General features: G+C 40.8%; 50 protein-coding genes and 2 pseudogenes (2 of these 52 cut by a window edge). 36 read left to right on the top strand and 16 right to left on the bottom strand.

Annotation, left to right across the window (positions count from 1 at the left end):
• The 5 genes from FTU22_RS10770 to ligA form a co-directional block, all read left to right on the top strand.
• Positions 1-469, top strand: the 3' portion of a protein-coding gene (locus FTU22_RS10770) for a sulfite exporter TauE/SafE family protein (RefSeq protein ID WP_180094407.1). It extends 344 nt beyond the left edge of the window; 469 of the gene's 813 nt are visible here — the last part of the coding sequence; its start codon lies beyond the left edge, outside the window; its stop codon occupies positions 467-469.
• 147 nt (positions 470-616) lie between these two features.
• Entirely contained in the window at positions 617-1312 is a 696-nt protein-coding gene (locus tag FTU22_RS10765; protein ID WP_180094405.1) for a GntR family transcriptional regulator, read from the top strand.
• 10 nt (positions 1313-1322) lie between these two features.
• Complete coding sequence (smc, locus tag FTU22_RS10760) at positions 1323-4772, top strand: chromosome segregation protein SMC (protein WP_180094403.1); 3450 nt, start codon at positions 1323-1325, stop codon at positions 4770-4772.
• Between the two features lies 1 nt (position 4773).
• Entirely contained in the window at positions 4774-5826 is a 1053-nt protein-coding gene (locus FTU22_RS10755; RefSeq protein WP_180094401.1) for a cell division protein ZipA C-terminal FtsZ-binding domain-containing protein, read from the top strand.
• Between the two features lie 98 nt (positions 5827-5924).
• A complete protein-coding gene (gene ligA / locus FTU22_RS10750; protein ID WP_180094399.1) occupies positions 5925-7958 on the top strand; it encodes an NAD-dependent DNA ligase LigA in 2034 nt (677 codons plus the stop codon).
• A 239-nt stretch (positions 7959-8197) separates the two neighbouring features.
• Here ligA and FTU22_RS10745 read toward each other — a convergent pair whose 3' ends face one another.
• From FTU22_RS10745 to FTU22_RS10735, 3 genes are all read right to left on the bottom strand, one after another.
• The gene (locus FTU22_RS10745) at positions 8198-9661 is read right to left on the bottom strand and encodes an amino acid permease (protein WP_180094397.1); all 1464 of its coding nucleotides are present in this window, start codon (positions 9659-9661) and stop codon (positions 8198-8200) included.
• Positions 9661-10695 (bottom strand): methyltransferase, encoded by a 1035-nt coding sequence (locus tag FTU22_RS10740; RefSeq protein ID WP_180094395.1) that lies wholly within the window; start codon positions 10693-10695, stop codon positions 9661-9663. Before FTU22_RS10740 ends, FTU22_RS10745 begins: the two co-directional genes overlap by 1 nt.
• Positions 10696-10761: 66 nt before the next feature.
• Positions 10762-12132: a uracil-xanthine permease family protein gene (locus FTU22_RS10735; RefSeq protein ID WP_078191151.1), complete on the bottom strand. Its 1371-nt coding sequence runs from the start codon at positions 12130-12132 to the stop codon at positions 10762-10764.
• Positions 12133-12305: 173 nt separating this feature from the next.
• Here FTU22_RS10735 and typA point away from each other — a divergent pair, with 173 nt between their 5' ends.
• Both typA and mscL read left to right on the top strand, forming a co-directional pair.
• A complete protein-coding gene (typA, locus tag FTU22_RS10730; protein WP_078192340.1) occupies positions 12306-14141 on the top strand; it encodes a translational GTPase TypA in 1836 nt (611 codons plus the stop codon).
• Between the two features lie 290 nt (positions 14142-14431).
• Entirely contained in the window at positions 14432-14863 is a 432-nt protein-coding gene (gene mscL, locus FTU22_RS10725; RefSeq protein ID WP_078192339.1) for a large conductance mechanosensitive channel protein MscL, read from the top strand.
• A 38-nt stretch (positions 14864-14901) separates the two neighbouring features.
• Here the strand turns inward: mscL and FTU22_RS10720 are convergent, their stop codons facing one another.
• The 3 genes from FTU22_RS10720 to mutM all read right to left on the bottom strand — a co-directional run bounded on the left by FTU22_RS10720 (position 14902) and on the right by mutM (position 16604).
• The gene (locus FTU22_RS10720) at positions 14902-15165 is read right to left on the bottom strand and encodes a hypothetical protein (RefSeq protein WP_257225850.1); all 264 of its coding nucleotides are present in this window, start codon (positions 15163-15165) and stop codon (positions 14902-14904) included.
• Between the two features lie 309 nt (positions 15166-15474).
• On the bottom strand, positions 15475-15753 hold the full coding sequence (locus FTU22_RS10715) for a peptidylprolyl isomerase (RefSeq protein ID WP_180094394.1): 279 nt from the start codon (positions 15751-15753) through the stop codon (positions 15475-15477).
• The gene (gene mutM / locus FTU22_RS10710; protein WP_180094392.1) at positions 15750-16604 is read right to left on the bottom strand and encodes a bifunctional DNA-formamidopyrimidine glycosylase/DNA-(apurinic or apyrimidinic site) lyase; all 855 of its coding nucleotides are present in this window, start codon (positions 16602-16604) and stop codon (positions 15750-15752) included. The genes FTU22_RS10715 and mutM overlap by 4 nt, the downstream gene beginning before the upstream one ends.
• A 388-nt stretch (positions 16605-16992) precedes the next feature.
• Between mutM and FTU22_RS10705 the strand changes: the two genes are divergently transcribed.
• The 4 genes from FTU22_RS10705 to FTU22_RS10690 all read left to right on the top strand — a co-directional run bounded on the left by FTU22_RS10705 (position 16993) and on the right by FTU22_RS10690 (position 22512).
• On the top strand, positions 16993-18249 hold the full coding sequence (locus tag FTU22_RS10705; protein WP_180094389.1) for a carbohydrate porin: 1257 nt from the start codon (positions 16993-16995) through the stop codon (positions 18247-18249).
• Between the two features lie 18 nt (positions 18250-18267).
• The gene (locus FTU22_RS10700; protein ID WP_180094387.1) at positions 18268-20373 is read left to right on the top strand and encodes a TonB-dependent receptor; all 2106 of its coding nucleotides are present in this window, start codon (positions 18268-18270) and stop codon (positions 20371-20373) included.
• A gap of 12 nt (positions 20374-20385) precedes the next feature.
• Complete coding sequence (locus tag FTU22_RS10695) at positions 20386-21501, top strand: NADH:flavin oxidoreductase/NADH oxidase (protein ID WP_180094385.1); 1116 nt, start codon at positions 20386-20388, stop codon at positions 21499-21501.
• A gap of 81 nt (positions 21502-21582) precedes the next feature.
• Complete coding sequence (locus FTU22_RS10690; RefSeq protein ID WP_180094383.1) at positions 21583-22512, top strand: AEC family transporter; 930 nt, start codon at positions 21583-21585, stop codon at positions 22510-22512.
• A 73-nt stretch (positions 22513-22585) separates the two neighbouring features.
• Here the strand turns inward: FTU22_RS10690 and FTU22_RS10685 are convergent, their stop codons facing one another.
• Positions 22586-23392 carry a tetratricopeptide repeat protein gene (locus tag FTU22_RS10685; protein WP_180094381.1) on the bottom strand — a complete coding sequence of 269 codons (807 nt, stop codon included), beginning with the start codon at positions 23390-23392 and terminating at the stop codon, positions 22586-22588.
• Positions 23393-23641: 249 nt separating this feature from the next.
• On the opposite strand from FTU22_RS10685, the gene FTU22_RS10680 reads away from it, so the two are divergent.
• Together FTU22_RS10680 and FTU22_RS10675 are read left to right on the top strand one after the other, a co-directional pair.
• A complete protein-coding gene (locus tag FTU22_RS10680) occupies positions 23642-23887 on the top strand; it encodes a hypothetical protein (protein WP_078191141.1) in 246 nt (81 codons plus the stop codon).
• 207 nt (positions 23888-24094) lie between these two features.
• Positions 24095-25279, top strand: a pseudogene (locus FTU22_RS10675) (sorbosone dehydrogenase family protein).
• Positions 25280-25364: 85 nt separating this feature from the next.
• On the opposite strand, the gene FTU22_RS10670 reads toward FTU22_RS10675, so the two are convergent.
• The 3 genes from FTU22_RS10670 to FTU22_RS10660 form a co-directional block, all read right to left on the bottom strand.
• Entirely contained in the window at positions 25365-25850 is a 486-nt protein-coding gene (locus FTU22_RS10670; RefSeq protein ID WP_078192331.1) for a hypothetical protein, read from the bottom strand.
• Between the two features lie 137 nt (positions 25851-25987).
• On the bottom strand, positions 25988-26719 hold the full coding sequence (locus FTU22_RS10665; RefSeq protein WP_180094379.1) for a folate-binding protein YgfZ: 732 nt from the start codon (positions 26717-26719) through the stop codon (positions 25988-25990).
• 117 nt (positions 26720-26836) lie between these two features.
• A complete protein-coding gene (locus FTU22_RS10660) occupies positions 26837-28936 on the bottom strand; it encodes a multicopper oxidase family protein (RefSeq protein ID WP_180094377.1) in 2100 nt (699 codons plus the stop codon).
• A 591-nt stretch (positions 28937-29527) separates the two neighbouring features.
• Between FTU22_RS10660 and acnD the strand changes: the two genes are divergently transcribed.
• From acnD to FTU22_RS10560, 20 genes and pseudogenes are all read left to right on the top strand, one after another.
• Positions 29528-32146 carry a Fe/S-dependent 2-methylisocitrate dehydratase AcnD gene (acnD, locus tag FTU22_RS10655; protein WP_180094375.1) on the top strand — a complete coding sequence of 873 codons (2619 nt, stop codon included), beginning with the start codon at positions 29528-29530 and terminating at the stop codon, positions 32144-32146.
• 182 nt (positions 32147-32328) lie between these two features.
• Positions 32329-34086, top strand: coding sequence for an ATP-dependent endonuclease (locus FTU22_RS10650; RefSeq protein ID WP_180023125.1), 1758 nt, complete (start codon positions 32329-32331; stop codon positions 34084-34086).
• 104 nt (positions 34087-34190) lie between these two features.
• Entirely contained in the window at positions 34191-34427 is a 237-nt protein-coding gene (locus FTU22_RS10645; protein ID WP_306669532.1) for a hypothetical protein, read from the top strand.
• Between the two features lie 127 nt (positions 34428-34554).
• Positions 34555-35130, top strand: a complete 576-nt coding sequence (locus FTU22_RS10640; protein WP_111884815.1) for a DUF4126 domain-containing protein — start codon at positions 34555-34557, stop codon at positions 35128-35130.
• 193 nt (positions 35131-35323) lie between these two features.
• Positions 35324-35482, top strand: a complete 159-nt coding sequence (locus FTU22_RS16335) for a hypothetical protein (protein WP_257227431.1) — start codon at positions 35324-35326, stop codon at positions 35480-35482.
• A 132-nt stretch (positions 35483-35614) separates the two neighbouring features.
• The gene (locus tag FTU22_RS10630; protein ID WP_078191130.1) at positions 35615-35824 is read left to right on the top strand and encodes a hypothetical protein; all 210 of its coding nucleotides are present in this window, start codon (positions 35615-35617) and stop codon (positions 35822-35824) included.
• Positions 35825-35929: 105 nt separating this feature from the next.
• Entirely contained in the window at positions 35930-36187 is a 258-nt protein-coding gene (locus FTU22_RS10625) for a hypothetical protein (protein WP_180094371.1), read from the top strand.
• A 1423-nt stretch (positions 36188-37610) separates the two neighbouring features.
• Positions 37611-38069 (top strand): GIY-YIG nuclease family protein, encoded by a 459-nt coding sequence (locus tag FTU22_RS10620; RefSeq protein ID WP_180094369.1) that lies wholly within the window; start codon positions 37611-37613, stop codon positions 38067-38069.
• Between the two features lie 85 nt (positions 38070-38154).
• The gene (locus FTU22_RS10615) at positions 38155-38820 is read left to right on the top strand and encodes a pseudouridine synthase (protein ID WP_180094367.1); all 666 of its coding nucleotides are present in this window, start codon (positions 38155-38157) and stop codon (positions 38818-38820) included.
• A gap of 496 nt (positions 38821-39316) precedes the next feature.
• Complete coding sequence (locus tag FTU22_RS10610; RefSeq protein WP_180094365.1) at positions 39317-40252, top strand: hypothetical protein; 936 nt, start codon at positions 39317-39319, stop codon at positions 40250-40252.
• 135 nt (positions 40253-40387) lie between these two features.
• Positions 40388-40774 (top strand): ribonuclease E inhibitor RraB, encoded by a 387-nt coding sequence (locus tag FTU22_RS10605; protein ID WP_111884820.1) that lies wholly within the window; start codon positions 40388-40390, stop codon positions 40772-40774.
• Between the two features lie 329 nt (positions 40775-41103).
• The gene (locus tag FTU22_RS10600) at positions 41104-41550 is read left to right on the top strand and encodes an SRPBCC family protein (RefSeq protein ID WP_078191122.1); all 447 of its coding nucleotides are present in this window, start codon (positions 41104-41106) and stop codon (positions 41548-41550) included.
• A gap of 44 nt (positions 41551-41594) precedes the next feature.
• Complete coding sequence (locus FTU22_RS10595) at positions 41595-41963, top strand: DUF488 domain-containing protein (protein WP_180094363.1); 369 nt, start codon at positions 41595-41597, stop codon at positions 41961-41963.
• Between the two features lie 156 nt (positions 41964-42119).
• Complete coding sequence (locus FTU22_RS10590; RefSeq protein ID WP_180023132.1) at positions 42120-42461, top strand: zinc ribbon domain-containing protein YjdM; 342 nt, start codon at positions 42120-42122, stop codon at positions 42459-42461.
• A 162-nt stretch (positions 42462-42623) separates the two neighbouring features.
• On the top strand, positions 42624-42986 hold the full coding sequence (locus FTU22_RS10585; protein ID WP_180094361.1) for a 5-carboxymethyl-2-hydroxymuconate Delta-isomerase: 363 nt from the start codon (positions 42624-42626) through the stop codon (positions 42984-42986).
• Positions 42987-43246: 260 nt separating this feature from the next.
• Positions 43247-43531, top strand: a pseudogene (locus tag FTU22_RS10580) (YegP family protein).
• A gap of 238 nt (positions 43532-43769) precedes the next feature.
• Positions 43770-44453: a DUF2939 domain-containing protein gene (locus FTU22_RS10575; RefSeq protein ID WP_180094360.1), complete on the top strand. Its 684-nt coding sequence runs from the start codon at positions 43770-43772 to the stop codon at positions 44451-44453.
• 25 nt (positions 44454-44478) lie between these two features.
• Positions 44479-44925, top strand: coding sequence for a nuclear transport factor 2 family protein (locus tag FTU22_RS10570; protein WP_218954980.1), 447 nt, complete (start codon positions 44479-44481; stop codon positions 44923-44925).
• Positions 44926-45062: 137 nt separating this feature from the next.
• Positions 45063-47498, top strand: a complete 2436-nt coding sequence (locus tag FTU22_RS10565; RefSeq protein ID WP_257225848.1) for an AI-2E family transporter — start codon at positions 45063-45065, stop codon at positions 47496-47498.
• A 90-nt stretch (positions 47499-47588) separates the two neighbouring features.
• On the top strand, positions 47589-48641 hold the full coding sequence (locus FTU22_RS10560; RefSeq protein ID WP_180094359.1) for a DUF1176 domain-containing protein: 1053 nt from the start codon (positions 47589-47591) through the stop codon (positions 48639-48641).
• Positions 48642-48720: 79 nt separating this feature from the next.
• On the opposite strand, the gene FTU22_RS10555 is transcribed toward FTU22_RS10560, so the two are convergent.
• Positions 48721-49488 carry a hydroxymethylpyrimidine/phosphomethylpyrimidine kinase gene (locus tag FTU22_RS10555; RefSeq protein ID WP_180094358.1) on the bottom strand — a complete coding sequence of 256 codons (768 nt, stop codon included), beginning with the start codon at positions 49486-49488 and terminating at the stop codon, positions 48721-48723.
• A gap of 98 nt (positions 49489-49586) precedes the next feature.
• On the opposite strand from FTU22_RS10555, the gene FTU22_RS10550 reads away from it, so the two are divergent.
• Positions 49587-50258 (top strand): HAD-IA family hydrolase, encoded by a 672-nt coding sequence (locus FTU22_RS10550; protein ID WP_180094442.1) that lies wholly within the window; start codon positions 49587-49589, stop codon positions 50256-50258.
• Positions 50259-50286: 28 nt separating this feature from the next.
• Here the strand turns inward: FTU22_RS10550 and FTU22_RS10545 are convergent, their stop codons facing one another.
• Positions 50287-50739, bottom strand: coding sequence for a hypothetical protein (locus FTU22_RS10545; RefSeq protein WP_180094357.1), 453 nt, complete (start codon positions 50737-50739; stop codon positions 50287-50289).
• A 295-nt stretch (positions 50740-51034) separates the two neighbouring features.
• Between FTU22_RS10545 and FTU22_RS10540 the strand changes: the two genes are divergently transcribed.
• The gene (locus tag FTU22_RS10540) at positions 51035-52204 is read left to right on the top strand and encodes a low temperature requirement protein A (RefSeq protein WP_180094356.1); all 1170 of its coding nucleotides are present in this window, start codon (positions 51035-51037) and stop codon (positions 52202-52204) included.
• Positions 52205-52297: 93 nt separating this feature from the next.
• Positions 52298-52711 carry a TM2 domain-containing protein gene (locus FTU22_RS16330; protein WP_257225847.1) on the top strand — a complete coding sequence of 138 codons (414 nt, stop codon included), beginning with the start codon at positions 52298-52300 and terminating at the stop codon, positions 52709-52711.
• A 40-nt stretch (positions 52712-52751) separates the two neighbouring features.
• On the opposite strand, the gene FTU22_RS10530 is transcribed toward FTU22_RS16330, so the two are convergent.
• The 4 genes from FTU22_RS10530 to FTU22_RS10515 form a co-directional block, all read right to left on the bottom strand.
• Positions 52752-53351, bottom strand: a complete 600-nt coding sequence (locus tag FTU22_RS10530; protein ID WP_180094355.1) for a DUF805 domain-containing protein — start codon at positions 53349-53351, stop codon at positions 52752-52754.
• Positions 53352-53415: 64 nt separating this feature from the next.
• Complete coding sequence (locus FTU22_RS10525) at positions 53416-54024, bottom strand: DUF805 domain-containing protein (protein ID WP_078192309.1); 609 nt, start codon at positions 54022-54024, stop codon at positions 53416-53418.
• A 169-nt stretch (positions 54025-54193) separates the two neighbouring features.
• Positions 54194-55477, bottom strand: coding sequence for a ribonucleotide-diphosphate reductase subunit beta (locus tag FTU22_RS10520; protein ID WP_078191110.1), 1284 nt, complete (start codon positions 55475-55477; stop codon positions 54194-54196).
• Between the two features lie 438 nt (positions 55478-55915).
• Positions 55916-57671 carry the 3' portion of a ribonucleoside-diphosphate reductase subunit alpha gene (locus FTU22_RS10515; RefSeq protein WP_168378562.1) on the bottom strand. Its footprint extends 1076 nt past the window's final position, so only the last 1756 of its 2832 coding nucleotides appear in the window; its start codon lies off the right edge, out of view — the gene reads right to left on this strand; its stop codon occupies positions 55916-55918.

The following is a 57671-nucleotide window of genomic DNA, read 5'->3' as shown; positions in this document are numbered from 1 at the left end:
CTGGGTGGCCTTTAAAATGTTTCGCGGTGCAGCGACACCAGTCGATCCGGATAAACATTTACCCTCACAAGCCATGCAAATGGCAGCAGGCGGTGGTATTGGAATTGCTTCTGCGATCTTCGGTATTGGTGGTGGTAGCTTAACCGTCCCGTATTTGAATAAAAACGGCGTCATTATGCAAAAAGCGGTCGCGACATCTGCTGCATGTGGTTTACCGATTGCGATTGCTGGGGCCCTCGGCTTTATGTGGTTTGGTCATCAAGCCGATATCGTGGTTCCCAACACCATTGGTTATATCCATATTTATGCATTTATCGGGATTAGTGTAATGAGCTTCATCACTGCGAAATTGGGTGTGAAAGTGGCTCATATGTTGTCGCTATTTATGCTAAAGCGTTGTTTTGCATGCTTATTAACAACAGTTGGTTGCTATTTTATTTATCAAGGTGTGCAAGCCTTTGGCGCTTGATTGTCCGTTTTGACTGACAAAATTGGCTTTGTTGACACAAGATTGTCAGACAATGTCATGTTCAATTAGGTTGCTTATCGTTTCTAATGTAAATAGATTGAGTGTAAATCTGAACATTGCATCTTATAAAAAAAAGATAGGAACAGTATGCAACAACAAGAAGCGGACAGTTTGTCAGAACAAATTGCCAAACACATCGGTGAACAAATTATTCGCGGTGAGTTGGTCGAAGGCGAGCGTATTCAGGAACTTAGAGTTGCGGCCGAATTGGATGTGAGTCGTGGCTCTGTTCGTGAAGCTTTATTGATTTTAGAACGGACCCAACTCATTGAAATCTACCCGCGACGTGGCGCCTTAGTCTCTGAAATGTCGGCTTTACAAGTGCGCTCATTATTTGATATTGCAGCATTATTGTTGGGCCAAATTGTGCATCGTATGGCGGAAACGTGGCGCAGCCATGAAGCTGAGCGTATTCAGTTATTACTTGAACAATTAGATGTAGAAACTCGCCAAGGCAATACCGAAAAGTTTTATGATCTGATTTTTCAGGGCATGGCTCGTCAGCATGAAATGGTGGGAAATACCTACCTGATGCGTTATTACCAAGAATTGTTGCCATCACTCAGACGCAGTTATTTTCTGACACTGAATATTTCACGACGTGAACTACAAGAATCTTTTGATTTGTTTAAATTAGTGACTGATGCAGTTTTAATCAGAAAATCACATCAAGCCACTTTATTTATGGAAGATTTTTGTCGACACTTACGCAACCTTGTGTTGGAATCACTAACACGGATGAAACAAATCGAATTAGCGTGGGCGAGACGTTCACGCCGCTGATCAGGACATTATGCGTTTAAGCAGTTTAAAACTTTCCGGCTTCAAATCTTTTGCCGATAGCACAACTCTAAAATTTGAAGGCAACCGTAGTGCGGTTGTTGGACCGAACGGCTGTGGTAAATCCAATGTGATTGATGCCATTCGCTGGGTTATGGGGGAGTCCAGTGCCCGTCAATTGCGTGGTGGCACCATGCAAGATGTTATTTTTACCGGAACGGCAAAGCGTAAACCAGTCGGGATGGCGAGTGTTGAACTGCGTTTTGATAATACCTATGGCAAGCTAGGTGGCGCTTATAATGCCTATACTGAGCTTGCAGTTCGTCGTCAGGTCAATCGTGATGGTAAATCCGAATATTTCCTCAATGGCACTAAATGCCGCCGTCGTGATATTACCGATATTTTCTTAGGCACCGGTTTAGGTCCACGTTCGTATGCGATTATTGAACAGGGCATGATCAACCGTTTGGTCGATGCCAAACCTGAAGAAATGCGTGTGTATATTGAAGAAGCCGCAGGGGTTTCTCGCTATCAAGCTCGTCGTCGTGAAACTTTACAGCATCTAGAACACACCACTCAAAATTTAGAACGTCTCGAAGACATTGTATCAGAACTGAAGTCTCAGCTGAAAACCTTAAAACGTCAGTCTGAAACGGCGGTGCAATACAAAGAATTAGAAACCCAAATTCGTACTTTTAAGATCGAAGTGTTGTCTTTCCAATGTGAGCAAAGTACGCGTTTACAGCAAGAATACACGCTTCAGATGAATGAGCTCGGGGAAACCTTCAAACTGGTGCGTTCTGAGCTAAATACTCTAGAGCATGACTTATCTTCCACTAATGCTTTATTTCAACGGCTTATTCAGCAGTCCACGCCATTACAAAGTGAATGGCAACAGGCGGAAAAGAAACTGTCTGAGTTGAAAATGACGCTGGAGCAAAAGCAGGGTTTATTTGCACAAAATTCGGCAAGTTTGGTGGAGCTTGAAAAGCAAAAAGCTCAAACCAAAGAACGTTTACAGCTATTAGAGTTACAACTGGAAACGCTGCAAGAACAGCAAGATGGATTTGTTGAGCAATTACAGCGCCAAGAAAGCAGTAGTCAAGATCAGACTCAACAATTAGCTGATTTGAAAGCTCAGCATCAACAAGCGGTTCAACAATTTGAACAATGCCGTGGGCAAGTCGAAAAGCAGCAACAGCAAAAGCTACAGATGTTGGCGCAGAGTGAACAATTGACCAAAAATATTGGTCGAATTGAGCAACAACGTGAGACCCTGCAACAGCAAAGAGGTCAAATTCAGCATCAGGCGCAGCAAGATGAGTTGGAGCAGTATCAGCAAGATAAGCAACAGCTCGAACAACAAATTACGCAACAAGAGCAGGTGATTGCCGAAACTCAAGCACAGCTTACAGCTGCACAAGAACAGCAGGCACAGCATAAAAATATGGTGCTGCAGCTAAAGTCAGAAATACAGGTGCTGTTGTCAGAGCAGAAAAACCTAAACCAATTGATGATTAAAGCCAGTCCAAAGCAGCAAAGCCAGCGTCAACATTTAATGCAGCAGTTGCAGTTGAGCACACAGGGTAAACAGCATGCACAACTGGTCGAGAAATTTTTGTCTAAATGGCTGAGTGCCCAAGTCTTAGGACACAGTGATAATTTTCAAGACAGTATTGCACGTCAGGTCAAAGGCAATCACCACACCGCAGTACAAATCGTTGGATTAGACGCTTTGGCGACATGGATTGAAGCCCCTCAACTTTCGATCTGGCAGCAGGTCGCGATTGCTGAAACATTGACAGTGGCATTGAGCCATCAGGCTAAACTAGCCGCAGGTCAGTCAATACTCACGCTCGATGGTTATCATGTCGGTGCAGATTGGGTGATTGGTCTAGATTATGATGAGGACAGCCAAGCAGGGCAAGGTGCATTGAGCCACCGTATTCGCTTAGATGAATTGACTGAATTACTTGCAGAGCAGCAGCCAAAGCTAACGCAACTAGAAGGCCAATTGCCTGAGTTGCAAAATGCCGTACAAGCTTTACAGCAAAATCTGCAACAGCAACATAGCCAATTAAAAAATTGGCAAAAAGACATTCAAAATGCTGATGTTGCCATTGCGAAGGTACAAAGTTCCAATCAGGCTTTTGCATTACAAAAGCAGCAGTTAGAAGATCAATTACAGCAACTTGAAGCACAGCTTGAAGAAGATGCCATGCAAAAAGACGATTTAGAAATAGATCTGCATGCGCTGACGATGAAGCTTGAGCAAGCTTTGCCCAATTATAAGACCTTGCAATTCCAAGTTGAGGAATTGAGTCTAGCGCTGGAAAGTGCTCAGCAAGTGGCATTACACAGTCAGCAAGAATTGGAAATCGTGCGTCGTCAGTCTGTACAGACGAAACAACAGATTGAATTATTAGAAAAAGACACGGTCTTTTTAAAAGCGCAAACTCAGCAAATTCTTGGACAGATGGAGCAGGCAAAGAAATTTGTCGATCCGGTACAGTTAGAATTGCCTGCGCTTGAGTCACAGTATTCTGAACAGGCTCAAGTCACTGAACGTTTACAAAAAACCTGGAATGACTGGCAGCTTGAACTCAATAATGTTCAGAGCAAACAACAGACATTGACCGAACAACGCCATTCACATCAACAGCAAGATGAAAAATTGCGTACGCAATTGGAAGAAAAGCGTCTGGCTTGGCAATCCGCGCAGTCTGATTTACAGCATTATTCTGAACAGCTGAAAGAAATGAACAGCGAAATGCTGACGGGCTTAAGCATTGATGTGGTATCCCATCAGCAAAAACTAGAAAAAGCACAGCAGCAGTTTGATAAATTGGGTGCAGTCAACTTGGCTGCGGCAGAAGAATATACTGAAGTTTCTAAACGCTTTGATGATTTAAGCCACCAAATTGATGACTTGCAAAAGACCGTTGAACAACTGCAAGCTGCGATGAAAAGCATTGATCAGGAAACGCGGAAGCTGTTTATGACCACTTTTGATAAGGTCAATACAGAACTTCAAGCGTTGTTTCCGAAAGTATTTAATGGTGGTGAAGCAAGTTTAAGCCTTGAAGATGGTTGGCAATCGGGTGTAAAACTGATGGCACGACCACCGGGTAAACGAAATAGCTCTTTGGCATTATTGTCAGGTGGTGAAAAGGCACTGACCGCATTGGCTTTGGTTTTTGCGATTTTCCGCCTAAATCCTGCACCATTTTGCGTTTTAGACGAAGTCGATGCACCTTTAGACGATGCAAATGTAGGAAGATTTTGTAATCTTGTAAAAGAGCTTTCAGAACAAGTGCAATTTATCTACATTACACACAATAAACTGGCTATGACAATGGCAACTGACTTACTTGGTGTGACCATGCCAGAACCAGGAACTTCAAAATTAGTGACTGTGAATATAGAGCAAGCCAAAGAATACGGTTTAGCTGCGGAGGCATAACATGGAAATCACCACTATAGCTGGGATTGTAATCGCTGTAATTATCATGGTTGTGGGTATTCGAATGATGTTTCGTAAACCTGCAGATGCAGCGCCATCACTTGACACCGAATTACATATTAATCCTGATAGTCAGCAACCTGTTATTCCGCGCCATGTACGAAATCAGTTAAATACATCTGAAACCACGCCACGTGTAGAGCCGACTTTGGCTGAGAAAAAAGTTACAGCGGTTGAAGCGACTGAAGCTGTTCAAGCAAATGTAACGCCAGAAGCAACGGCAACGGAACAAGCAGAGCAGAGTGTTGAGGCTACGGCAAAGACTGAGACGACAACGACGGATCCCGTTTCAGTTGAAAACGCTCAAACTGCAACAGAAGACAGTACATTGTCTACAGAAGCAACTGAATCTACAACTGTTGCATCTGTAGCTGCCGATGCCAATGACGCAGCGACTGCTGCGACACACGTTCAGGCTGACGCTGTTCCTGCGGAAAAAGCGCCAGAGTTTAGTGTAAATAGCGCAATTGAAAAAGCTGAAATCAGAGATTTTGATGAAGAAAGCAGTATTTTGGATGCTCATTTACATGAACAAAAAATTGTTGATGAAGAAAGTGCTTTAGCAACTGCGGAAACTTATATCGCCTTAAATGTTTTCCCAGATAGCCGTGCATTGTCAGGTGAAAAAGCATTAAAAGTTTTACTCAAATATGGCCTGCGTTTTGGCGAAATGGCCTGTTTCCATCGCTATGATGAAGAAGGTACAAAGTTATTATTCTCTGTATTGCAAATGAATAATGATGGCGCTGCGCAAGGTTTTGATCTTGAAACTTTATCGACTGAAGAAGTAAAAGGTTTGGCTTTCTTCTTGGCGCTGCCACACAGCGATGTACAAAATGCCTTTGATACCATGGATAGCATTTCACGTCTAATTGCCCGTGAAATTGACGGTACTGTGTATGATCAAAATAACCAAGAATTTACACCGCAGATGCGTGAACATTGGCGTCATCAAGCCATTGATTATCGTCAAGGTCAAGCTATCGAAGTCTAAGCGTCTTTGATTGAAACTCACCGAGTGGGTTTCTATAATAGCAACAGATAATGAAATTTGAGGGCGGAGCATGAACCGCCCTTTTTTATGGTGAATGTATGACACAACAATCCACTGTCGTTGCACAGATGCGACAACTGATTCAACTCTTGGCGAAGCATAACCATGCCTACTATGTTATGGACACGCCAGAAATTGAGGACAGTGAATATGATCAACTTTTTCACCAATTAAAAGCTTTAGAAGAGCAATACCCTGATTTAGTACAACCTGATACACCAACTACAAAAGTGGGTGGAAAGGCCTTGTCTAAGTTTGAATCTGTAACCCATGCAGTACCCATGTTGTCATTGGGGAATGTGTTTAATGCAGAAGATTTATTTGCCTTTGCGCGTCGTGCGGAAGAGCGCTTGCCGAATCAAAAAATTGAATATGATGTCGAATTAAAATTTGATGGGCTGGCGATTTCTCTCTGGTATGAAAATGGCATTTTAGTCCGTGGTGTGACACGGGGCGATGGTGAAACAGGGGAAGACATTACCCAAAATGTAAAAACCATTCGTAATTTACCTAAAGTACTGACCTCTACACAGACTGAAATTCCAAGTCTGCTTGAAGTCCGTGGTGAAGTTCTGATGCCAAAATCAGGCTTTGAAAAGCTTAATGCTGAAAACGAAGCCAAAGGTGAAAAAACCTTTGCCAATCCACGAAATGCAGCAGCAGGAAGCTTACGTCAACTCGATCCTGCAATTGCGGCTTCGCGTCCCTTGGCTTTTTATGCTTATGGCATTGCACAGTGCGAACCACATCATGGTCAAACCACCATGTCTGCTAGCTTAGAATGGCTGACACAGTTTGGTTTTGCTGTCGGTGAACGTCACTTTATATGTGACAGCATTCAGGACGTACAAGCTGCGTATGAGCAAATGATCATTGATCGACCAAGCCTGAGTGTTGAAATTGATGGCATGGTGATTAAAGTGAATAGTTTGAAACAGCAGCAAACTTTAGGTTTTTTAAGCCGTGAGCCACGCTGGGCAACGGCATATAAATTCCCTGCAGTCGCAGCGCTGACGACGATTGAAAATATTGATTGGCAAGTGGGGCGTACAGGCACTTTGACCCCAGTCGCACGTTTAAACCCTGTGGCAGTCGGAGGGGTAACGGTTTCCAATGTCACTCTTCATAATATTGGTGAAATTCACCGCCTAGATGTCCGTGTAGGCGATACCGTGAGTGTTTACCGTAGTGGCGATGTGATTCCCAAAGTGGAAAAAGTTTGGCCTGAATTTCGACCTGTAGAAACAGTTGAAGTTCAATTGCCCGAATGTTGTCCTGTCTGTTCTTCACCTGTGGTGATGCCCGAAGGAGAAGCCTTGGCACGTTGTTCAGGTGGTTTGTACTGTGCTGCACAGCGTATTGAGGCGATTCGTCACTTTGTATCGCGTAAAGCTATGGACATTGAGGGCTTAGGCGATCGTTGGGCGGAATCTCTTTTACATTTGGATCTGCTCAAAGATGTTGCTGATATTTATAGCTTGCATAAGCATCGTGAAAAATTACTGACCATTGAAAAAATGGGTGAAAAGTCGGTTCAAAACCTCACCGATTCTATTGAAAACAGTAAGAAAACGACACTAGGTGCATTTATTTATGCACTCGGCATTCGAGGCGTGGGTGAAACCACGGCACGCATGCTCGCCAATACCTTCCAAACCTTTGATGCGATTCGTCATGCAGATCTCGAATCCTTGAAAAAAACGCCAGACGTTGGTGATATTACCGCTGAATGGATTGTCGATTTTTTCCAAGCGCCGCATAACCTTGAAGTGGTTGATCGTTTGTTGGCAGCTGGGATTCATTGGGATGCACCCGTTGCACCAAGTCGTCAGCCACTGAATGGCGAGAGTTGGGTGATTACTGGGACATTGAGTACCATGGGTCGTGATGAAGCGACGCAAATGCTTCAAGCCTTAGGCGCACGTGTCAGTGGTAGTGTTTCGGGTAAAACCAAATGTGTAGTTGCAGGTGAAAAGGCAGGTTCTAAATTAGAAAAGGCTGAAAAGTTGGGTGTACCTGTGATGAGCGAAGAAGAGTTTATTAGATTTGTACAACAGCATAATGCTTCTTAAGTATTGAAAATCAAACCTGAAAAGGTGATTAATTTTGAACAAACGCCTGATGCATTGCATTGGGCGTTTTTATTTGAGCGCTTAAAAATGATCGAATGAGTAGATAAATTGGCGGTTATAGGTGAGACAGCGTACTTTAAATAGACACTAAGCATTTTGTTAAAGCGTGAATGTATTGAGATACGATTTTAGCCATAAAAAAGCAGCTTAGGAGCTGCTTTTTTTATTCAGTGATCACATTATTCTTGATCAACTTTCATTGGTTTTACATCCATTTCTTGATATGAAACAAACTTAGTTTTGTGTTTCCACTTATAACCAAACCAAATGGCAAGGAATAAGAAAATACCAATATAGGTAGAAACAACGGCCAACCATTCACCATCTAAAACGGCTTGATAGTTCTGACCAAGGACCACGATGGCACACAAAATAAAGGCAAACCACGGTGCAAATGGGAAGAATTTTGCACGGTAAGCAAGATCTTCTAATTTATTGCCTTGAGCCAAATAGCCTTTACGGAAGCGATAATGTGAAACTGCAATACCGAGCCACACAATAAAGCCACACATACCTGACATGTTCAGTAACCAGTTAAATACCGCTTGTTCACCGATAAATGTGGTTAAGAAGCACAGTGCCGCAATCGCTGTAGTTGCATAAAGTGCATTCATTGGTACGCCACGTGAATCTAAGCGACCAAAGACTTTCGGCGCACTGCCTTTACGTGCCATATCAAACAGCATACGAGTAGAGGAGTACATACCAGAGTTACCCGCTGATAAAATCGCAGTCAAGATCACCGCATTCATCACCGATGCAGCAAAAGCAAAACCTGCTTTTTCATACAGTAAGGTAAATGGTGATAGTGCAATATTTTCAGTAGATGCTGCTTGTAATAAACGTGGGTCATCATAGGCGATAAGAGTGCCGATAATGAAAATACACACGATATAAAACAACAAGATACGCCAGAAAATTTGCTTGATGGCAATAGGAATGGTCTTTTCAGGATCTTTCGATTCACCTGCAGCCACACCAACCATTTCAGTCCCTTGGAAAGAGAAACCGGCAATCATGGCCACACCAATCAAGGCAGATAAACCGCCGACAAATGGGGCTTCACCCTTGGTCCAGTTGGCAAATGTTTCTACGCCCGGTGTCAGCATGATTTTGCCAATCATAAACAGGCCGATAATGATAAAGGCAACAATTGCGAGCACTTTAACAAGCGAGAAGAAGAATTCTGATTCACCAAAGCCTTTTACGGTCAGCGCATTAATAGCAAAGACGATTGCGAGGAAAATCGCACTCCAGTAGAAGCCCGGAATATCTGGAAACCAGAATTTCATAATGAATTGGACAGCAACCAATTCAAATGCCACGGTAATTGCCCAGTTATACCAATAGTTCCAACCCAAAGCGAAGCCGAAACCACCCTCGACATACTTTGTGCCGTAGGTAAAGAATGCACCCGAAGTTGGATTATGTGTTGCAAGCTCACCTAGACTGGTCATCAAGAAGTAAATCATGATACCAATTAAGCAGTATGCAAGCAGGGCGCCACCCGGGCCTGCATTGGCAATGGTGGCACCTGAGGCAAGGAATAAACCTGTACCAATTGATCCACCAATTGCAATCATGTTGAGATGGCGAGCACCCAACTTACGCTGAAGCTGAGCTGGTTTTTGAGTTTCGCTCATCATTGTTCCTTAAGATTTTTTTGCGTGCTCGCAAACAAGACTTTAAATCCTTGTTGGTCGGCTTTGATTGTACATTGACCGTAATGTTGCTCAATTAAAGTCGGATAATTGAGGAATCGGTTGGCAACAATCCAAAGCTCACCCCCAGACTTCAAATGTCTGCGCGAAGTTTTGCATAGATTTTCACTGGCATTGTAGTCGGTTTGAATCCCTTGATGGAAGGGTGGATTGCTGACTATGGCATGTAAAAATAGTGGTGCATCCTCGATTCCTGTGACCGCTTTAATCTCAAGTTGTTCAGGTTCAAGCAAATTTTGTTCAAATGTCATTTGTGTAGAAGCCAGTGCAAAAGCATCTACATCCATGGCAAAGATACGATTTTTAGGATTCAGTTTGGCTAAATAAGCACTGATGACACCCGCACCACAGCCGAAATCAGCAATTTTGCCCGAAGTGACTTGTGATAAATAAGGCAATAAGGTAGCCGTACCCACATCTAAACGGTTCTGGCTAAATACGCCCGGCAGTGCGCAAATCGTAAGCTCACCATTTGGAGTCTCAACTGAATATTTTTGCACCCAATCTTGTAGTGGCTTGAGTGTTACAGTTTTTTCTAAGAGGGTTTGCCACATTTGACAGTGACGCGCACTATCAATTTTTAGGGTTTTACCAAAGGGTTGTAATTGTTTTGCTGCGCGTTCAACACCGCCTTTTTTCTCACCCACGAGGAAAATAGACGCACCTTGAGCAAGGTGACTTGCCACATTGTGTAATAAATAATTCAGCAGTTCTTTTGATTTAGGAACAAAAATAACCGCTTGATCAAACTGACCTTCAGGAAAATCGACACCAAAATGGACGTTTGACTGTTGATTTTGAAAGTACTGAAAATCATTAAAATTCCAGCACCAAATCGATGGCTTAATATTGTCATTCAATTGACTGAGTAAGTCATCTGTCGGTGCATTTACGAAAAGCACGCGATCTTGTAATAAATCGATCTGTCGTATAACGACTTCACTTGTGAGATCCATAGATTTCTCCATCATAAAAAACACTGCCTAGGGCGGAACCTAGGCAGTGTTCTTTGACAAATGAACTTACTTCTTCACTTCAGGAAGAACAATATTCAAAATAAGGGCAGCGATACCACCAGTGGCAACGCCTGAACTGAAGATATTACGGAACAATTCAGGAAGATGTTCAAGGATTTGTGGTACTTGTGCAACACCTAGACCCAATGCCAATGAAATCGCAATGATTAATAGTGCGCGGCGGTCTAAATGAATGCCTGACAAGATATTAATACCCGAGGCAGCCACGGCACCAAACATCACCATCACAGCACCACCAAGCACGGCTTGTGGAACTGCCTGAATGACACCTGCTACAGCAGGAAGTAAGCCTAAAATAACCAATAGGGCAGCAATCCAAATGCCTACATAGCGGCTTGCAACACCTGTTAACTGAATGACACCGTTGTTTTGCGCGAAAACAGAACTTGGGAACGTGTTAAAGATACCGGCAAGGAATGAGTTTGCACCATTCACCAATACACCACCTTTAATACGCTTCATCCATTCAGGGCCATCTACAGCTTGATTTGAAAGCTTAGAAGTCGCGGTAATATCGCCAATCGCTTCCAAAGATGTCACAAGGTAGATAAATGCCATTGGAATAAACAAGCTCCAAGAGAAGCTTAAGCCAAAGTGCATCGGTGTTGGAATTTGAACCAGTGGCGCATCTTTTAAACCATCAAAGTTTAAATGACCCATAAAGCCTGCAAGGATGTAACCCACGACTAAGGCAATTAGGATGGCAGAACTTTTTACCCATGTAATACGCACACGGTTCAATAAAATGATCAGTGCCAAAACGGTACATGACATGATGAGGTTGTCTGCATTGGCAAATGTTTTATCGCCCATAGCTTGATAACCACCACCCATACTGATCAGGCCTTCTTTAATTAAAGTCAGACCAATCAATAGCACCACAATACCTGTTACCAATGGGGTAATCAGTTTTTTCACCCAAGGTAAGATTCGTGACACACCCATTTCAATGAATGAACCCGCGATCACCACACCAAAGATAGATGCCATAACTGCTTCTACAGGTGTACCTGCCGCAACCATTGCAGAACCAATACCGATAATAGGACCAATAAAGTTAAAGCTGGTTCCTTGTACAATCAGGAGACCTGCACCAAATGGACCGACTTTTTTACATTGTAAAAAGGTTGCGATACCAGAGATCACCAATGACATCGACAGAATCATATTGGTGTCTTCTTTTGACACACCTAGTGCCAAACAGATCAGCAGACCCGGCGTCACAATTGGGACAATAATGGCCAATAAATGTTGGAACGCAGCGAGAAAAGCAATAAAAGGTTTTGGTCGATCATTCAATCCATAGACTAAATCGAGTTGATCTTTTGCTTCGGGAGATTGGTTTAAATCAGACATGCGGCACTGAAAATTAAGGCTAGGTGGCGCTATTCTAATCTGTTTACACAGCTTTACAAAACCAAAAGCGTACCAGTCGTCAAAAAAAATGCGATTGTCAATAAACTGTCACTACTAAAATCTATATTTTTTCTGTATAATTTGCCCTCAAACTTTAGGCGTATCGAATTCACATGTCAGATATTAAAACTCTCCGTAACATTGCCATCATCGCGCACGTCGACCATGGTAAAACTACTCTTGTAGACAAACTTTTACAGCAATCAGGTGCTCTTGGCGATCGCGCAGGCGAGATCGAACGTGTAATGGATTCTGGCGCTATTGAAAGTGAACGTGGTATTACCATTCTTGCAAAAAACACTGCAATCAAATGGTTAGACAAGCGTACTAACACTGAATACCGTATCAATATCGTGGATACCCCGGGACACGCCGACTTCGGTGGTGAAGTAGAACGTGTAATGTCAATGGTTGACTGCGTACTTCTTCTTGTTGACTCTCAAGAAGGCCCAATGCCACAAACTCGTTTTGTAACGCAAAAAGCGTTCGCACGTGGTTTGAAACCAATCGTAATTATTAACAAAGTCGACAAGCCAAACGCTCGTCCAGACTGGGTAATTGACCAAGTATTCGATTTGTTCGACAACCTTGGTGGTTCTGACGAACAGTTAGACTTCCCAGTTGTATATGCTTCAGGTCTTCGTGGTGTGGCTGGTCCATCTCCAGAAGAACTTGCTGAAGACATGACTCCATTGTTCGAAACAATTGTAGACATCGTTGAACCACCAGCGGTTGACGTTGACGGTCCATTCCAAATGCAAGTGTCTTCACTTGACTATAACAGCTTCGTAGGTGTTATCGGTGTTGGTCGTATTCAACGTGGTTCAGTGAAATTAAACACTCCTGTAACTGTAATCGACAAAGACGGTAAAACACGTAACGGTCGTATCTTAAAAATCATGGGTTACCATGGTTTAGAGCGTATCGATGTTGAATCAGCTTCTGCTGGTGACATCGTTTGTGTAACGGGTATTGATGAACTTCATATCTCTGACACAATCTGTGATCCAAAAGCAGTTGAAGCTTTACCTGCACTTTCTGTAGACGAACCTACAGTATCGATGACTTTCCAAGTAAACAACTCACCGTTTGCTGGTAAAGAAGGTAAATTCGTAACTTCACGTAATATCCGTGAACGTCTAGATCGCGAATTGATTCACAACGTAGCATTACGTGTTGAAGATACTGACAGTCCTGACCGTTTCAAAGTATCTGGTCGTGGTGAGCTTCACCTTTCAGTTCTTATTGAAAACATGCGTCGTGAAGGCTTCGAAATGGGCGTATCACGTCCACAAGTAATCATCAAAGAAATTGATGGTGAAAAACAAGAGCCATACGAAAACGTAACGTTTGACGTTGAAGAGCAGCACCAAGGCGCTGTAATGGAACAAATGGGTCACCGTAAAGGTGAAATGACCAATATGGAAGTTGACGGTAAAGGCCGTATCCGTATTGAAGCAACAGTTCCTTCACGTGGTTTGATTGGTTTCCGTTCTGAATTCTTAACTATGACTTCAGGTACAGGTATCATGACTTCAAGCTTCTCGCACTACGGTCCTATGAAACAAGGTACTGTGGCGAAACGTCAAAACGGTGTGTTGATTTCTATGGTTCAAGGTACTTGCTTGGGCTATGCACTATTCAGCTTACAAGACCGTGGCCGTCTATTCGCTAAACCTCAGTTAGAAGTTTATGAAGGTATGATCGTTGGTATTAACTCACGTTCAGACGACATGACTGTTAACCCAACTAAAGCGAAACAGCTAACTAACGTACGTGCTTCTGGTACTGATGATGCGTTGACTCTTGTTCCGCACATTGAATTTACGCTTGAACAAGCGCTTGAATTTATTGAAGACGACGAATTAGTTGAAGTAACGCCTAAGTCAATCCGTATCCGTAAACGCTGGTTGACTGAAAACGAACGTAAACGTAACCGTAACGTTTAATTTTACAGTTTCAAAAAAACCGCTGACTTAGGTTAGCGGTTTTTTTATGCATGGGCGTTTTGAATAAAAATGCAAAAATTGAATGACTTTATTCATTTAATTCGACATGCATAATTTTGATAAATCCTTTTTAATAGAATGTATTACCAAAATTAAAAATGTTTTGTGTGAATTTTTATACATGGCATTTAGAATCTAATAAAAACCAAGTAAATTAGGTGGAAATAGTTATACAGATATAATGTATACTTCGTCACAAAATTAAAGCTGAAAAAATTTCTGGAGATCACATGAGTATTATTCAAGAATTTAGAGAATTTGCCGTAAAAGGCAACGTGATGGACTTGGCTGTAGGTGTCATCATTGGTGGTGCTTTCGGTAAAATCATCGATTCAATGGTAAAAGACATTATCATGCCTTTTATTTCTTGGATCCTTGGTGGTGACGTTGATTATTCAAATTGGTTCTTAGTATTGGGCGATAACCCAAACAATTTAACCACGCTAAAAGCAGCACAGGATGCAGGCCTTAATGTTTTGGCTTACGGTAACTTCTTAACTATCTTAATCAACTTCTTGCTTTTGGCATGGGTCGTATTCTGGTTAGTGAAATTGATGAACAAATTGCGCCGTCAAAAAGTTGAAGAGCCAGCTCCAGAGGCGACTCCAGAAGATATCGAATTACTTCGTGAAATTCGTGATGAATTAAAACGTAAAGGTTAATCCTTTAGCAGTGAAAACGGCGCTTAAAGCGCCGTTTTTTATTGTGAATTTTGTTGAGGGGTCATTTTCATAAACTTAGGTTCTGATGTCGAAAAAACAATGCCATTTCGAATGCCTGTAAATACTTCATTTGCTTCTTCAGGTGATTCGGGTGCGCAGGCTTGTTGACCTAATATAAATAAGACTAAAGGGTGATTTTTGGATAATTTGCTAATTTGCTGTATCGCATCATACCATTTTGATTCATCGTTACGATTCCCATCTAAATCTAGTGCCAACTGGACTTCACCATGAGGGTTCATATCTTGATCATCATATAATGCTTGGATAAGTGCATGCTTTCGTTCACCTCGAATGATTGTAAAAATCTGTTGTATCGACAGTGCCAAGACGAAAATAGTTGTAATAGCCCAATGGAATGTCCTTTATTTATTATTAAGTAGAATTGATTTAGTGCAATGTTATCTGGTTGCTATGATTTATATTATATGATTGAAAACCGCCAGCCAATGTTCTGAACGATTGAAAAAAATACTGGGATTATGTGCTTTAAGATGAAAAGCACATATTCGCGATATACTCGTTATAGCATGTTCAATGTGGGTGCTATGTTACATCCGAAACTTAATTTCTAACAAATGCCAGCCAAACTGGCTTTTGATTGGGCCATGTAGTTCACGTTCGGGCAAAGTAAAAACCGCCTTATCAATTGGACCAACCAGTTGGCCTTTTTTAATGTCGCCAAGCTCACCGCCTTTTTTACCCGAAGGGCATGTCGAATGCTGCTTTGCAATTTTGACAAAGTCCGCACCGCCTTTGATTTTCTTTTTCAGTTGCTCACATAGTTCTTTATCTTTGACTAATATGTGGCGAACAATCGCAGACTTCATGCTTTATTTCCTTTCACGGTTTTCTTAGTCAGCATTTTAACCTTTTTTAAAGGCTGGCACTCAGGGCAAAACACCGATGCGCGTTGCCCTAGTTTGATATTTTGCAAGATGGTTTCACAGTTGATGCACATTTCACCGGCACGTCCGTAGGCGAGCAGGGTTTGTTGGAAATAACCATTTTCGCCCATCGCATTGGTGTAATCACGTAAAGTCGAACCGCCTAAATCAATTGCCTGTTTTAAAATACGTTTGATTTCGATGACCATTTTTTCAACTTGTTCAAAACTCAAACTCGATGCTGGCTGCGCAGGGTGTATGCCGAGGTTAAACAGGCTTTCCGTTGCATAAATATTGCCCACACCGACTACGATATGATTGTCCATGATCGATACTTTGATACTGGTCTGCTTATTTTTAAATTTTTGGAATAAGTATTCAGCATTAAACGCATCACTCAGCGGTTCAGGGCCAAGCGTGTCAATCAGTTTGCTTTGAGACGATGCATCTAACCATAAAATACAGCCAAAACGGCGTGGATCGTGATAGCGCAATTGCATATCTTCAAAATGAATTACCAGATGATCATGCTTGCGTAATGCTTCATGACCTTCACAAATCCGAAAACTACCAGACATGCCCAAATGCCACAACATGCTGTCCTGTTCAAATTCAGCCAAAATATATTTTGATCGACGGCTGAGCTGAAGCAGCTTTTGTCCGACGAGTTTTTGAATGTCGTCAGGAATAGGCCAACGCAGGCTCGACTGAAAAACCTCAACTTTGAGAACCTTTTCATTCAATAATGGCAATAAACTGGTTTTAGTGGTTTCTACTTCTGGTAATTCAGGCATAAAGGTCGAAGCAATGGGTCATTCAAGTTATGCATACTATTGGGTCTAGCCCAACAGAATGCAAGTTTCATCGCGGTCTGAGGGGATGTTTGAACAGGCTATTGATTATTAATTGTGAGAATAGTAAACCAATAAGTCACGATGATGAGTTCGAATAAGCGATCAGAATTTTAAAATTTAATTTTCAAAAATATAAGATATTGAAAAATAATAACTAAAAATATTGCATAACAATAGATTTATTTAAAATCATTTATTGATAAATTAAAGTTTTGTTAATGATAAAAATAATGCTGAGATAGAACGTGAAAAATTATGTAATTTTTGTGACATTAGATTTCAAGCCTTGTGGCTTGTCTAGAGACTCTCTCCAGATTTAGGTTTTACCATGAAAAAATACAGTCTAGCTCTTCTACCTGCATTTGTTGCAGCAGCCATGACACATGTTCACGCCGCAGAAGCATTCGACACTAAAGGTCAGTACATGCTCGGGGATTGGGATGGTAAACGTACCGAACTTGCACAACAAGGTGTGAAGTTTGAGGCCAATATTGCTGCTGATGCTGCCTATCTTGCCGATGGCGGTCGTAATCCGGGACATTCAGCAACGGTAGCCAGCCAATTGTGGTTAGGTACACAGCTTGATATGGAAAAACTCGCAGGTTGGGATGGCGTGACTGTGCGTGCTGTAATGACTGCTCGTCAAGGTCAAAGTACCTCAGTTCGTGATTTGCAAGGAGATGTTCCTCAATTGGCAAATACACAAGCCAATTTTGGTCGTGGTAATCAGAAAACTCGCTTATCTGAACTGTCTATTGAAAAGCAATTTAAACAGCAAGGCTTAAGCATTAAAGCAGGCCGTTTAGGTCTAGGTATGGACTTTAACGTGATGGGCTGTGACTTTGCCAGTACTGCGTTTTGCGCTGCGCAAATGGGTAAATGGCAAGGCAATATTTGGATGAATACCCCAGTTTCACAGTGGGGCGCACGTGTGAAGCAAGAGCTTAGCCCAGAACTTGCTGTACAAGCGGGTGTGTATGAATACAACCCTGAAAATGCTTTGGAACGCCATGGTTGGAATTTGGATACCGATGATGCCGATGGTGTAACTATTCCTGTAGAAATCATTTGGACACCGAAAGCATTGGTGAATGGTTTAGCAGGCAGTTACCGTGTTGGCGGTATATATAACACGGCTGATGATGTCAAAAATCAAAAAGACATTGCAAATCCAGCTGATGCTAAAAACCGTACTTTTGCAGGTTGGTTAGCCGTAGAACAGCAATTGACGTCGACAGGTGAAGGCAAGCAAGGTTTACATTCATTTGCAAACTTTACATGGCATGATCGTGTGACCAATAAAGTGGATAACTCACAGCAGTTGGGTGTGAAATATATTGGTTTAGTAGACCATTTTCCAAATGATATGGTGGGCTTGGCGGTCAACCGTGTGCATGTCAATGATCGACTTTCTGCTGAGAAATTTGATGCAAGTGCAGAATATAATGTCGAGTTGAACTATAGCCATAACCCTACGAAATGGTTGATGATTCGCCCAAGTTTACAATATGTGATTAACCCAGGCTCAACAAATCGGGTTGATGATGCTTTCCTAATTGGTTTAAGCTCTAAGGTAATATTCTAATGTCAAAATAGGTGCTCTATGCAAAGTAAATTTAACGTCACATCATTTAAGACACATTTACTTTGCCTGACGGCATGTATTAGCCAACAGCTGTATGCAGAAACAGGTTCTACGGAACCTGTTTTACTTCCTGAGATTACCATTGAAGCACCACGAACCAATACCACATGGTTAAAAACACCTGCATCGGTATACCGTGTACAGCAGGCTGAAAATAATAACAATACGGGTGTGAATCTGTCTGAAACCTTAAAAGGTATGCCCGGACTACAACTGAATAACCGTGAAAACTATGCACAAGACTTGCAACTGTCTATGCGAGGCTTTGGCGCACGTTCAACATTTGGTGTGCGTGGTATCCGTTTATATGTTGATGGAATCCCTGCGACCATGCCGGATGGTCAGGGACAGACGTCAAACATCGATATGAGTAGCTTAAATCATATCGAAGTGTTGGGCGGGCCATTTTCCTCTTTATACGGTAACTCTTCGGGTGGGGCGATTTTAACAACGACCAAACAAGGTACTGGAAAAGACTCGATCGAACTTGGTTATTCGGGCGGAAGTCATCATAAAAGTCGTGCTGATATTGTACTGCAAGGTGGCTCAGAACGGGCCAATGAGCCTAGCTATGTCGTGAGTTCTTCTTATTTTGAAACCGATGGCTACCGTGATCATAGTGCTGCAAATAAGGTACTCAGCAATGCAAAACTGACGTGGGATTTGGATGATGGTTCCAAGGTCAATTGGATTGTGAATCATGTGGATATCAATGCCGATGACCCACAAGGTCTGAATCGGGAGCAATTGCGTCAAAATCCGAAACAAGTTAATGATGCCAATAATACTTATGATGTACGTAAGGAAATTAGCCAAACTCAAACTGGGTTGACGTGGAAAAAACCATTGAATGATCAGCATGAACTTAATGCAATGGTATATATGGGGCAACGTGATGTGGTGCAGTATCAGTCCATCCCCAAAAATCCACAAAATAATGCGCGCCATGCAGGTGGTGTGATTGATTTTAGCCGTGATTATTATGGAACAGATATTCGCTGGACAGGCAAAGACCTCTTGCCGAATACGCGTTTTACTGCAGGCCTTGCCTTTGATTATATGGATGAAGACCGTAAGGGCTATGAAAATTTTGATGCCAATGGAAATTTTGGCAAGAAAGGCAATATTCGTCGAAATGAAAATAACACCTTGTGGAATTTAGACCCCTATGTCCAAGCTTCGTGGAATTTTTTACCCAATTGGACTTTAGATACAGGGCTACGATATAGCAATGTTCATTATGAATCCGACGATAAATATGTCGTGGGTTTAAATAAGGATGACAGCGGTAAAACTGACTATGACAAAGTTTTACCTTCAGCAGCAGTAAGCTGGAATATTGCGCCTCAACTGAATGCCTATGCCAGTTATGCCAAAGGTTTTGAAACACCAACCTTTACAGAAATGGCCTACTCCAAAGATGACGGCATGAATTTTGATTTAAAACCAGCCAGTAGCGATAACTACGAGCTTGGGCTTAAATCACAAAATGCATGGGGGAATTTCACTGCAGCAGTATTCCAAAGTAAAACCCAAGATGACATCGTCTCTGCAGGAAGTATCAATGGTCGTGCAACCTATAAAAATGCCGATAAAACCTTACGTGAAGGTGTTGAGCTTTCATGGAATAAACAGCTATGGCGAGATTTAAGCGCGCAAGCAAGCTACAGTTATATCGATGCCACTTTTGATGCTGCAATTCCTGACAGCGATGTCGTCAAAGGCACCTATATACCGGGTATCGCCAAAAACCAAGCGTTTGCCGCACTGAATTGGCAGCCAGATATTGGCTTTAATGCCGGCCTAGATGTTCGCTATATGGATAAAGTCTATGTCGATGATGCCAACAGTGATGCCGCGTCGAGCTATACCGTGGTTTCTGCCAACGCAGGTTATGTGTGGAAACAAGCAGATTGGAAAGTCAAAACCTATGTACGTGCAGATAATTTGTTTGATGAGAACTATGTCGGTTCAGTGATCGTCAATGATGGAAACGGACGCTTCTTTGAACCCGCGGATGGGGTGAATTGGAGTGCAGGATTGAGTGTGACCAAAGCCTTCTAAAAGGAGAGTGATGTGGCGTTGTTATTTCAACCAATTCAGTTTGGAACATTGGGGCTGAGTAATCGAATCGTGATTGCACCCATGTGTCAATATTCTGCCAATGAGCAAGGGGAGTTAAGCTATTGGCATGAGCAACAATGGGCGAATTATGCATTGTCAGGTGCTGGACTTTGTATCGTCGAGGCAACAGCTGTACAGGCAGAGGGGCGCATTAGCTATGCAGACCTCGGCCTTTGGAATGATATGCAACGCGCACAGATGAAGGCACTATTGGCCAAGGTGAAATCACTTTCCCCTATGCCATTTGCTATCCAACTGGCACATGCGGGTCGTAAGGCATCGACAGATAAACCTTGGGCAGGACGTGGACAATTACCCCCAGATCATCCTCAAGGATGGCAAACTGTGTCAGCCAGTGATTTGCCCTTTAATGCCACAGATCATGTACCCCATGCTTTAAGCCGAGATGAAATCCAGCAGGTCATTCAAGACTTTGCCGATTCAGCAAAACGCGCGGTAGATGCAGGCTTTGACTTAATTGAGCTACATGCTGCACATGGTTATTTGCTGCATCAATTTATGTCACCATTGTCGAATCGTCGTAGCGATGAATATGGTGGCAATCTGGAAAATCGCATTCGGCTGACGCTTGAAGTGTTTCAAGCCATGAAAAATGCCGTTCCTGAAGATTATCCAATTGGGGTACGTATTTCCGCAACTGACTGGATGGAATATACTGAAGCACCGAGTTGGGATCTAGACTCGGCAATTGGTTTGTCAAAAGCGCTTGCACAACTAGGCACAGCCTATATTCATGTTTCTAGTGGCGGCTTAGATGTTGCGCAAAAAATTCAATTACAAGCCAGTTATCAAGTGCCTTTTGCTGAAGCCATTAAGCAAGCCGTTCAGGTTCCCGTAATTGCTGTGGGTTTAATTACCGAAGCAATGCAAGCCGAAGGCATCTTACAATATGGCATGGCAGATGCGATTGGTCTTGCTCGTGCAATTCAATATGACCCGCGTTGGCCATGGCATGCTGCTGCTGAACTCGGTGAAAATCTAAAAATTTCTCCGCAGTACTTACGCTGTCAGCCGCATGCACAAAGAAGTCAATTTACGGCTTTCTAATTATCAAAATTTATAGCGGTCCGATCTACACTCTCAGGTTGAGGGTGTGGATGGAAGAGTCTATTACACAGGATATTTCGTATGGTCTTTGAGGTGATTGGTCCAATCTTTTTTCTTTTGGCCTTGGGATATCTGTCTGTAAAATGCAGTTTATTGAGTAAAGAACAGGTCGGAACCATTGGTGCATTTGTGATTAAGATTGCACTGCCGGCTTTGTTTTTTCAGTCATTAGCTTCTAAAGATTTGCATCAAATTTGGTATCCCGGCTATTTCTTTGTTTATACCGGAGTCACGTTTTTACTGTATGGCATGGCCTATTGGCTATTGTCGACACATTTTAAAAATAATATGTCGCAAACAGCGGTACTGTCACTAGGTGCTGGTATGTCAAATACAGGTTTAATTGGCACTGCAGTCCTAAGCTTATTGGTCGGTCAAAATGCGATGACCTATACCTCACTAATCGTCATTATTGAAAGTGTGCTGCTGATTCCAACGGTGCTGGTCCTTGCGCAATTAGGAAGTTCACAGCAAAAAGCCAATATTGGCGACATCATCAAAAATACCTTAATGACCCTTTTAAAAAATCCATTGTTTGCAGGGGTAATGTTAGGGATTGGATTTGCAATTTTCCAAATCCGTTTGCCACATCAAATCAATGATGTACTGGCGATGTTAGGTCAAACAGCTTCACCATTGGCGCTGTTTGCAATTGGTGGTGGAATTGTCGGTATGAGCTTAAAGTATGTGAATGCTCAGAGCTTATATTTGGTGATTTCAAGCAACTTGGTGATGCCTTTACTGACTTATTTAGGCTTACGCTATTTGACCGATGTCAGCCAAGAGATGTTATATGCAGGGACGATTATTGCCGCATTGCCGATGCCAACGATTTTTGCCATGCTAGGACAAGTTTATGGCTTAAATGAAAAGACCTTAACGCCTTTGTTGATGAGTACCATCTTGGGCTTTGTCGTAACAGGTGTATTAATCAGTTTGTGGTGGACGTGATTTTGATCAGCTCAAGATTTGCTTAAACCCATGAAAAAAGCCCTGCATGTGCAGGGCTTTTTTTAATGCTCAATTAACTCTTTTTCGCATTGGCTTTTGGTGCTTTGGCTTGTTCAGCAATCATTTTATCCACGGTTGCCAAAGATTCTTTGGCTTGCGGAATATTTTCTTTGGCTAAAGCGCTAAATATTTTTTTAGCTTCAGGCAAATTTTGCGGGATGATATTGCCATTTACAAACATATTGCCCACCGCCATCAATGCAGGGACATAGCCTTTTTTTGCTAATTCTTGAATGCTATTTAGACCTTGCTGAATAGGCTTTTCATTTTTAGCTTTAAAGCCAGCACTGATGTCATAAAGCGCTTTGGCATGAATCGCAGGGTAGTTGCCTTTTTTAATCAGCGGATCAAGTTTACTGAGCGCCAATTTATCTGACTCAGGTTTATTTTCTGCAAAAAGTAAAATGGCATAGTCGATGGAGGCATCATCAAAACCAGCCGAAGATGCGCGTTCTAAATATTGTTTGGCCTTATTGGTGTCTTGTTTTAAGCCCAGTGTGCCCGTTGCATAATTTTTACCTAAAACATAGTTTGCAACAGGGTAACCTTTGGCTGCAGCCTGTTCATAGAGTTGGATGGCTTTTTTCTCATCCTTCGCTACGCCTTGACCTGTTTGAGTAAGATAGCCCAAATTATAAATAGCCTGAGCATTACCTTTTGCTGCAAGCTTGCTCAGTGTTTGGTAGGCGCCATTCATATCTTTGGCATTGACCATAGCTTCCACTTTAGCAAATTCAGGATCGACGGCATCTGTTTTAGTTTCAGCAAAAGCGAATTGAGTGCTCATTGCTAAAATGCTTGCAAGTAGGATTTTTTTCATCTTGAAACCTTTTTTAAATCATACACATAATTCCATTTATGTGTTTTGGTGGTTATTTTTGTCGGTTTTTACATCATAGGTAGATTTACGTAAATGTAAAGTGAGGAATTGTGATTTAAAGCGTTTTTATAAAATAATGTTGATTGCCATTTGCACTTTAAATGCTACGACTTTATTGCATCAAAAGCCTTTGCAAAAAAGCAGGACTCTGATTTAATCGCGCATTGTTATTTTCTCAGAGGCAGCGCGATGTTTATTAAAGGCATTAAACGCAATTACGATAAAATTAATGCAGATGAATCGATTGCAGATGAAGATAAAATTGATGCGCTTTTGATGAAATTGGGTGCAGAGTTTTTAGTCAGTAAAGAGGATCGTGTCTATATTTTCAAAAAAGGCGATTTAGAAGCTAAATTTGATGCCAAACATGCGCGCGCCTATCATTTTAAAGAATATGTATGCAAAGACATGAATAAGTTGTTTCATGGATTTTGATTAAAATCATGATTTAAAAACGAAGAAGTGAGGGGGAATAAAGTTCCTCCTTATTTTTGACTGTTGTGTACTGCCACAGCATATGTGATTTAAAAAACCTTAATTTTCAAAAATATAATATTTTCTAAAAATATAAATTGAATAAAATAGATACAAGGCATCTATGATGAATATAGATATACATGATTCATTGAGATGTATTTAAATATGATAAAAATAAGTGCCATCTTGATCCTTAGTTTCGTCTGTTCAATAACCAGTTGGGCTCAACAACCCAAGCTTGTTCCGCATCCAATCCATTTAAAAAATGGCAAGCAGTTTTCTTTAAATTTGCCTGCAAATTTCGAGATCATTCCTGCTGCTGAAGGTCTCAAACGGGTACGCTTTTTTGCGCAAGCGCCTGATCGCAGAATGTTTGTCACGGATATGTATGATCTAACAGATAATAAAAAAGGTACTGTGTATATATTGGATGATTGGAATGCTGACACAGGTAAATTTGGCAAAATCATTCCTTATCTGACTGGTTTGAGAAATCCAAATTCAGTTCAGTTTTATACCGATGCTCAAGGACAGGATTGGCTTTATTTGGCAGAAACGCATCGACTGACACGGCAAAAATTTAGTAGATGAGAAACTCAGCCTTCGAGTGAGGCTGAAGTTTTAGCGACATTTCCAGATTATGGTTTGAGTTATAAATACGGCGGTTGGCACCTGACTCGGACGATTGCTATTGGTGGGAATGGAAAAGTTTATGTGTCGGTTGGTTCGAGTTGTAACGCCTGTGTAGAAAAAGAAAAAGTACGAGCATCCGTCATCGAGATGAATCCTGATGGTTCAGAGCAACGGATTTATGCGACAGGTTTGCGTAATGCTGTTGGGCTAAAATGGATCGGCAGATTTCTATTTGCAACTAATCAAGGTTCTGATCATTTGGGAAGTAAAAAGCCAGATGAAACTTTTTATGCGTTAAAACGGGATATCGATTATGGCTGGCCCGCATGTTATTCATGGCAGGGCAAAGTATTAGCGGATCCTAAATTTAAACGTGCATCTGGCTGTAAAAATGTTCCATCGCCCTATACTTATTTCCCTTCGCATTCATCTGCATTGGGTTTTGATTATTTTGATGACCCTTATACTGATACCGCCATTAAAAATGCATTTTTAATGGCCTTGCATGGTTCTACGGACGAAGGCATTGGTCATGGCTATCAAATTGCAATTATGCGTAAAGGACAAAAACTTGAAACCTTTATGGATGGTTTTTTAGTCGGTAAAACGGTGCATGGGCGACCTGCAGATATTTATAAAATCGATGAAAAATCTTTTTATTTTTCGGATGATCGGGCAGGGGGGATTTATTATGTGAGGGAAAAAATAAGTGATTAAAAAGCCAAAGTCTTTAGGCTTTGGCTGTGGGTTTGATGTTATAAAATATGATCATTAATGAGAGAGGATTCTAACTCTTCTATTTCTATGTTTGCTGTAGAGTTTCTTTTAAAATTTTTCTAAAACGTAAGAACATAATTAACTCAATAAAATTTAAACCAAAGCCCCAAGGCAAAGTTCCAGCTGTATTGAATTTTATTGACGTGTTGTAGCCTATATGTGCTTTTAGTAGATAGAAAAAAGAATCAGGAGTTGCTTCTATGTAAAAACCAAAAATAAGTGCAATATTTGGAATATATAAAAAATAAGGCGTACATATAAGGAAGATCAAACTAAAACTTATCCATTTTAGGGTTATTAAACCTTTAATGTTTTGTTTCCAGTAAAGATAACTGCCAGAAATTGTAATGATAAGTTGAAGAAGGAACAGTAGATAAATAATATTGTTAATTGAGAACAGATTAAGAAAACCAATAAAATAAAATATCATTAAAACTGCTAATATTGAAAAACCACCATAGTAGAGTGCGATTAACTTATGCTTTGGGTCTTGAAATTGTGTCTGATGCATCGTTATATAGTTTATTGTTAAAATTCGGAGTGCATTTTAGTTTAAAAATAGTCAAATTAACATGATGAATTTTAAAATTTAAAACTTAGATTTGTTATAAAAGAAGATAGCTAAATGTAGCTATCTTCTGAATTTATTTAAGCTGACTGCGGACGCGCCACATCACCATTCAATGCTTCAGGCAAGGCTAAAACTGTCACATCTAACTCTTCTAAAGCTTCTGGGCGTGCCACAACTAAAGCTACATAACCATTTTCTACAGCCGCGCTATTGACCACTTGTACGCCTTTATTCAGCTGTTCGCCTTGTGCAGGAGCAGTGCCTGTACCTGAAATCGCATGCAACCAAGCTTTCGGTTTGGCTTTAAACCATAAGCGTGCAATCACTTCCTGACCCAAATAACAGCCTTTGTCATAGTGGACACCTTCACGCTGATGTAGACGTAACTCTTGCGGTTGGAACACATGTTCAATAGCTTGGTCGATATAGGCCTGACCCGCTTGAATCGCTTGAATTTCCCATGCAACAACATCCGTCGGTTCCGAAGTAAATGTCGTTTCATCACCGACTAAACTTGGAAAAACTGCACCAGTTTCTTCAAGTTTCATCTTAGAAAATGCACCATATTTTTTAATATGTTTGGCAAATTCTTCGGCTTGATCTGCTGTAGTGACAATAGAAAAACTTTCAGCACTGTGTTTGGTGAGCCATAAACCAAAATGAATACGGCCTTTGAGGTCGCAGATTGCGGTATAACGTGTTGCATTTTCTTCAAGGCGTTCAACATGCAAAGTCACTTGCCCTTGTAGAAATTTTTGTGCATCGACACCGTTGAGTGAAAAAGATGTGAATGCCATAGACGTTGTCATGACCAGCCTCAGTATAAATTTTAGATATCATTAATCATGTTATTTTGCAGCAAGCCGCAGTGTTAGGCAAACAAAAAGCCCATATTGATATGGGCTTTTGTACAGCAGAGATCTGTCTTAGTGATTGTGTGTAGGCATATCGCTTGCAGTCATATCCATAGTGGAATGATGCGAAGGCGGTTCACTATTACAATCATATTGATCGCCACAAATACGCACGGTTTCCATCATGCCTTGATCTTCATGGTCTAAAATATGGCAGTGCAGCACGAAGTCACCTTCAAATTTTTCGTATTTACTGCGAACAAAGATTTTATAGCCCTGTTTGACAAAGAGCGTATCTTTCCAAACGCCTTTCATTCCATGATATTGCGAGTCAATATTTCCTGCACGATCTTTATCTGAGCTGCCGATGGCGCTGACATCGACACCATTTTCATTCAATATTTTCACGACTTGGAATGGATTGACATGAATATGGAAAGGATGACTGGCAACATTACTGCTTAACTCCCACTCTTGAGTTTGCCCGATTGGAAGCTTGCGGACATAGCTATGGTGGGTATGGTCTTCATCATAGTAGGCATCGCCAAAGCTGATCAAGGTACCTTCTTCGGCATGACGAATACCAAATTTAAAGCTGCCATCTGTATTGAACAGAATGTCAAAGTTGGTGATTTGCTTCGCCATCGTTTTGAGCATTTCATCGACTTCAGCAGTCATTAAACTCGCATGCGAGATAAAGGCTGATAAATCACCCTGTTCGAGCTGTGCAATCACTTCTGGTGCCAGTTTTAGTTGGGTGGCCTGACTTTTTAAGAAGTTAAACGGCGTTTGCTGCGGTAGTTGAGTTGCTTGCACATTGACCCAACCGAGGAGCTGTGTATTGAGTTTTTCTTCTGGTGCGCGACGAAGTAGCGGACTTGATTCAGGCGCATTAATTTCATCTTCAAGATTCAGCTTGGCATCGTATACACAGTATTTATTGGTGGTCGGGAAAGAGAGCATGGCATCAAAGCGATAACCCGGCTGAAAAATTTCAATCCCGTGCTTTTGGATTTTCCCCATGGTCAAGCCGTCTTGTGCAAGGGTATATAACGGTAATGTTTTCAGCGTTTTAAACTGTAAAGACATCGACTTGCTTTGATACTTTTGACATTCGCTCAGGGTTTGCTCTGCGGTAAAGAGCGCAGAATCAGGTAGTTCTTTGATGGTCAAACCAATGGTGTCACGGATACCGCCGTGAATCATGCGCCAGCGGTGGTATTGGTTCTGATCCACCTTAATTTCACCAAACATTTTGCCATTGATACTGGTAAAACGATTTTCATCCGCCCATGAGGTGGGTATATCGAGTTTTGAATAATCTTCTAAGCTATAGATGCAGGGTGTACCATTCACTTGGCTTAAATTGCTGTCGCAATCTTCATTGTATTGAATCTGCTGGAATAGCATGATTTTTTCATGGTCATACTGCTGGGTTTTTTGATTTTTCCATAAGATGTCCAAATCTCCAGTCTGCTGAATTTGCCCCTGACGAATGACAGGTTTCCGCTCTCCCTCAATAATCAAAGGGCCAGCCATGCCACTTGAGACCTGAATCGCGGTTGAACCATGCACATGCGAGTGATACCAAAATGTTCCCGCAGGATGATTCGGTTCGATCTTAAATTCGTAATGAAAATCTTGCTGAGGTTTTAAGCTCAAAAATACGTTGTCACTATTTCCTTGCGGGCTAACCCAAAGACCATGTGTATGTAAATTTGTGGTGTTAAAACAGTTCCCTTGGTTAATATTGGTCACTGGACTTGGACAGGTCTCCGTCGATTCAACAGGGAGGTGATTGACCAGATGAATTTTTAAATTGTCACCTTGTTTCGCACGAATTTGTGGGCCAACCAACACATCCGAAACACTGCCATCGCTATTTTTCGAGTTCCAGAGTTCAGGTTTAGTCAGATAGCCTCTGACCTGTAATAGGTCATTTTCACCCGTTTCAGGGTCGTATAAGGCTTGGCGTTTATAGGCAATCAGCAGTTCATGCTCACCTTGTGCATTGGCTTTCAAACGTGGTGGATTCGAGATGACAGTCGGTGAGTCTACTTCCTCTTCTTGAGTCGTCGAATCTGTTGTCGATTGGTCGTTGTCGCCACAGGCAATGAAGCTGAGACAGCTTAAGAGGCAGCCAGCCCCAATGATGGTTTTAAATTTTGTCATGATCTTTCCCCAAAGCATAATGACGGTAGAACAGTAGTCGCTGATTTATTTAGCTAAGGTTTTGTAAATATTGTGATTATTTTGGCGAGTACAGCGAATTACTGTGCTTGTATGTCGTGCTTTTATTATCTGAGAGAGGGGTGATTCGACGCTATCCCTGCAAATAGGGATAAATTGAGAATTAAGATGAAATAAATGATAAAACAGTGTTTTGATTCACATTATGGCTTTGAGGCGCAATGAGCTAATGAAGTAATTTAATGCCTTGATTATTAAATACTAAAATTGATAAGACTGATTTTTAATCAATTTGGTTGATATTTAGATTAAATATTATGCAGTGCAATTTTCCTTAGACTAAAGAATGAGGCAGATTTGCAGCTATTTTTCAAAAAAAATCACATTTAGAGCGAATATTCCAAAGTTAGTGTAACTAAATATTTCAAAAACCCCTGTTTTTATATTTAACTCTATGAAATATATCAGATTTGGGAAATGGGTTTTCGGCAGTGTAGTATGCCTATCGAACAAAGATGAATTGTCTATGAAAAAGACAACGCAAAAAAATGAAAGACCGAGGGCAGGAACGCTATGAACAACAACTACCGTAAACCGCTGCAAGGCACCCAGCTAGAATACTTCGATGTACGCCAAGCCGTAGAAGATATTCAGCCAGGCGCATACGCAAAACTCCCATATACATCTAAAGTCCTTGCAGAGCAGTTGGTTCGTAAATGTGACCCTGCAATCTTAGAACAGTCTTTAAAAGAACTGATTAACCGCAAACAAGACCACGATTTCCCTTGGTACCCTGCACGTGTGGTGTGCCATGACATCCTCGGTCAAACCGCATTGGTTGACCTTGCAGGCTTGCGTGATGCGATTGCTGACCAAGGTGGCGACCCGTCAAAAGTCAATCCTGTTGTTCCAACGCAGCTGATTGTTGACCATTCTCTAGCTGTAGAGTTTGGCGGTTTTGACCCAGACGCTTTTGAGAAAAACCGCGCAATTGAAGATCGTCGCAACGAAGACCGTTTCCATTTCATTGAATGGACCAAAACAGCATTTGAAAATGTTGATGTGATCCCTGCGGGCAACGGTATCATGCACCAAATTAACTTGGAGAAAATGTCTCCAGTGATTCAAAACCGTGATGGTTTAGCTTTCCCTGATACTTGCGTGGGTACAGACTCACATACGCCGCATACTGATGCATTGGGTGTAATTTCTGTTGGTGTCGGAGGACTCGAAGCTGAAAATGTGATGCTTGGCCGAGCATCTTGGATGCGTCTACCAGACATCATTGGTGTAGAGCTTGTCGGTCAGCGTCAAGCAGGCATTACCGCAACTGACATCGTATTGGCTTTAACTGAATTCTTGCGTAAAGAACGTGTGGTTGGTGCTTATTTAGAGTTCTTCGGTGAAGGTGCAGACAGTATGTCTGTAGGCGACCGTGCAACGATCTCGAATATGACCCCTGAATATGGCGCAACGGCTGCGATGTTCTACATTGACCAAAACACCATTGATTACCTGACATTGACAGGCCGTGAAGCGGATCAAGTGAAATTGGTTGAAACCTATGCCAAAGAAATTGGTCTTTGGGCGTCGGATATGACAGCGGCAGAATACCCGCGTGTACTACGTTTTGATTTATCACAAGTCACTCGTAATATTGCAGGTCCATCGAATCCACATGCACGTGTATCAACTGCTGATTTAAAAGCGAAAGGCATTGCAGGTAACTTAGAAGCGGCTAAAGCTCAGGAAGCTGAAGGTTTAATGCCTGATGGCGCAATCATCATTGCAGCAATCACCTCATGTACAAACACTTCTAACCCACGTAATACCGTGGCAGCAGGCTTACTTGCACGTAAAGCTAATGAGTTAGGACTTGTGCGTAAACCTTGGGTGAAATCATCATTTGCACCAGGTTCTAAAGCAGCAGCTTTATACCTAGAAGAAGCAGGTGTATTGGGTGATTTAGAAAAACTAGGCTTTGGTATCGTAGCGTATGCATGTACCACGTGTAATGGTATGTCAGGTGCTTTAGATCCAAAAATCCAACAAGAAATTATTGATCGTGATTTGTACGCAACTGCGGTACTTTCAGGTAACCGTAACTTTGACGGACGTATCCATCCTTATGCAAAACAAGCGTTCTTGGCATCGCCTCCGCTCGTAGTTGCATATGCCATTGCAGGGACGATTCGTTTTGATATCGAAACCGATTCATTGGGTAATGACAAAGATGGCAATCCAATTTACCTGAAAGACATTTGGCCGTCTGATGCTGAAATTGATGCATTGGTGAAAGAAGCGGTTAAACCTGAACAGTTTAAGAAAGTGTATATCCCAATGTTTGATTTGGGTGAGCGTGAAAAAGCGGCAAGCCCGTTATACGACTGGCGTCCGCAAAGTACTTATATCCGCCGTCCGCCGTATTGGGAAGGGGCTTTGGCTGCACCGCGTACACTTGCAAATATGCGTCCGCTTGCGATTCTGCCTGACAACATCACCACAGACCATTTATCGCCTTCAAATGCGATCATGATGGATTCGGCAGCGGGTGAGTACCTGCATAAAATGGGCGTGCCTGAAGAAGACTTTAACTCATACGCAACCCACCGTGGTGACCATTTAACTGCACAGCGTGCGACATTTGCCAACCCGAAATTGTTTAATGAAATGGTGGTGCGTTCTGACGGTACGATCAAGCAAGGTTCAAAAGCGCGTGTAGAGCCTGAAGGCGAAGTGATGCGTATGTGGGAAGCGATTGAAACTTATATGAATCGTAAGCAGCCGCTGATCATCATTGCAGGTAAGGACTACGGTCAAGGTTCGAGCCGTGACTGGGCTGCCAAAGGTGTGCGCCTTGCGGGTGTAGAAGTAATTGTGGCAGAAGGTTTTGAGCGTATTCACCGTACTAACTTGGTGGGTATGGGTGTGTTACCGCTTGAGTTTAAAGCAGGGACTGACCGTAAAACTTTGAAGCTGGATGGTACTGAGCTTTATAGCGTGATTGGTAATATTGCACCGCGTTCTGATTTAACTTTAGTGATTGAACGTTCTACGACTGATGGCAAAAATGAAATCATTAAAGTGCCTGTGACTTGCCGTTTGGATACTGAAGAAGAAGTTCATGTGTATGAAGCGGGTGGTGTGTTGCAGCGCTTTGCACAGGACTTTTTGGAAGGGAATGTGGCTTAATGTAATTCTTTAAATCCACCCCTTACGGAATATATTCCTCACCTTTGAAAAAGGAGGGAGTTCCCCTCTTTTAAAAGATGAGAAGTATTACTTCGCAAGGGGGAGATTAAAGTTATTGATATTGTTTAAAAAAGACCCTACATTTATGTGGGGTTTTTCTTGCTTAATTTCGGGGGATTTTAATGCATCGTATTACAGAAATTAAAATTAATAATTTTAGATCATGTAAAGAGACTATTTTAAAATTAGAATCGTTTACAGCATTAGTAGGATATAACAATGCTGGTAAGTCCAATTTATTAAAATGCATAGATATTCTTGTGAGAGGGAAAGCGCAAGATGAGAGTAGCTTTTATGATTGCAGTAAACCTATACAAATAATTGCTTTATTAGATGGATTGAATGAGCAAAGTTTGGCTCATTTATCTGAAACACAATTTAAAAGCTTAGAACCATATTTAGACGATGAAAAAATAAGAATTAGATTTTTACAAGAAAGACCTGGTGCAGGTAAAAATGCAGTAGTAATGGGGGTACAACTTCCGAATCAAAATGATGATGAGTGGAACAATCCGAATGGATTACCGCAAGCAATAACAACTTTATTCCCTGAGCCAACTTTTATAAATTCTATGGAAGATTCAGCTGAAGATGTTTCAAAATTTAAAGCAGGTAATACAATTGGAAAATTAATAGCCATTTTACAAAAAGAAATTATAGCAACAAAAGTAGATGTAATTAATGATGCATTAAAGGTAATTGGTTCAAAACTTAATGTTGATGGTGAGGAAAGATTAAAAGACTTTGAGGAGTTTGATAATTCTATAAACAATAAAATAGAAGATTTTTTCCCGGGGTTAAAATTGAATATAGATATTCCAACGCCTGATGTTAATGATTTATTTAAACAAGGAAAGATAAAAGTAACTGAAGAAGGAAATCATAGGAAAACTGATTTTAGTGATATGGGGCATGGAGCTCAAAGAGCTATCCAAATGACATTAATTAGGCATTTAGCTGAAATCACAAAAGATGTTTCTAAAGAGGGAAAAACAAATCTATTACTGATTGATGAACCTGAATTATTTTTACACCCTCAAGCAATTGAATTATTAAGAGCATCTTTGAAAAGTCTTTCAAAAAAAGGCTATCAAGTGGTATTTACAACTCATTCGCCATTTATGATTGAACATGATGATATTCCTTATACAAATATTGTAAGAAAAGATGCAAATGGAACTAGAGTTGAAGTTCGGTTAAAAGAGGCTATAACTAAGGTTTTAAATACTCATGATGCACAAGCAAGATTATTATTTGAAACTTATAATTTAGGTCAAATTTTATTTTCTGACACTGTGCTAATCGCAGAAGGAGAGACCGAAAAACAAGTTCTTCCAGCATTAATAAAAAAAGTTACAGGTAAGTCTTTGGGTGAGCTGAAACTAGCTTTAGTTATAGCAAATGGTTCACAAAGTATTTCAGGTATGATTAATATTTTAAAAGAAATGAATATTCCAGTGAAAGCATTAGCTGATTTGGATTTTGCTTTTTCAGCTCAAAAGTTTCATCTAATTGATAAAGATAATCACAATATAAGTAAATGCCTTGATATTGTTAGTGAAATACAGCCAATTCATGGTTTTAAATTGAATGGTCGTTATCCATCAGGAGGTGATGGATTTAAAGCGGCTGAAATTTATGAGCTTTTAGCCCAACAACCAAATGCACATGAACCGATTGAGAAGTTAAGAAAGCATTTCATAACACATTCGATTTGGTTGTGGAGGTCGGGTGCAATAGAACCGCATCTTTGTCTTGAAACAAAAAAAACTAATGAATGGTATAAGTTTAAACAGGATTTGGATGAGAAAAGCCTAGAAGAAGTCGTACTAGATCCAACTCACATTAATGAATTTACAAGTTGGTGTATCCAAAAATAATTAAGAATTTCATATAGATTAATATTTTCATTCTAATTTAATATAAGGAGTGTTTGAAATTAAGATACAGCCAAAATTTCCAATCGAAATTATGCTTTGCCTAAATGCCATTATCAATTGTCGAAATGACCAATAGACATTCATCACAAGAGAGTTATACTGAATCTACCATTTCTAAAAACACATGGAGAACAAAAATGGTTACTGCTGGTCAAAAACCCGGAACAGGCTTCTATTTTTGTGTTCAATGCGGACACCGCGTCTACTTAGAAATTGGTACTGATCGTTTACCACCGTGTACCAAATGCCAAGGCAATCAATTTAACAATAAGAATGCCTAAGCTGCAAAACACTAACAGTTATCCGCTGTTTAGAAAGAAAAGCCCTATCACTCGATAGGGCTTTTTGCTAACGTATAACACAGCATACATAAAAACAAATTGTACGTTTGACCATTCGGAGAAGCCCATGGAAACAATATTAGGACTGTGTATTGGTATTGGCTTAAGTGCTGCCTGTGGCTTCCGTGTCTTTGTACCTTTATTGGTGATGAGTGTTGCTTCCATTTTAGGACTATTCGAACCGATGAAAGGATTCGAATGGTTGTCTATGCCTGCAGTTTGTATTGGCTTAGCAATTGCGACGGTTTGTGAAATTGCCGCGTACTATATTCCTTGGGTAGATAATGCGCTCGACACCATTTCAACACCCGCAGCAATGATCGCAGGGACCATCGCCACAATGGCAGTAAGCTCAGGTGAAATGTCACAGTTTGCCAGTTGGGCGGCAGCAATTATTGTCGGTGGTGGTACAGCAACAGCAGTGCAAATGAGTACTGTCGCTGCGCGTGGTGTATCTACCGCAACCACAGGTGGCGTTGCAAATCCGATCTTATCTACAGGGGAATGGATTGGTGCTGCAGTCTTGTCAGTATTGGCCTTTTTAGTCCCATTTTTCGTGGTGATCTTAGTGATTGCAATCGTGATCTGGTTGGTTCGCCGCATACGCCAAAAACGAACTGTACAGGTCGATACCCCTTTATAAACCAATCAATATTTCACTCTAAAATGAATCCATCTTTTAGAGTGAGTGATCTGCGTTTTGTTTAATAAATATAAAATTAAAAATCTGAAACTGAGTATTAGCAAAGTTTGATAAAGATTATAAAAATTATAAGAAGCGCTACTGATACACAGACCATCATGCAGTTAGCGACGAGTACTATGGGTTGTCTGATTTGGACGCCGTATTTGTTGATGTCAGTTCGAGTGAAAAATACCTTTACTCAACATTCCAAGCACTTGGCTTAAGCGCAAAAAATGCAATCGAGCAATCGCACCTATCCGTCCTAAAAGAGCGCATCATTATGCGTTTAAGTCATCCAAGAGACGCCTAAAAATATCTTTAAAATATGGTTGATTTTTAAACAATAAAGGCATAATTTTAGTATGTGATTATAAATCACATAAATTTTATATGGATTTATTTAATCTTTGAATTTTATAAAAAATAATCAGGGGAATGGTAGATGATTAAATTTATAGTCGATGAAAATGCCTTAACGAATGGCTCGCATTTAATTCACAATGGTACGCAAGGATGCGTAGATATGCCGCAATTTGACCAGCAAATATTGATTGGTTATTTTGCCAATTTCGAACTCGCTTATAAGCGTGCACGTATGAGCTGGCCAACAGAAAAAGTTGTCGGTTGTGATAAGTGTTGTAGTCAAAGCTAGAAATTCAACATGCATTAACCTTGAAATAAAGCTGTATATCCAAGAAAAATGGCGCAGAAATTGCTAACTAAAACAGGTAATCGCGTTATTAATAGGATATACAGCATGACCACAGAAACCATCCGTTCTACAAAATATACAGCAGAGGCACATGCCTATGCAGCATGGCCTTTGATCCTGATCATCATTGGTGGTGCGATTGGACTGGTATATGCTGTGATTGCTTATTTGATCAATCTCAAAATATATGCATCAGACCTCAGTCGAATGAATAAAATTTTGGCCAATTTACTTTGTGGTATGGCGGCATATAGTGGTTGGTGGTTTAGCGCACACTGGGTACAAAGCTATTTAGCTCAATGACCAATCATGCGTTGAATAGATCAACCCTAATATCTGCAGAACATGGATAGGCTTAGATCTCTACTCAAAGGGCGGAGTTTTGTATGAAGTTAAGGGATGAATGTTCAGCGGCGATATATTTTTAAATTTGACGCTGTGTTTGGACGTTTTGTCTATTGTAAAAGAAAATTTTCTTATAATTGGGCAAATCTGCAGATAAAAAACGCTGAAATGAGCTGAAAAGATAAAATATCCTGCTAAACCTAAAATGGCTGAAAAAATTTGCTGAATTTGTAGAAAATTAGAAAAACTTAGGAAATTAATCCCGATCCTCTTTGGTTAAAGTATATCTCAAGGGTGTGATAGAGATTGAAAAGAGTAGCATGCTGTCAGTGGTGCAAAACACGCGTACAGTACTCACCCAAAAGGTCTCGATTCAGCTTAGGACGCTATAAACCAGAAGTTTATAGGCTATAAGATCATGACTTACAAAGTGATGATAGTTGAAGTAAACAATATTGTTTTCTCTTATACCACCCCAAAAATTTAAGCCAAAATAAAAAAGAATAATGAATCATTACTCCTTTAATCCGCATAAAACAAACCACACCAGTTTAATCACCATAAGCTTAAAGATCATCAGGCATCTCCCGTAAAAATAGTCCTAAGCCAAGTGTTAAATCTGAAGGAATTTCATTTTCATCACATTGAATAGCTTCTGTGCTTTTTGCTACCTTTTTCAAGCACACCTCAATTTTCAAATCTCGCTGTGGTATGCATTATTGACTCTTAATCCAGTTGGAGAACTCATTTCAATACAAGTTCTCATTGGTTAAAAGTCCTGTCTAGAATTCAAATGATCCCGATGGTTTGAGTGATAAACTATGGCGAAAATTCTCGGGAAAAGTCATTTATCAGATGGAAAAAATGCTAAAACATGATACAAGAAGAAAATATTTTCAATATATCTTTAAATGTGAAAAATATTTTTAAAATAAGTCAAAAATAGTAATTTTCAGGGAAACAATCCCTCATCGATACCACTACTATATATCTCAAGGGTGTGATAGAGATTGAAAAGAGTAGCATGCTGTCAGTGGTGCAAAACACGTGTACAGTACTCACCCAAAAGGTCTCGATTCAGCTTAGGACGCTATAAACCAGAAGTTTATAGGCTATAAGATCATGACTTACAAAGTGATGATAGTTGAAGTAAACAATACTGTTTTCTCTTACACCCTAAAAAATTTTAAAGAATTCAATCGAATAATAAATCCTTCCATCTTTTTCAAAATTCCAAACTTCGCATGTATTCCCAACACACTTTGATCATTGCTGATGTAAAGAATATCACGCAGAACAACTCAAACTTAATCTAAGCTTCGGATTGTCCTTTTTCACAAAGTTGTTATGCTTAACTATCTAAATTTTAAATAATTTTATTATGGGTTATCTTGATCAATTGATACAGGATTGTCTGCAGGCACAGCAGACTAAAGCTGAGCGTATATTTGAGTTTTCAAGTTTTGATGATCTTACTCAACACGCACATTATATTTATGTGATACAGCAAGTTGGTGGCGATATACAGCAGACATATCAGGATTATGCCGCATTTAAGGCATTGAAAACCCATGCCTGTGCCAAGTTAAATCAACCCAATCACATTCTGTATGTCGGATCATCACGGACAGGTATAAAGAATCGTTTAAAACAACATTTAGGTTTTGGGCCTAAACGAACCTATGCCTTGCATTTATCGCAGTGGTTTCAGGGCAAATATCGCATCACACTACATCAGTATCCTTTAACCACGAGTGCAAGCATCTTACAGTTACTGGAGGATGATTTGTCTCATTCATTAGCACCAGCCTTTGGTAAATTGGGGACCAATAATCGTTAGGGTTAGACCTGATCGGTTAAAGTCGATTGACAGCGAATTAGTCAGTTGTTATTTTGCCGACATTCTCCCAGTACACAGTTTGTTCATGCCTTTAGATCCCAACTTTGTCTATGCGCCGCCTCAAGGTCCTCTACGTATTTTGTATGAAGATGCAGACTTGGTTGTCATCGAAAAACCGGCGGAATTGCTGTCGGTTCCGGGACGTTTGCCTGAGCATCATGACAGTGCCTATCTTCGAGTTTTGCAACAGTATCCTGCAGCAAAGATTACCCATCGTTTAGACATGGCAACATCAGGCATTTTGATGTTTGCGAAACACCGCGATGCAGAAGTGGCAGTGAGTAAAATGTTCCAAGCGAGGACGGTTCAAAAGCAATATGTGGCTTTGGTTCAAGGCAAACTTGAAGGTGAGGGTAGTGTTGAAGTGCCCCTCATTACGGACTGGGAAAATCGCCCACGTCAGATGGTGCATTTTGAATTAGGCAAACCTTCAAAAACCTTGTATCAAGCCATTAGCTATGACGCAAGCAAAGACATTAGCCGAGTATTATTAACGCCAGTGACAGGGCGTTCACATCAGTTACGTGTACACATGATGCATATTGGGCACCCCATTACAGGGGATCAACTGTATCACCCGCATGCAAAGCAAAGCTCACTCGGACGGATGGCGTTACATGCTTGCGATCTGGCATTTACCCAGCCCTTAACCCAACAAGCTGTTCATATTCATTGTGCGGCAGAATTTTAAAGCATATTCATGTGAATGCTCACTGTTCATAAAATCTGCTGTGTTGAATTGAAACCTTTAGGGTACGTAAAAAGCGCTGCATATCTACAGTTTTAAATAGGTTTTTCTGCTTAAAAATGAAACATGATATACGCTATATCCCCAATTCTGGGGATATATAAATAATTTAAATATCTCTATAAAGTGTGTGAAATATTTACAAAGATTAATATTAAGTTTCTTTGTATCTTTTAGTAAATAAATACCATTTCTAAAGTTTTATTATATTTTCTAAAGAATATTGATTGATTATTTTTTAATATGAAAATTTTTTATTAAATTGATTTAAAACAGTGTTTTAGTTGAATATTGTGCAAGTGTGTATTTGGTCGGATAAATACGGTTTTTTGCATTTGTTCTGCTAATATGAAATGAATTATAGATTTTAACTTTTGTAACTTAGGTTTGTTTTGGGGAATAAACTTAAATTATTGAAGCATATTTTGAGGATTAGCAAATGGTCAATATTGCTTTAATCGTCCTTATCATCCTATTAATTGTGGCTCTCCTTTTTGTATATAACCGCAAATTGAAAAATGATAAAACCCTACGTTCACTGCAGGAAAACTTCGATCGTGCGCGGTTAAAACTGGCTGAAACAGAGTCTCAGCAAGATGAATTGAATTATGCAATCAGTCAATTACGTATTCAAAACTGTGGGCTCAAAATCCAAGTCGATAAAGTAGCGAAATATCAACATATTGTGGATATTGAACAATATGTTGAGTATCGAACTTTACAGGCTGATGGTTTGGTGGAAGTCACCAAAGCCAATGCCGATATCATGTTGAATGATATTCGCGCACAGATCGAACAAGTGCGTCAGTATTTGAGCAAATATCAAGAAAAAGCTAAATCACAAATACAGGAACAAGCCCGTGCCGAGTTAAAGGGTTTGTATAGCCAAGCGCTGGATCAGCATCATTTGGAAAACATCAACCGTGCTTTGGACAACAAAATAAGGGGCTATCAGTCAACATTCTTTTTACCCTTACAGAGTATTTTAGATCAGCTGATGGATGGCATGAATGAATCTGCGGCAAAGCAAAATTTGACTGCGGTACGTTGCAAAATGATTGATGCAATGGAGCAGCAATCGACTGCAAAATGTAATTATGTTGATGAAGAACGTCGTTTGGCTGCGATGCAATTATTTACATTGGTGTTTAATAGTCGTGCTGATTTGTATTTAGCCCAATTAAATACCAAAAACTTAGGTGAGCTATTGCAGGCTTTGGCGGATGATTTCACCTTGCTCAATGCGCATGGTGTACATTTTAGTCAGGCACGGGTACTCGACAGTTATCTACAATTACGCTTAGAAGAATTGAAAATGGCAGCTTTGGTTTTACATTTCAAAGAAACTCAGGCCAATATGGAAGTTGTGGTTTAATTTGAATTGTTATAAGAAAGATCGCTTCGGCGGTCTTTTTTTATGATGAAAGAGATTTCGCTAATGCAAATTGCAACAATTATCCGTTAATCTAAGTCAACAGAATAAAATTCATAAACGATAAGGGAAAGTACAATGACTCGTGATTTTAAACAATTTCCAGATGATGATAATGGCAATGTGCTGTGGCAGATGCAGCAAGATGGTGACGATCTATCTGTGCCGCACGAAATCGAATATTCAATTGCCTTTTCCAACGAAGCGCAGGCTGAACAGTGTGCATTGTACTTATTGAAAGAAGAGCAAAAAATTTCATTGTTCCAAGATGAAGAATCAGATCGCGTGGAATGGATTATCACGGTCTATGTTTATATGGAGCCTGATTATGAAGATATCGTTGATTTAGAGCAGTGGTTTATTAAAATTGCGGAACAACATTCGGGCGAATATGACGGCTGGGGTTGTATGGCTTATATCTATGAAGATGATGATTTGGATGAAGATGAAGCACAATTGAGCTAAGTCTAACTATTGCATCTTTAGCAATAAGAACCCAGTGATTCAACTGGGTTTTTATTTTTTAAATTGTAGGAATGTTGGGTTAAGTATATATTTTTAAACAATTTAAATTCAAGTTAATATGAATGCAGCTCACAAAACATAACAAGGCATTGCGTTAAAGTGATGGGATCAATCTGTAGGATTCGCTATAGTATTGAACAGCAATAACCTTTCTCGCACGTTTCAAAGCTGTTTCATTTAGAACGTTTCAGTGTGATAAAAATTGACGATAAAGCGAGGGTGAATGCATGTGGATGATTCAGTGAAAACAATGACAAAAGGACATCATCATGAGCAATACTGTTCGATTACATCGTGTTTTTAGTGCGCCTGTAGAGCGCGTTTATCGTGCCTTTGTGGAGCCAGATGCTTTGGTTAAATGGATGGCACCGCATGGATTTACTGCCCATGTGGAACATTCGGATGTGCGTGTAGGTGGCTCGTACCGTATGTCGTTTCAAAATTTTTCAACGGGAACCACACACGCTTTTCATGGTGATTATCATGAAGTCGTGCCGAATCATTTACTGCGCTATACAGACCAATTTGATATGCCAGAGTTAGCCGGTGAAATCGAAGTCACTGTTGAGTTTAAAGCGGTCTCAGTAGGAACCGAAGTGACGATTGTACAGGCAGGGTTGCCGAGCGTTATTCCACCTGATGCCTGTTATTTGGGTTGGCAGGAATCTTTACAGTTGCTGGCTTTTTTAGTGAATCCAGCGATCCCCGATGAATAATCTGAAGAATGATCGAAAACTATAAATAGGCGAAGGAGGGCTTAATGACTGTACACATTAAACGTATTTATGATGAGATAAGCCCAGACGACGGTAAACGCATATTGGTCGATCGCTTGTGGCCGCGTGGTATCAGTAAAGTGAGCGCAGAGCTAGATTTGTGGCCGAAGGCATTGACGCCATCGACAGATTTACGTCGTTGGTACCATCAAGACGAAGCAATGGCTTCTCGATGGAACGAGTTTAAGCAGCGCTATTTGCAAGAAATACAGCCCCATCAAGCCGAGTTAGAACAACTGCGGGCATGGGAAAAAGAGGAGCCGCTGACCTTACTCACAGCGGCCAAACATATGGATAAAAATCATGCGCATATCTTAAAAGCGTTGATATTAAACACCTCATTAGAGATCTAAAATTTAAACCTTCAAGTGCTGTAGCGTTGTGAAATTTACGACGTTCACAAGGTGATTAAACCATACGAAATTTATGGTTTTTAAGTTTATGAAATACATAAAAATGTTATATTAAGTTTTTATGGATTTTTGCATCCATCTTTTTTGAGGTCTTTTATGTCTTTACCCAATTGTCCCCAATGTAATTCTGAATATACCTATAATGATGGTGACTTACTGATTTGTCCTGAATGCTCACACGAATGGCGTGAAGGCGAAAGCGCTGCAGATGAACAGTTAGTGATTAAAGATGCCAATGGCAATGTATTGACCGATGGTGACACGGTTACTGTGGTGAAAGACCTTAAAATTAAAGGTTCATCTTCAGTGGTGAAAGTGGGCACAAAAGTTAAAAATATCCGTCTTTTAGCTGATGCAACAGATGGTCATGACATTGACTGTAAAATTGATGGTATAGGAGCAATGAAACTCAAATCTGAATACGTGAAAAAAGTTTAAGTTTCGTTATTGTTCGCTTTAAAGCAATCTTCAATCATCCTAAGCGAAGGCCACACTTGGCTTGGGATGTCTACTTAAAGATGAAATAGATAACTAATCCGCTATAGATTTTATTTTTCAGCCTGCATAATAGAGGCATTATGGGTTTGAAATGTCTTTACTATGCCGCATATTCATTTGGAATATTCCAATAACCTTGAGCTGGAGCCTCGTCCTTTACTTAAAGCGCTGAACGCTGCCTTATTTGAATCGGGTCATGTCAGTGCCATTAATGATATTAAGAGCCGAGCTGTCGCTCAGGAAGATTTTGTTGTGGGTTTGGATGAACACGCTCAACATGCGTATATGCATGCCAAAGTTTCATTATTGACGGGTAGAACGGTTGAAGTTCAAAAGCAAATTTCATTGTTGTTATTGGACGTGTTGAAACAACATGTCACAGCGTCAGCAGTAGAAGTGCAACTTTGTGTAGAAATTTTAGAAATGAATAAAGCGACATATTCAAAGCAGATCCTCAGTCCTTAAGCCCTTTATTCAATACGTTGAGTAAAGCGCATCTATTCACAAATACATCATGATGAAATCCGACTTCGGTCGGTTTTTTTGATTGGAATTATCTATTAAAAATCATTTTCTTAGTGATTAAATTTTAAGCCTTTACTCTGATCAAAAAAGACATTGAAAAATGTGACTGGGTTCATTTATATTTTGTAGATCAGGTTCAATTTCCAATAATAAATCCTGATCGAATAATAGATAAAACAATGAAAATGAAGGGGTAACATATGTCGGGATGGTACGAGATCAGTCATTCTAATGATCAGCAGTTTCGTTTTGTATTAAAAGCAGGGAACGGTGAAAACATTTTAACGAGTGAATTATATAAAGTTTAAGCATCATCACAAAACGGGATTGAGTCTGTCCAAAACAACAGTGCAGATGATAGTCGCTTTGAACGACTGAATGTTAATAATGGTAAACCATATTTCAATCTGAAAGCGGCAAACCATCATATTATTGGGATCAGCCAATTTTATGCCAGTGAGCAATCGCGCGATAAAGGCATTTAGTCAGTTAAAACCCATGGTGCGAATACCCAAATTAGAGAATTAACAGCTTAAATTTGAAACAACCTGATTAAGACAGCCAAAGCGAGATGAACAAACCTGAAGGCTCGTCAAAATCACAAGATCAAAAGCTATATGGTTCTCAGATAAGCGCTGTTAGGTTGGATGCTATTCAATCTAGAGCAGGCTTATTTAACGGTACAAGGAAGTACCACAACTTCACTGGCTAGAGTGGTGAACGATGAATAAGCAGAATCATATTTTGTATTATGGGCTCATTGCGATCTTGATCATCGTCTTGGGTTGGATGATTGCGTCTCCGTATTGGGTGCTGTTCCAAATACGTCAAGCCTATGAGCACAATCAACCTGAAAAAATTGCTCAATATATCGATTTTTCGGCAGTCAAATCGAGTCTAAAACCACAAGTCGAAGACCTCATTCAACAGAAAACTGGGCTACAGCATTTACCCGAATTCGCCCAGTCTTGGGGTGGGCAGCTCAGCACAGTCCTGAGTGCAACGCTAGTCGACAGTCTGGTCAATCCAACCAGTATCATGCTGCTTTTACAAGGCAAAGCATTAAAAGAGTCGATCCAACTACCAGAAATAACCAAACTGACCAATCCGAGCATGATTAGCTCAGGGATTGAACTATTCACGCATGCTGAAAATAAGGTCGCAAAACCACCTCATACATCAACATTATCCAAAAATGATGCAACTACAACCGCTGCAGCTTTAAAGCAAAGCCAGCCACTTGAACCTAAAGCCAGCTACAGCGCTTGGAATCGATTTGATCTGTATGTGCCGCTCCAAGGCCTAAGCGAAGCAAAATATACCGTATTTAGTATGCAACGCCGTGGTTGGAGCTGGAAGATCGTTGAAATTCAACTTCCAAACGCCGCCCAGAACAATGCTTCATAAAAAATAAAATAAATAGGTGCCAGAGATGCAAGATAAAATCAAAATAGTCGGTGACCAACAGGCCGCTGACGAAATTCTGCAATTTTTAGCCAATTGGGATGAGGTCATCTGCCAATTGAAAATTGAAAATATTGCTGAATCCTGCGCAGCAGATGTGTACTTTTTTGATGCCAGTTGTGAAATGCGCGGCTTAATGGCATATCAAAAAATGTGGGAATTTTATCGGGAGTATTTTCGTGAAGGTTTAAAGGTGTTTAGGCGGGAACTGGTCATCCATGCAGAACCTGATATTGCCTTTCTGCACTGTTATTCCAAAATTGATGATAAGAGTGGAATACCAACGCCAGGGATCTCATGGTGTCGTAACACCATTGGGATGAAAAAAACACAGACTCAATGGAAGATCGTTCATCAACATATTTCTGTTCCAGTGGATATTGTGACTCACCAAAGTAAAGTGATTACCTTTTAATTCATCCCAAAACACAGTATGAAAACAGAGCCATGTCGCTCTGTTTTTTTCTTTGCAAATCATTACATGAAATGCGTATGCAGTTCTAAAACTTCAGCCTAAATTAAAAAATAATGACCATCGTTCAGGATAAGAAAATGGATCATAAAAATAATAAATTAGCGCAAGATTTTGAATCATCACCATCAGGTCAAAAGCAAGGCTTACAAGACCTGAACGCCTCGAAGCAAATGCCCCCTGCAGATTTACATAAAGTGATTCGAATCACGGCAGGATTCATCATCTGCAGTTTGCTGATTGCAGCCTTATATCTTGGTAAAGATATTTTTATTCCATTGGCACTCGCAATCTTATTGGCTTTTTTAGTTGACCCTTTGGTGATGAAACTCCGAGGTTGGGGACTACCACAGATGCCATCGATATTTATTGTGGTCGGTTTGGCTTTGGCGATTTTGTCCGGCGCGGCCTCTTATTTGGGTTATCAATTGGGGCAATTAAGCCAAGAGTTACCGCAATATCACGGTACGATTCAAAAGAAAATGGATTCAATTCGTCAATTTGCACGCGGCCCAAGTGTTTGGGATGGCGCAAAAACCACCATAGATACTGTTGAAAACTCGATAGATGATGTGGTGCCTGAAGAGAAAAATCCTAAAGTGCAGCAAGTGGAAGTGGTGGGACAACAACAAACCACGGCTGAAGCGGTCATGGCTTGGAGTGAGCGGGTGCTCAATCCCTTGGCAACCGCAGGTATTGTATTTTTGTTTGTGATTCTGATTTTGGTCAATCGGAAAGATTTGCATGACCGTTTCCTTAAGCTGCTGGGCGGCAATTTAAATATCGGAACAGACGCACTAGATGAAGCCGCCAATCGTATCGGTAAATATTTACGTATGCAGCTGATGGTCAATGTGACCTACGGTATTCCGATGGCCTTGGGACTTTGGTTTATTGGGGTGCCGGCAGCAATTATGTGGGGAATGGTGGCGATAGTGATGCGCTTTGTTCCCTATGTCGGCCCAATGATTTCTGCGATTTTCCCCATTGCATTGGCTTTTGCGGTAGATCCCACATGGAATATGGTGCTATGGACAGTGGGTTTAATTTTGCTCTTGGAATTGGTCAGTAATAATATTATTGAGCCTTGGTTATATGGGGAAAGTACCGGACTTTCAACCTTAGCCATTATTCTTGCCGCCATGTTTTGGACGGCTGTGTGGGGGCCAATTGGTTTAATTTTATCGACGCCTTTAACCGCATGTTTATTGGTGCTTTCGAGCTATGTACCATCCTTAGGTTTTATTAAAACCCTGATCGGTAGTACGCCTGCATTGGCACCGCATGAGCGCTTCTATCAAAGATTAGTCGCTGATGATGTGCAAGATGCCGTGGATGTCGCACAAAATTTTATTGCTGAAAAGTTACCGAAGGAGGCGAAGGATGAAATCAAGGCACGTCGGGTTAATGCGTTTTATGCCAAAGTCGCGATTCCAGCCATACGGATTTTTTCGAGAGGCCACAACACCGAGGCCAGTGCTGAACATCGACTACGTTTACATCAGGGATTAAAACTGTTTAATCATAGTTTTCAACGGGCATATCCAGTGGCACAGCAGGATCAGAAAACTGAGGTTTTTTGTATCGGCGCACGTTGGGAAATAGATGTTCAAGTATCGGCTATGTTGGCGCATGGCCTAAGCTTAAGCGGTATTCCGGCACAGGCATTTAGCGACGTACTGATACAAAATCAGCATCAAAGTATAGATGATATCCAAGCAGATATTCAGATCGTCTGTATTTCGATTTTCCATACGGCACCCGAAGCTCAAATTCGCCTACTAAGCCATGTTTTTAAGGCACAGTTTCCGGATAAAAAACTGATTTTTGCACTCTGGAGCTGTGATGAAGTAAAGCAATTAGATGCAATCAAAGAAAATTTCACCGTCGATGCAGTGGTCAATAATATGAATGACTTGTTATTAACCATTGAAGCTTTTCAATTGAAGCAGGGTGAATCTTGGTTGGATGAGCCTGATCCTAGTGTTGAAGCGCAGCGCTTAAAAGCATTAGAAGAACTGAATGTTTTGGATGAGCGGAATTTACCGATCTTTGAACAATATATTGAAGAAGCTCGACAAGCCTTCGATGTGAAATATGCGCAAATTTCTTGGGTCAAGCAAGATTGGGTTTATACCCCAGGTAGTCCTTTGGCTGAGGCTACTGAGCAACCGATGCAGGTGCGCCAGTCGAAGCAAGACTCGATCTGCAGCCATTTGGTGTATCAAAATGAACGCCTGATTATTGAAGACTTACAACGTGACCCACGCTTTGCGCATTTACCTGAATTGATGCATAACCGTATTCGCTTTTATGCAGGCGTTGCACTTAGAGATCGTAATGGGGTGGCGTTGGGAAGTTTCTGTGTTTTAGATCGCCAACCGAATCAAATGACCGATGATGATATGAGTCTGTTAAAAGGCCTGGCGGCAGATTTGATGAATACGCTCAGTGATGAAAATGTGAAGCGAAAAAAATGTGAGGAGATACAGCAACTGAATGATTCGTCTTCATAATTTCAAATGATGCAGCAGATCTTTTAAGACTGGAGTTTCGGTGAAAAGCATTTTAAGATGGTTCTAATATAATTATTTTGAGCCAAAGACATGAACAAAAATAATGTCATCTGGCAACTTCTATTGGGCTACGTTGCTGCATTGGGTTGTAGTGTGAGCTTTGCTCAAATTCAAGGAAACTATTTTTCACATAAGGATTGGGAAATCGCTTGTGATAATACGGGGACTTGTCGCGTTGCAGGTTATCAAGCGGAGGGCAATCAGCCTGCTATTTCTGTGTTATTACAACGTGCTGCGGGAGCTCAAGCGCAAGTCAGCGCACGAGTGAAACTCGATCCTGAAACCTTCAGTGCGGCAAATCAACCACTTCAACTTTATATTTTAGGTAAAAATCAGGGAACTGTGCAGCTTGATGCCAAAACTGCGGAAGGTCAGTTAAGTGCAGCTCAAACTCAAAAACTGATTCAAGCTTTGCAAGCCAATCAACCGATTGTGTGGAAAGGCAACAACAAAACATGGTTATTGTCCGTGCAGGGTGCTAGTGCGGTTTTGCTCCGTATGGATGATTTTCAAAAGCGCATAGGGACAAATTCTGCATTATTACGTAAAGCCAATAGCAGTTCGGCCAATGTACTCAAACCGAAAAGTATTCCGAAAGTGAATATTCAAAATTACAGTAAGGGCTTACAAACGCGGTATGCCGTCAATGCGCCCACAGCCAAACAATTATTTGGATTGATAAAGAAAAAAACGACAGTAGAAGATTGTCCTCAACTCTTTGATGCAAATTTCTTAGAGGATGATCGAGTCGTGGTGTTTCCAATCAATGGAAAAAATGCCTTGGTCGAAGTGCCATGTTGGCGTGGGGCATATAACAGTGGTAATGGCTATTGGCTGATGGATCGTAACTTAAAGCAAATCAAACAATCCGTGACCTTTTCTGGAAGTGGGTTTAGTGAAGGACAAATTTTCTCCAACCAACGTGGACGAGGCATTGGTGATTGTCAAAGTAAAGGGGAATGGTCGTGGAACGGTCAGCGCTTTATCCAAACTTATATGGCAAAAACCACACAGTGCAAAGGATTTACTGGCGGTGCATGGGAAATTCCAACCTTAGTATATTGGGTTCAACTCGACTCTTAATTACAAAAAGTCCTGATATACAGGGCTTTTAAATCATATAAAGTAGTTTTTATCGGCTTAACATGAATAACCAACAATACTAAAAACGTTTTGGAATTTTTTGTCCGCCCACAACAGGTGATTCAGCGATTTTCAACACACCAAATAGCCATGTTTCGGCATGATGAACAGCTGCTTTGAGCTCATCACCTAAGGCTAAACGCCCAGCTATAAAACTCGCCAATGAGCAGCCTGAGCCGTGATATTCCCCATCTAGTCGTGGACAACGGGTTTCAGAAACTAATTCACCCTGAATGTACAACGAGTTTTGGATATAGTCTGGCGTATTTTCATGGCCACCTTTTACTAATACCGCTTGAGCGCCCATCGCAAAAAGTTGCGCAGTTGCTTTAGAAATATCCTCTTCACCTGTGAGCGCACGTAATTCTACGGTATTGGGTGTAAGCACAGTGGCAAGAGGAATCAGTTCTGCAAAGGCTTTGACCAAAGTTGCTTGATCGCCCAAAGAACCACCACTATTGGCAACTAAAACGGGGTCGAGAACATAATGATATTCGGGATGTTCACGTAAAAACTCAGCGAGAGCCGCGATATTTTCAGTCGTTCCTAACATTCCTGATTTTACACAGCGAATAGGGAGGTCGCCGACGACAGCATGTGCTTGAGCCAACAATAACTCGCGAGAGGTTGCTTCAAACGAATACACTTGTTGTGAGTTTTGAACGGTTAATGCTGTACACGCAATGGCAGCATGTGCACCACTTTGACCAATGGCTTCAATGTCCGCTTGCAGTCCTGCACCACCTGAAGGGTCAAGACCTGAAAAGCACAGTACAGTAGGGCGCACAATGATGTCCTTATTACACAAAATTTACGATAGTATAGGCAACTTTGAGCGAACACTCGATAGTATTTTTGCAGAAGTGAATGGATAAGGTAAAAGCTGTGATTAAGAATATATTGATCGATCTCGATGGAACATTAACAGATCCAAAAGTAGGCATTACCACTTCAGCACGCTATGGACTGGCGAAAATTGGACATCCCATTTCGGATGAAACCAATATCGATTGGATCATTGGGCCGCCTTTAAAAGCCTCTTTGGCAAAAATCCTCAATGTCGATGTGCATAATGTACTTGCAGATCAGGCTTTACTTGGTTATCGCGAGCGCTTTGCAGTGACCGGCTTATTTGAAAATAAAGTCTATCCTGCGGTTGCCGACACTCTAGCAACTTTACAACAGCAAGGTTTTCGCTTGTATGTTGCTACAGCAAAGCCGACGGTCTATGCCCGCCAAATTTTAGAACATTTTGATTTGGCACAATATTTTACTGTGATCTATGGCAGTGAACTGAACGGTGAGCGCACCAACAAAGGCGATTTAATTGAATACATTTTGCAGCAAGAACAGTTGGATGCGAAGGAATGTGTGATGGTGGGAGACCGTGAGTACGATATTTTAGGCGCACGCCGTAATGCTGTGCCGAGTATTGCTGTGAGCTATGGTTATGGTAGTGCAGAAGAAATTCAAACGGCTGCACCGGCTCTGGTGATTGATCGTTTTAACGATTTGATTTCGAGTATTGAGCAATTGCAGCAGCAGAAAGTATCGTAGTTTGATTTACCCTTGCGAATGAAGCTGATTATTTAAAGATAATCAGCAAAATGAGCAAGATCACCCCACAGAAAAACCATTTGAGCAAAGGTGACTCATCATTTTTGATGGTTTCTGCTTCGAGTGCGATACCATGTTTGTCGTAAACAAATACAAAATGCGCATTTGCGCTTAGAGCCATTTCTTGAATGGCTTGTAGTTCGAGTGCGCTGACTTCTTCACTTAAGCGTTCTTTTAACTGAATAAAAATAACCGGCTGTCCAAACTCATACCACTTGAAGTGGATCTGTTGTATGAGTTGGTTGAAGCACTGTTCTGCAACATGATAGTTTCGGACAAAACTTCCACGTTCTATAAAAGCCAGATGGCAGTTTTGTTCAGCTACAATTTGATGATCGCGCGTTAAAACTTGCATTTGATCATAATGGATCTGTACCCAAACTGCGTCAGGAAAAGACGCTAATTTTTCTTTTAACATCACTTTTCGGTTTCATTATTTTTTTAATTACTAGCAGTATGTCATTAAAATTTAGAGAAAAATATAGCTGAGATATAAAAAACACATCGATCTATCGAGTTTTTGTTTTAAACGTCTTTCGCAGTTTTGTCACTTTGAATTTTTACTTCCATGATTGAAATATCAAACGCTTAAGTAGGTTTTTAAAGCCATTATCCTTTTTCTAGAAAACTGTTTCTCATCTGATTTATGTAATCGATCTTGTAACTGTTTCAGGCTTTTGAAAAAATTCAGACAGAAAACAATAAAGCTGAATGCTATGTCCAAATCATTTTTATTCCCTAGTCAGTGGCTCAAACCTTTGCACCCACGTGATCCACATGAGCATCATCGTGTCGCGACCTCTTTAGAATTGCTTTTTGACTTGATCTTTGTGGTCGCGATCGCAACCGCAGGGCAGCAACTGCATCATGCCATTGTTGAAAATCATTTAGCTCAGGGTTTAACGCTGTATGGCATGGTGTTTTTTGCTTTGTGGTGGGCGTGGATGAACTTTAGTTGGTTTGCCTCAGCATATGATAATGATGATGCGCTCTATCGAATCTTAACTTTTGTTCAGATTATTGGCTCTTTGGTCATTGCTGCAGGTATTCCAAGCGCATTTCAAAAGCAGGATTTTGACGTAATTGTGATTGGTTATGCCATTATGCGTCTAGGCTTAGTTACGCAGTGGTTTCGCGTTGCAAAGCATGATCTGTCCCGTCGGAAAACTGCATTACGCTATGCGTTTGGCATCATACTGGTACAAGTCGGGTGGCTGTTCTTTCATTTTTCACCGCTGCATTTCACCGTTTATCTTTTCATTTTGCTCGCAATTGCTGAACTTTCTGTGCCAGTTTTTGCAGAAGCTGCAAGCCGTACACCTTGGCATGCGCATCATATTGCAGAGCGATATTCACTGCTCACCATTATCGTTTTAGGCGAATCTATTGTCGGCTGTTCGATTGCGATGACTGATGCATTAACAAATCAGCGTTTTAGTACTGAACTGATCTTTTTGATGGTAGGCGGCCTGATGATGATGTTCACCATGTGGTGGTCTTATTTTGATACCAGTATTGCAGAGCGTTTAAATAGCCGAAAAATGGCATTTACTTGGGGGTATGGACATTTCTTTGTCTTTATTAGTATCGCGGCGATTGGTGCTAGTTTAGCTGCCGCAGTCGATGTGGTTTCGCATGAGGCACTGATTAGTTCTGAAAATGAAAGCTACTTTGTGGCGATCAGCCTTGTGATTTATACGACAAGTTTATATTTACTCCATGAATTGCATCATCAAAGTGGTTTTAGAAAACTTTTATATCCTTTAACCGTGGTGATTGTTTTGTGTATTCCGTTGTTTATCACACCTGCAGGTTATGCAATATTTGCGATGGCAGTGGTATATGCACTGCGTTTGATGTTTACAAAATGCTATTTGGCAAGATAAGTTAATGATATGATATTCATCAATAATTCGTTATATTGCTGATGAAAATAACGTCCAAGAATCATCAAATAAAGATAAAACATAGAGGATTATATGAAAGGGCAAATACTAGATTTTTCTGTTCAAAATAATACAGGCATCATCAGCGGAGATGATCAGAATCGTTATCAATTTTCTGGAAGCGATTGGAAAGGACAAACTGTTCCTGCTCGTGGACAATTTGTTGATTTTGAGACAAGTGGAATGGGTTACGTAACCGATATTTACTTAGTCGCTGTGCCGAATGCTTTAGGCACGCAATACGGTCAAAAGAGTCGAATTGTTGCTGCACTCTTAGCATTCTTCCTTGGTGGATTTGGTATCCATAAATTCTATTTGGGTCGTATTGGATGGGGGATTGTGTATCTACTATTCTGTTGGACCTTTATTCCATCCATTGTTGCTTTTATTGAATTTATTATTTATCTATGCACTTCAGATGAAGATTTTGCACGTAAATATGGCTAAATTTTTGTGTTAAAAGATAAGGCGCATTGTGCGCCTTATTTTATTGTTGCAGATCTCTAGCGGGTTGACCCCATTGGTTGTTCTCGGCTTTGGTGTCTGTAGCCCACCATATAATCAGTGGGATGATCCCAATGATTGTGAGCATTAAAAGTTGCCACCAACCCGAACGTCCCGTGTCATGTAGTCGACGTGCGCCAACAGCTAAGCTAGGAATGAGTAAAACGATATTGGTAATATTTTCTAGCCAAGGTTCACTGCCAATTACGAAATCGCAAACAGAGGCAAGTATAGTGACCAATATACAAAATAGCCAAAAGAACCAGAACTCTTTATGTCGAGCACGTCCTTCAAATTCAGCAAACTTTTTCAGTGGTTTGAATGACCACGCGAAAAAGTCATAGTTTTCCTCTTCTTCACTGTAGTTTGTTCGCGTATTGGTGGAAAAACTTTGTTGGCGTAATGCAATATAGACTTGAATCGCTTGCCCACTTTCATCCAAAGCAAAATCAACCTGTTCTCCACGTGTAGGTGGTCTTTGACCTCGCCATTCATGACCAGCAAATTGATAGTGTTTTCCATCTTCAGCACTAATCACCCCAGTATTAGTTTGAATCGAAAAATCTAGTATTTGTCCTTTCATATTTTTCCTGAGTTAATGTGCTGTTGATAGTGTGGCTAGATGAACAGTAGCCACGATTTTTTATTTATTTTGCAGGTTGTCCCCATTGGTTTACTTCAGGTTTGGTTTCCGTTGCAAGCCAAATTAGAACCAGAATTGGTCCAACGAGCGGAATCATTTGTATTAACCAATACCAACCAGATTTATTAATATCATGCAAACGGCGTACTGCAACAGAAAGGGAAGGAATAACCATTGCTAAGATGAAAATACCTGTGAATATTCCTCTGGTTCTAAGCACTGAATCGACAATCAGAGTAATAATCATTGCGATAAGATAGACCAATACAAAAAACCAATATTCTTTACGGCGTGCACGTCCAGTAAAGTTGGCATAATTTTTTAGACATTTGACAAACCAATCAATCATGTTGAATTTTGATTCAGCTTGGTCTTGGTTTGAAATTTTATCGAGTTGCTGTGAAATTTGTTGAATAGGATTACTGCTGCCAAGAGCATTGAATACTTGAACAGCTTGACCTTCTGGACTGATATCGAAATCTACATGATCGCCGCGTTTAGGTGAGTTTTGGCCACGCCATTCTGCACCTGTAAACTCATAACGGTTTTGATCATCTCCACTGATAATGCCTGAATTGGTTTGTACTGAATAATCTAAAATCTGACCTTTCATTCTGTCCTCTTTTATTATGTGATTTTTATTAATTGATGTATTTTTATACCGTTTTATATTAGCAGAATATGAATTAAATTAAATGCATAGATTTGCTTGGGTGAATGAAATTCTTCATAAAAAAAGCGGAACACTTTGTTCCGCTTATGATATTTCGCTGAAAAATTTATTACCAGCTTAACGCACCACCAGTTTGGTAATCCGTTACGCGAGTTTCAAAGAAGTTCTTCTCTTTACGTAAGTCCATCATTTCTGACATCCACTGGAATGGGTTATTCACACCAGCAAATTGTTCAGGCAAGCCCAATTGGCTTAAACGACGGTTACAGATGAACTTCAAGTATTCTTCCATCATGCCTGCATTCATACCCAATACACCGCGTGGCATAGTGTCACGTGCATATTCGATTTCAAGCATCGTACCTTCAAGAATCATTTGAATGATTTCTTCTTGGAACTCAGCAGTCCATAGGTGAGGGTTCTCGATCTTGATTTGGTTGATCATGTCGATACCAAAGTTCAAGTGCATAGATTCATCACGTAAGATGTATTGGAATTGCTCAGCAACACCATTCATCTTGTTACGACGACCCATAGACAAGATTTGGCTGAAACCACAGTAGAAGAAGATACCTTCAAGTACGCAGTAGAACGCGATCAAGTTGCGAAGCAAGATTTGGTCGTTTTCAGGTGTACCTGTTTTGAACGTAGGATCACTTAGAGATTGTGTATATTTTAGACCCCAAGCTGCTTTACGAGCCACTGAAGGAATTTCACGGTACATGTTGAAGACTTCGCCTTCGTCCATGCCTAAAGATTCGATACAGTATTGGTAAGCGTGCGTGTGAATCGCTTCTTCAAATGATTGACGTAAGATGTACTGACGGCATTCAGGGTTGGTGATGTGACGGTAGATTGCAAGAACCAAGTTGTTTGCAACCAAAGAATCCGCAGTCGAGAAGAAACCTAAAGAACGCATAACAATGGTACGCTCATCTTCGGTTAAGCCATTTTCAGACTTCCAAAGTGCGATGTCATGGTTCATGTTCACTTCTTGCGGCATCCAGTGGTTTGCGCAACCGTCTAGATATTTTTGCCAAGCCCATTCGTATTTGAACGGTACAAGTTGGTTTAAGTCAGCGCGGCAGTTGATCATCGCTTTATCGTCAACTTGAACACGCTGAGCACCCATTTCTAGCTCTTCTAAGCCAGGTGCAACGTCTAGATTTTCTAGAGCGTTAGATGCTCTTGCCAACGGATCGGTTGGATCTGTTGGTCGATTTGTACTGGTTCGAGCGGGTTGTGCAGCTGCCAAATTCGGCGATGAGTGCTGTGCATTAGATACCACTTGCGAATCAGTCGTTTTTTGCGGTTCGACGGGCGCAGGCTGGTGAGCTTGTGCAGCTTGTTTCGGTTCATCATCTTCGAAATCGTCCCAACTTAGGATAGACATAAACAGTTCTCTCTTCGTTGCTTTATATCTTTTATAGACATCCAGCGTCGCTGAGATGTCCTACTATACGCTCAATTTGTGTAAGCAAAATTAAGTTTTGTCGATCACTGCTCTAAAAGTGTTCGGTAGAGCAAATATCCCCACTACTTATTTTGATTACGCGATTTATATGCCTTGAACCAGAAATAGGCGATCGGGACATAAAAAGTCAAAATAAAGGAAACCACCAAAGCAATAAGCCCTAACTGATAGTTATGCGTCATATGTGGCATGGAGTTTTCCTTTAAGATCTGTGATTTTGGCAAAAATCTATGGGTTGAACAAAAGCCTCTAATGCAGAGGCTAATGTTCTAGCATATTTTTATCCTTTGATTGCTACTACAATTAGTAGTAGTAAAATCATGAATATTATTAGCTCACCCATAGAAACTTTTTGCATTATTGACAAGCCTCACAATCAGGGTTGTCAATTGAACATGCCATTGGCACTGGAGCTGCTTGACCAAAACCTTCTTCTTCAGCAGCAACTTCAGCTTTAGGTTCTTCTTTCGCAACAGCAGTTACAGGTGCTGCAACAGTAGCAGGCTTAACTGCGTTCAATGCGCCAGTGTTAATGGTTGATTTCTCAGCAGAAGTCGCACCCAATGCACGTAGGTAGTAAGTCGTTTTTAGACCACGTAACCATGCCATTTTGTACGTCATATCAAGTTTCTTACCGTTTGCACCAGAGATGTAAAGGTTAAGAGACTGAGCTTGGTCGATCCATTTTTGACGACGTGATGCAGCATCAACAATCCAACGTGGCTCAACTTCGAACGCAGTCGCGAAGATTGCTTTAAGCTCTTCAGGAATACGTGCAATTTTTTGAACCGAACCTTCGAAGTGTTTCAGGTCGTTCACCATTACAGAATCCCAAAGACCGCGATCTTTTAACGCACGTACTAGGTACGGGTTGATCACTGTGAATTCACCAGAAAGGTTAGATTTCACATACAAGTTTTGGAAAGTTGGTTCGATTGATTGAGACACGCCACAAATGTTCGAAATGGTTGCAGTCGGTGCAATCGCCATCACGTTTGAGTTACGCATACCGTCTTTTTGAACTTTAGTACGTAAAGTATCCCAGTCCAAACGTGTTGTACGGTCAACTTCGAACATACGGTCAGGACGAGCTTTTTGTACGATATCTAAAGAGTCAATTGGCAAGATACCTTGATCCCAAAGTGAACCTTTAAATGTCTCGTAAGTACCACGTTCAAGTGCCAAGTCGCTAGACGTTTGGATTGCGTAGTAAGAAATCACTTCCATAGATTCGTCAGCGAACTCAACCGCAGCATCAGAACCATAAGCCAATTTCATTTCGTATAAAGCATCTTGGAAGCCCATGATACCCATACCCACTGGACGGTGTTTCAAATTCGAGTTGCGTGCTTGAGGAACAGCGTAGTAGTTGATGTCAATCACGTTGTCGAGCATACGAACAGCAGTTTTAACTGTACGAGCAAGCTTTTCACGATCTAACACACCGCCTTGAACGTGTTGTACAAGGTTAATTGAACCTAAGTTACATACTGCGATTTCATCTTCGTTAGTGTTCAGCGTAATTTCTGTACACAAGTTAGAAGAGTGAACTACACCAACGTGTTGTTGTGGTGAACGTAAGTTACATACGTCTTTGAATGTGATCCAAGGGTGACCAGTTTCAAACAACATAGACAACATTTTGCGCCATAAGTCTTTCGCACGGACTTTCTTATGTAGCATGTTGGTTTCTTTCGCAATGCCTTCATAGTAAGCATAGCGTTCAGCAAATTCTGCACCTGTTAGGTCATGCAAATCAGGTGTTTCAGATGGTGTGAACAGAGTCCATTCAGCATCTTCGAATACACGTTGCATAAACAAGTCAGGAACCCAGTTCGCTGTGTTCATGTCGTGTGTACGACGACGGTCATCACCTGTGTTCTTACGAAGTTCTAGGAATTCTTCGATGTCCAAGTGCCAAGTTTCAAGGTATGCACATACTGCACCTTTACGTTTACCACCTTGGTTGACTGCAACAGCAGTATCGTTGGCAACTTTAAGGAACGGTACAACACCTTGTGACTTACCATTTGTACCTTTGATGTACGAGTTAAGCGCACGAACTGGTGTCCAGTCATTACCTAAACCACCCGCCCATTTAGACAACATTGCG

It is taken from the genome of Acinetobacter sp. YH12076, from assembly GCF_013419525.1.
Taxonomy (GTDB): Bacteria; Pseudomonadota; Gammaproteobacteria; order Pseudomonadales; family Moraxellaceae; genus Acinetobacter; species Acinetobacter amyesii.
The sequence above is the reverse complement of the archived record's forward strand: the minus strand, read 5'-3'. Positions and strand labels throughout refer to the sequence as shown.

Bases quoted from the DNA above. Each gene is read 5' to 3' on its own strand.
- FTU22_RS10765 (WP_180094405.1), top strand. From the start codon at position 617: ATGCAACAACAAGAAGCGGACAGTTTGTCAGAACAAATTGCCAAACAC.
- smc (WP_180094403.1), top strand. From the start codon at position 1,323: ATGCGTTTAAGCAGTTTAAAACTTTCCGGCTTCAAATCTTTTGCCGAT.
- FTU22_RS10755 (WP_180094401.1), top strand. From the start codon at position 4,774: ATGGAAATCACCACTATAGCTGGGATTGTAATCGCTGTAATTATCATG.
- ligA (WP_180094399.1), top strand. From the start codon at position 5,925: ATGACACAACAATCCACTGTCGTTGCACAGATGCGACAACTGATTCAA.
- FTU22_RS10745 (WP_180094397.1), bottom strand. From the start codon at position 9,661: ATGAGCGAAACTCAAAAACCAGCTCAGCTTCAGCGTAAGTTGGGTGCT.
- FTU22_RS10740 (WP_180094395.1), bottom strand. From the start codon at position 10,695: ATGGATCTCACAAGTGAAGTCGTTATACGACAGATCGATTTATTACAA.
- FTU22_RS10735 (WP_078191151.1), bottom strand. From the start codon at position 12,132: ATGTCTGATTTAAACCAATCTCCCGAAGCAAAAGATCAACTCGATTTA.
- typA (WP_078192340.1), top strand. From the start codon at position 12,306: ATGTCAGATATTAAAACTCTCCGTAACATTGCCATCATCGCGCACGTC.
- mscL (WP_078192339.1), top strand. From the start codon at position 14,432: ATGAGTATTATTCAAGAATTTAGAGAATTTGCCGTAAAAGGCAACGTG.
- FTU22_RS10720 (WP_257225850.1), bottom strand. From the start codon at position 15,165: ATGAACCCTCATGGTGAAGTCCAGTTGGCACTAGATTTAGATGGGAAT.
- FTU22_RS10715 (WP_180094394.1), bottom strand. From the start codon at position 15,753: ATGAAGTCTGCGATTGTTCGCCACATATTAGTCAAAGATAAAGAACTA.
- mutM (WP_180094392.1), bottom strand. From the start codon at position 16,604: ATGCCTGAATTACCAGAAGTAGAAACCACTAAAACCAGTTTATTGCCA.
- FTU22_RS10705 (WP_180094389.1), top strand. From the start codon at position 16,993: ATGAAAAAATACAGTCTAGCTCTTCTACCTGCATTTGTTGCAGCAGCC.
- FTU22_RS10700 (WP_180094387.1), top strand. From the start codon at position 18,268: ATGCAAAGTAAATTTAACGTCACATCATTTAAGACACATTTACTTTGC.
- FTU22_RS10690 (WP_180094383.1), top strand. From the start codon at position 21,583: ATGGTCTTTGAGGTGATTGGTCCAATCTTTTTTCTTTTGGCCTTGGGA.
- FTU22_RS10685 (WP_180094381.1), bottom strand. From the start codon at position 23,392: ATGAAAAAAATCCTACTTGCAAGCATTTTAGCAATGAGCACTCAATTC.
- FTU22_RS10680 (WP_078191141.1), top strand. From the start codon at position 23,642: ATGTTTATTAAAGGCATTAAACGCAATTACGATAAAATTAATGCAGAT.
- FTU22_RS10670 (WP_078192331.1), bottom strand. From the start codon at position 25,850: ATGCATCAGACACAATTTCAAGACCCAAAGCATAAGTTAATCGCACTC.
- FTU22_RS10665 (WP_180094379.1), bottom strand. From the start codon at position 26,719: ATGACAACGTCTATGGCATTCACATCTTTTTCACTCAACGGTGTCGAT.
- FTU22_RS10660 (WP_180094377.1), bottom strand. From the start codon at position 28,936: ATGACAAAATTTAAAACCATCATTGGGGCTGGCTGCCTCTTAAGCTGT.
- acnD (WP_180094375.1), top strand. From the start codon at position 29,528: ATGAACAACAACTACCGTAAACCGCTGCAAGGCACCCAGCTAGAATAC.
- FTU22_RS10650 (WP_180023125.1), top strand. From the start codon at position 32,329: ATGCATCGTATTACAGAAATTAAAATTAATAATTTTAGATCATGTAAA.
- FTU22_RS10645 (WP_306669532.1), top strand. From the start codon at position 34,191: ATGCCATTATCAATTGTCGAAATGACCAATAGACATTCATCACAAGAG.
- FTU22_RS10640 (WP_111884815.1), top strand. From the start codon at position 34,555: ATGGAAACAATATTAGGACTGTGTATTGGTATTGGCTTAAGTGCTGCC.
- FTU22_RS10630 (WP_078191130.1), top strand. From the start codon at position 35,615: ATGATTAAATTTATAGTCGATGAAAATGCCTTAACGAATGGCTCGCAT.
- FTU22_RS10625 (WP_180094371.1), top strand. From the start codon at position 35,930: ATGACCACAGAAACCATCCGTTCTACAAAATATACAGCAGAGGCACAT.
- FTU22_RS10620 (WP_180094369.1), top strand. From the start codon at position 37,611: ATGGGTTATCTTGATCAATTGATACAGGATTGTCTGCAGGCACAGCAG.
- FTU22_RS10615 (WP_180094367.1), top strand. From the start codon at position 38,155: ATGCCTTTAGATCCCAACTTTGTCTATGCGCCGCCTCAAGGTCCTCTA.
- FTU22_RS10610 (WP_180094365.1), top strand. From the start codon at position 39,317: ATGGTCAATATTGCTTTAATCGTCCTTATCATCCTATTAATTGTGGCT.
- FTU22_RS10605 (WP_111884820.1), top strand. From the start codon at position 40,388: ATGACTCGTGATTTTAAACAATTTCCAGATGATGATAATGGCAATGTG.
- FTU22_RS10600 (WP_078191122.1), top strand. From the start codon at position 41,104: ATGAGCAATACTGTTCGATTACATCGTGTTTTTAGTGCGCCTGTAGAG.
- FTU22_RS10595 (WP_180094363.1), top strand. From the start codon at position 41,595: ATGACTGTACACATTAAACGTATTTATGATGAGATAAGCCCAGACGAC.
- FTU22_RS10590 (WP_180023132.1), top strand. From the start codon at position 42,120: ATGTCTTTACCCAATTGTCCCCAATGTAATTCTGAATATACCTATAAT.
- FTU22_RS10585 (WP_180094361.1), top strand. From the start codon at position 42,624: ATGCCGCATATTCATTTGGAATATTCCAATAACCTTGAGCTGGAGCCT.
- FTU22_RS10575 (WP_180094360.1), top strand. From the start codon at position 43,770: ATGAATAAGCAGAATCATATTTTGTATTATGGGCTCATTGCGATCTTG.
- FTU22_RS10570 (WP_218954980.1), top strand. From the start codon at position 44,479: ATGCAAGATAAAATCAAAATAGTCGGTGACCAACAGGCCGCTGACGAA.
- FTU22_RS10565 (WP_257225848.1), top strand. From the start codon at position 45,063: ATGGATCATAAAAATAATAAATTAGCGCAAGATTTTGAATCATCACCA.
- FTU22_RS10560 (WP_180094359.1), top strand. From the start codon at position 47,589: ATGAACAAAAATAATGTCATCTGGCAACTTCTATTGGGCTACGTTGCT.
- FTU22_RS10540 (WP_180094356.1), top strand. From the start codon at position 51,035: ATGTCCAAATCATTTTTATTCCCTAGTCAGTGGCTCAAACCTTTGCAC.
- FTU22_RS16330 (WP_257225847.1), top strand. From the start codon at position 52,298: ATGAAAGGGCAAATACTAGATTTTTCTGTTCAAAATAATACAGGCATC.
- FTU22_RS10530 (WP_180094355.1), bottom strand. From the start codon at position 53,351: ATGAAAGGACAAATACTAGATTTTTCGATTCAAACTAATACTGGGGTG.
- FTU22_RS10525 (WP_078192309.1), bottom strand. From the start codon at position 54,024: ATGAAAGGTCAGATTTTAGATTATTCAGTACAAACCAATTCAGGCATT.
- FTU22_RS10520 (WP_078191110.1), bottom strand. From the start codon at position 55,477: ATGTCTATCCTAAGTTGGGACGATTTCGAAGATGATGAACCGAAACAA.